Raw genomic sequence first — 57,671 nt, 5'->3', positions numbered from 1 at the left:
GCAAATTTGCCGCAGCTTGACGATGCTTTTGCCACGCGCGTTGCGAAAGCCCGTGATGAAGGTAAGGTATTGCGCTATGTTGGCAACATTGAAGAAGATGGCGTGTGCCGGGTGAAGATTGCCGAAGTGGATGGCAACGACCCGCTGTACAAAGTTAAAAACGGCGAAAACGCTCTCGCGTTTTACAGCCACTATTATCAGCCATTGCCGCTGGTGCTTCGCGGCTATGGCGCAGGGAACGATGTTACGGCGGCAGGTGTGTTTGCCGATCTGCTGCGTACCCTGTCATGGAAGTTAGGAGTTTAACATGGTCAAAGTTTATGCCCCGGCTTCCAGCGCGAATATGAGCGTCGGATTTGACGTGCTGGGCGCGGCGGTGACGCCGGTGGATGGTTCGCTGCTGGGCGATACTGTTACGGTGGAAGCGGCAGACAGCTTCAGCCTGAATAACGTGGGCCGCTTCGCCAGCAAACTGCCGTCCGACCCGCGCGAGAATATCGTCTATCAGTGCTGGGAACGCTTTTGTCAGGAGATCGGCAAAAACGTGCCGGTTGCCATGACGCTGGAAAAAAGTATGCCGATTGGCTCGGGTCTGGGTTCCAGCGCCTGTTCGGTGGTCGCCGCGCTGGTAGCAATGAACGAGCACTGCGGCAAGCCGCTGAACAACAACCGTCTGCTGGGCTTAATGGGCGAGCTGGAAGGGCGTATCTCCGGCAGCATTCACTATGACAACGTGGCGCCGTGCTTCCTCGGCGGCATGCAACTGATGATTGAAGAAAATGGCATCATCAGCCAGCAGGTGCCAGGGTTTGATGAGTGGCTGTGGGTGCTGGCCTATCCGGGCATTAAGGTCTCTACCGCGGAAGCGCGTGCGATCCTGCCCGCGCAGTATCGTCGCCAGGACTGCATCGCCCACGGGCGTCATCTTGCGGGCTTTATACACGCCTGCTACACCCGTCAGCCGCAGCTGGCGGCGAAGCTGATGAAGGACGTCATTGCCGAGCCTTACCGCACGAAGCTGCTGCCCGGCTTTAATGAGGCGCGACAGGCATCCATGGATATCGGCGCGCAGGCGTGCGGCATCTCCGGCTCCGGCCCGACGCTGTTCGCCCTGTGCGACAAGCCTGACACCGCGCAGCGCGTGGCGGACTGGCTCTCTAAACACTACCTGCAAAATCAGGAAGGCTTTGTTCATATTTGCCGTCTGGACACGGCTGGCGCACGAGTACTGGGATAATTAATGAAACTCTATAACCTTAAAGATCATAACGAGCAGGTCAACTTCGCGCAGGCGGTAACTCAGGGGCTGGGCAAAAACCAGGGGCTGTTTTTCCCGCATTACCTGCCGGAATTCCAGCTGACCGACATCGACGAGCTGCTGAAGCAGGACTTTGTCACCCGCAGCACCAAAATTCTCTCGGCGTTTATTGGCGACGAAATTCCGCAGGAGCTGCTGGAAGAGCGCGTGCGTGCGGCGTTCGCTTTCCCGGCGCCGGTGAAGCAGGTTGAGCCTGACGTTGGCTGCCTGGAGCTGTTCCACGGCCCGACCCTGGCGTTTAAAGACTTCGGTGGCCGCTTTATGGCGCAGATGCTGACCCACATCAGCGGCGACAAACCTGTGACCATCCTGACCGCGACCTCCGGCGATACCGGTGCGGCGGTAGCACATGCCTTCTACGGCCTGAAAAACGTCCGCGTGGTGATCCTCTACCCGAAAGGCAAAATCAGCCCGCTGCAGGAAAAACTGTTCTGTACGCTCGGCGGCAACATTGAAACCGTGGCGATCGACGGCGATTTCGATGCCTGCCAGGCGCTAGTCAAGCAGGCCTTCGACGACGAAGAGCTGAAGGTGGCTCTGGGTCTGAACTCTGCCAACTCAATCAACATCAGCCGTCTGCTGGCGCAGATCTGCTACTACTTCGAAGCGGTGGCGCAACTGCCGCAGGAAGCGCGCAACCAGCTAGTGATCTCCGTGCCAAGCGGTAACTTCGGTGACCTGACGGCGGGCCTGCTGGCGAAATCCCTGGGTCTGCCGGTGAAACGCTTTATCGCGGCGACCAACGCCAATGACACCGTGCCGCGCTTCCTGAAAGACGGAAAGTGGGCGCCGAACGCCACGCAAGCGACGCTCTCCAACGCGATGGATGTGTCACAGCCGAACAACTGGCCGCGCGTGGAAGAGCTGTTCCGCCGTAAGATCTGGCGTCTGGGTGACCTGGGCTACGCCGCGGTGACGGATGAAACCACCAAAGCGACCATGCGCGAGCTGAAGGCGGTTGGGTATACCTCTGAACCGCACGCGGCTATTGCCTACCGCGCGCTGCGCGACCAGCTTAACCCGGGTGAATATGGCCTGTTCCTGGGCACCGCGCATCCGGCGAAGTTCAAAGAGAGCGTGGAAGATATTCTGGGCGAAACGCTGCCGCTGCCAAAAGAGCTGGCCGAGCGTGCCGACCTGCCGCTGCTGTCACATGAGCTACCCGCAGATTTTGCCGCGCTGCGTAAGCTGATGATGACCCGCGCGTGATTGTATTGCCCGGTGGCTGCGACGCCGCCACCGGGCTTTTTTTATGGAGAAATTAAGGAGGAAAATAGCAGGGAAAAAGCAGAAATTCCCAATAAATGCGGTCACTTAGCGTTTAGGATTGCAGAGAATAACATCCCCCGTTCCCCTCGCGTACTCTCCTTACATCGGCCCACGTTGGGCAAAGATAATAAGGAGTCACCGATGTCTACACTGAAACCTGCACTCATCGCGCTTTCTCTGATGCTGGTCGCTCCCATGGCGGTTCAGGCATCTGAAATTACCCTCGTACCTGCGGTAAAACTGCAGATTGGCGACCGGGATAACAACGGGCACTACTGGGACGGCGGCCGCTGGCGCGACCACGACTGGTGGAAGGCGCATTATGACTGGCGTGATAACCACTGGCGTCCACATGACGAGCATCGTAAACACGACGATCGTCACGATGACCATCACCACGATGACCACCGCGACGATCGCGGCCCGGACTGGAAACATCACTAATGCAAAACCCCGCCATAAGGCGGGGTTTGTTTTTACTGCTCGTGGCGCTTAAACACCAGCTCACCTTTCCCCGACGATGCCTCGTCAAAGAAATAGCCTTCGCTGTTGAAGGCGGTTAGCTGCTCCGGCTTCGTCAGGCGGTTCTGGATGATGTAGCGGCTCATCAGGCCGCGCGCTTTCTTGGCGTAGAAGCTGATCACTTTAAACTTACCGTTCTTCTCGTCGAGGAATACCGGCTTGATGATTTCGGCATCCAGCTTTTTCGGCTTCACCGACTTGTAGTACTCATCGGATGCCAGGTTAATCACCACGTTATCGCCCTGAGCGTGCAGCGCCGCATTCAGCTTGTCGGTAATGATATCGCCCCAGAAATGGTACAGGTCTTTGCCTTTGGCATTTTCCAGGCGAATCCCCATCTCCAGACGATACGGCTGCATCAGATCCAGCGGGCGCAGTACGCCGTAAAGACCCGACAGCATGCGCAGATGCTGCTGGGCAAAATCGAAATCGGCTTCGCTAAAATCTTCCGCCTGCAGGCCGGTATAGACATCACCTTTAAACGCCAGAATCGCCTGGCGAGCGTTCGCCGGGGTGAAATCCGGGTGCCACTCGTGAAAGCGGGTCGCGTTAAGATCGGCCAGCTTGTCGCTGATGCTCATCAGCGAGGCGATTTGCGGCGCAGAGAGCTTACGCGCTTCGCGGATCAGCTGTTGCGAGTAGTCCAGCAGTTCAGGCTGGGTATAGCGCTCGGTGGCGAGCGGGCTCTGGTAGTCGAGCGTTTTTGCAGGTGAAATCAGAATCAGCATATCCAGTCCTTGCAGGAAATTTAGAGCGACTTTAGCAAAAAATCGCCCTGAATTGATCGATAGCTGTTATTGCCGCGGCAAATCATCCCACGTGCCGGGGGCAAGCTGCGCCTTAATATCGGGATAGCGGGCGGGATCAAATACCGGCGGAACGCCGAGTTTGCGCTGACGCAGATAGTCTCTGGCAATCAGCGTAACCACGGGCGAGAGCAGCAGGATCGCCGTGAGGTTCGTGATCGCCATCAGCGCCATAATGATATCGGCCAGCTGCCAGACCAGCGGCATACTGAGGAAGGAGCCAGCGACGATCATTAGTATGACCGCGAGCCGCAGGGCTCCGATTGCTCCGCGCGAGTCGAGCTTCAGGAAAATAAGGTTATTTTCGGCGTAGAGGTAATTCACCACAATCGAACTGAAGGCAAACAACACCAGGACGAGCGAGACAAATCCTGCTCCCCAACCGCCGGTCAGGCTCACCAGCGCCTGCTGGAGAAGCTGTATTCCGGCGTTACCAGAAGAATGCGGGACGGGGCCTGCCAGCAGTAAAATCATGGCGCTGGCGGAGCAGATGATAATGGTATCGGTAAAGACGCCAATCATCTGCACAATACCCTGTGCGGCCGGGTGTGGCGGCCAGGAAGAGGCGGCAGCGGCCGCGTTGGGGGTTGACCCCATTCCGGCTTCATTGGAGAACATGCCCCGCTGAAAACCCGCCATCAGCGCCTGGCTAAAGGTGTAGCCCAGCGCCCCGGAGGCCACCTCGCGCCAGCCAAAAGCGCTTTTGACGATGGTCGCAATCACGCCCGGCACCTGGTCGATATGCAGTGCGGCGACGAACAGGCTCGCGACAACCCAAAGCAGCGCCATAACGGGAACCAGCCACTGCATCAGGCGGGCAACGCCCCTGAGACCGGCTGAAATGGTGAGCAAAACGACGAGGGCTAACACGATACCGGCGATCCACTCCGGGCAGGAGAAGGCATAGCGCAGGGCATTGGCGACAGAATTTGCCTGGACGGTATTAAAAATAAGGCCGTACGCGAGCAGTAAAAAAAGCGAGAACAGAACGCCCATCCAGCGCATCCCTAAGCCACGCGCCATGTACCAGGCTGGACCGCCGCGAAACTGGCCGTTTTTATCTTTCTCTTTATACAGCTGGGCGAGCGAACTTTCGGCAAAGGAGGTGGCCATCCCGAGTAGCGCCGTTACCCACATCCAGAAGACCGCGCCTGGCCCACCGGCGCTGATGGCCAGCGCAACGCCCGCCAGATTTCCGCTGCCGAGGCGTGCCGCCAGGCTGGTACAGAGTGCCTGGAACGACGTTAATCCGCCCGGCTGGGGCGTAACGCTGTTTTTCAGACTTCTGCCAAACTTACGAATATAACGAAACTGGATAAACCCACTGCGTAGCGTAAACCAAATCCCTGCTCCCAGAAGCAGGTAAATCATTATCGAACCCCAGAGGACTTCGTTAATAAAGAAAAAGAAATCAGGCATTAACGTCCCTCTTGTTGATGCCAATGTGAATATGTAAGCGCTACCACTGATTGGGCATGCTGTTGCTTAGCAGCCTGTTAATCTTCCGAGTTTACCATACTCTACCTAAGCGCACTGTCTGCGGTTGCGCTACCCCTCCGTCGTGTTATCATCAGGGCAGACCGGTTACATCCCCCTAACAAGTAAACCTGTCATTTTTCCGCTGCAGGCATGCTGTCGGTAGCGTGAATTATCCAGGGCACGTTAAAAGAGAAACACTATCATGACGGATAAATTGACCTCCCTTCGTCAGTTCACCACTGTCGTAGCTGACACCGGAGATATCGCGGCAATGAAGCTGTACCAGCCGCAGGATGCCACAACTAACCCTTCTCTGATCCTTAACGCCGCACAGATCCCTGAGTATCGCAAACTGATTGACGACGCAGTGACCTGGGCGAAAGCACAGAGCAACGACCGCGCGCAGCAGGTTGTGGATGCCACCGACAAACTGGCAGTGAACATCGGTCTGGAAATCCTGAAGCTGGTTCCTGGTCGTATCTCTACCGAAGTGGACGCACGTCTCTCCTACGACACCGAAGCGTCTATCGCGAAAGCGAAACGTCTGATCAAAATGTACAACGACGCTGGCATCAGCAACGACCGTATCCTGATCAAACTGGCTTCTACCTGGCAGGGCATCCGCGCGGCAGAGCAGCTGGAAAAAGACGGTATCAACTGTAACCTGACCCTGCTGTTCTCCTTCGCGCAGGCGCGCGCATGTGCAGAAGCGGGCGTATACCTGATTTCTCCGTTCGTGGGCCGTATTCTGGACTGGTACAAAGCCAACACCGATAAGAAAGAGTACGCGCCGGCTGAAGATCCAGGCGTGGTTTCTGTTACTGAAATTTACGAATACTACAAACAGCACGGCTATGAGACCGTGGTTATGGGCGCAAGCTTCCGTAACGTCGGTGAAATCATCGAGCTGGCTGGCTGTGACCGCCTGACCATCGCCCCTGCACTGCTGAAAGAGCTGGCTGAAAGCGAAGGTACCATCGAGCGTAAGCTGTCTTACACCGGTGAAGTGAAAGCACGCCCAGAGCGCATCACTGAATCCGAGTTCCTGTGGCAGCACAACCAGGATCCAATGGCTGTAGACAAACTTGCGGACGGTATCCGTAAGTTTGCTGTTGACCAGGGCAAACTGGAAAAAATGATCGGCGACCTGCTGTAATCATTCTGCGTGACCGGGCACCCGGTCACGCGACTGCTTTCGTACCCTGTCTGAATCTCCTCTCTGCGTGTATCATTCCCTTTAATCAGTACTTTTTGAATGGAATGGATATGAATACCTTACGCATCGGCTTAGTGTCGATTTCTGACCGCGCCTCCAGCGGTGTTTACCAGGATAAAGGCATCCCCGCTCTGGAAGAGTGGCTTGGCAGCGCGCTGACCACCCCCTTTGACATTCAGACCCGCCTGATCCCTGACGAACAGCCGATCATCGAGCAGACGCTCTGCGAGCTGGTGGATGAGATGAGCTGCCACCTTGTTCTGACGACGGGCGGAACCGGCCCCGCGCGCCGCGACGTGACGCCGGACGCAACGCTGGCGATTGCCGATCGTGAAATGCCGGGCTTCGGTGAACAGATGCGCCAGATCAGCCTGCACTTTGTCCCGACCGCCATTTTGTCGCGGCAGGTTGGCGTGATCCGCAAACAGGCGTTAATACTTAATCTGCCGGGCCAGCCGAAATCAATTAAAGAGACGCTGGAAGGGCTGAAGGCGGAAGATGGCAGCGTCCTTGTTCACGGCATCTTTGCAAGTGTACCGTATTGTATACAGCTTCTTGACGGTCCGTATGTGGAAACCGATGAGAAAGTGGTAGCAGCTTTTCGTCCGAAAAATGCTCGTCGCGAAATAATCTCCTGAAATTAACCAATATGTGACATTAGCTGAAGCGGCGATAGCGTGGTAAAGCTTTTACGGTATAGTAATTTTTTCTTTACGATTGCTGTAAAAATAAATCCACAACACACGCATAATGGTTCGCTATGTCACATAACACCCGACCTCTGAATCGACAGGACTACAAAACTCTCACGCTCGCGGCCTTAGGCGGCGCGCTGGAGTTTTACGACTTTATCATCTTCGTCTTCTTCGCCGCCGTGGTGGGAGAGCTCTTCTTCCCGGCAGATATCCCGGAATGGCTGCGTCAGGTGCAAACCTTCGGCATTTTTGCCGCCGGGTATCTGGCGCGTCCGCTGGGCGGCATCATCATGGCCCACTTTGGCGATCTGGTCGGGCGCAAGAAGATGTTTACCCTTAGCATCCTGCTGATGGCTGTGCCGACGCTGGCTATTGGTCTGCTGCCCACCTATGCCTCGATGGGCATTCTTGCTCCGTTGCTGCTGTTGCTGATGCGCGTTCTTCAGGGCGCGGCGATTGGCGGTGAAGTGCCGGGCGCGTGGGTGTTTGTCGCGGAGCATGTTCCGGCGCGCCGCATTGGTATCGCCTGCGGAACCTTAACGGCGGGGTTAACGGTCGGGATTTTGCTCGGTTCCGTCGTCGCGACAATTGTAAACACCAGCATGACGCAGCAGGCCGTGCACGACTGGGGCTGGCGTATTCCGTTCCTGCTGGGCGGGGCGTTTGGTCTGGTGGCGATGTACCTGCGCCGCTGGCTGCAGGAGACGCCAATTTTCCTCGAGATGCAGCAGCGCAAAGCGCTGGCGCAGGAACTGCCGGTGAAGGCGGTCGTGGTACGCCATAAAAAAGCGGTAGTGGTGTCGATGCTGCTCACCTGGCTGCTCTCGGCGGGCATTGTGGTGGTGATATTGATGTCCCCGGTGTGGCTGCAAAAGCAGTACGGCTTCGCCCCTGCCGTGACGCTACAGGCGAACAGTATCGCGACAATCATGCTCTGCTTTGGCTGTCTCGCCGCCGGGCTGGCGGCTGATCGTTTCGGCGCCAGCGTTACCTTTATCGTCGGCAGCCTGCTACTGGCCGCATCAAGCTGGGCGTTTTATCATCTGGCAGGCAGCCATCCTGAACAGCTGTTCCTGCTGTATGGCACGGTAGGGCTGTGCGTGGGCGTTGTCGGGGCCGTACCGTACGTGATGGTCCGCGCGTTCCCACCGGAGGTACGCTTCACCGGGATCTCATTTTCCTACAACGTGTCGTATGCCATTTTCGGCGGGCTGACGCCGATTGCGGTGACGGTGCTGATGGGCGTGTCGCCGATGGCGCCAGCCTGGTATGTACTCGCGCTTTCGTTGATGGGGCTGGGATTAGGGATTTGGCTGGGGCAGATGAAGGGATGTCGTGCCCGCGATGCGGACACGACAGAGGGATCAGTGTTTTTCACCAATCGGTAGAATGGTGCGGTCAAACTGCTCGTTCAGCACTTCACCCATTGCGAGGTAGATAGCGCTTGCGCCGCAAACCAGACCAATCCAGCCTGCAACATGAACGATGCCTTCGTTATCCACCAGGTGACCGATCGCCAGCAGGGCGAACAGCACGGTCAGGCTCAGGAAAACGAACTGCAGCATGCGGTTACCTTTCAGGGTACCGAAGAACATGAACAGGGTGAAGACGCCCCACAGGCCCAGGTAAACGCCCAGGAAGTGGGCGTTTGCCGCGTCTGCCATGCCCATTTTAGGCAGCAGCAGAATGGCAACCAGGGTCAGCCAGAAAGAACCGTAAGAGGTGAAGGCGGTTAAGCCGAAGGTATTGCCTTTCTTATATTCCAGCAGGCCCGCGAAGATTTGCGCGATACCGCCGTAAAAAATGCCCATCGCCAGGATGATGCCATCCATCGGGAACATCCCGATATTGTGCAGGTTCAGCAGGATAGTGGTCATGCCAAAACCCATCAGGCCCAGCGGAGCCGGATTAGCCAACTTAGTGTTGCCCATAAGTCCTCAAAAAAATCATCATTAATATGGTGAAATGGTTAAACCCGCGTCAATACTCCCTGACGGGGCGCGGCATCATAATGGGCGCTATCGATGGCGTCTATGATCTCATCAGGGTGAAATTAAAATTTTTTTTATGCTTGCCCCTTGATGGATGCCGTCGCGACCCCATCTTGTAGTCAACCGCAGTGTGTGGACCTGAAAAAAATCAAATCTGGGCAGTTGAAAAAGCACGTTCTGCCCTTATTACAGGTACACAACCACATGTTGACTGAATTTTTAGTGGAGACGTTTAGATGGGTAAAATTATTGGTATCGACCTGGGTACTACCAACTCTTGTGTAGCGATTATGGATGGCACTACTGCACGCGTGCTGGAGAACGCCGAGGGCGATCGCACCACGCCTTCTATCATTGCTTATACCCAGGATGGTGAAACTCTGGTTGGTCAGCCGGCTAAACGTCAGGCAGTGACAAACCCGCAAAACACCCTGTTTGCGATTAAACGCCTGATCGGTCGCCGCTTCCAGGACGAAGAAGTTCAGCGTGACGTTTCCATCATGCCTTACAAAATCATCGCGGCAGATAACGGCGATGCATGGCTTGATGTGAAAGGCACCAAAACTGCACCACCGCAGATTTCTGCTGAAGTGCTGAAAAAAATGAAGAAAACCGCTGAAGATTACCTGGGTGAACCGGTAACTGAAGCTGTTATCACCGTTCCTGCATACTTCAACGATGCTCAGCGTCAGGCAACCAAAGATGCTGGCCGTATCGCAGGTCTGGAAGTAAAACGTATCATCAACGAACCAACCGCTGCTGCACTGGCTTACGGTCTGGATAAAGAAGTTGGCAACCGTACTATCGCGGTTTACGACCTGGGTGGTGGTACCTTCGATATCTCTATTATCGAAATCGACGAAGTTGACGGCGAAAAAACCTTTGAAGTTCTGGCAACCAACGGTGATACCCACCTGGGTGGTGAAGACTTCGATACCCGTCTGATCAACTACCTCGTTGACGAGTTCAAGAAAGATCAGGGCATTGACCTGCGTAACGACCCGCTGGCCATGCAGCGCCTGAAAGAAGCCGCTGAGAAAGCGAAGATCGAGCTGTCTTCCGCTCAGCAGACCGACGTGAACCTGCCGTACATCACTGCAGACGCGACCGGTCCAAAACACATGAACATCAAAGTGACCCGTGCGAAACTGGAAAGCCTGGTAGAAGACCTGGTGAACCGTTCAATCGAGCCGCTGAAAGTTGCCCTGCAGGACGCTGGCCTGTCCGTATCCGATATCCAGGACGTTATCCTGGTCGGTGGTCAGACCCGTATGCCAATGGTTCAGAAGAAAGTGGCTGAGTTCTTTGGTAAAGAGCCACGTAAAGACGTTAACCCGGACGAAGCGGTTGCAATCGGTGCTGCGGTTCAGGGTGGCGTACTGACCGGTGAAGTTAAAGACGTACTGCTGCTGGACGTTACCCCGCTGTCTCTGGGTATCGAAACCATGGGCGGTGTGATGACTGCGCTCATCAACAAAAACACCACCATCCCAACGAAACACAGCCAGGTGTTCTCTACCGCTGAAGACAACCAGTCTGCGGTAACCATCCATGTGATTCAGGGTGAGCGTAAGCGTGCGGCGGATAACAAATCTCTGGGTCAGTTCAACCTGGACGGTATTAACCCGGCACCGCGCGGCATGCCGCAGATCGAAGTGACCTTCGACATCGATGCTGACGGTATCCTGCACGTGTCTGCGAAAGACAAAAACAGCGGTAAAGAGCAGAAGATCACCATCAAGGCATCTTCTGGCCTGAACGAAGCGGAAATCGAAAAAATGGTTCGCGATGCCGAAGCTAACGCGGAATCCGACCGTAAGTTCGAAGAGCTGGTTCAGACCCGTAACCAGGGTGACCATCTGCTGCACAGCACCCGTAAGCAGGTTGAAGAAGCAGGCGATAAACTGCCAGCGGAAGACAAGACTGCTATCGAAGCTGCACTGAGCGCGCTGGAATCCTCACTGAAAGGTGAAGACAAAGCGGACATCGAAGCGAAGATGCAGGAACTGGCGCAGGCTTCTCAGAAGCTGATGGAAATCGCTCAGCAGCAGCACGCTCAACAGCAGGCGGGCGCTGACGCTTCGGCGAACAACGCGAAAGACGACGACGTTGTCGACGCTGAGTTCGAAGAAGTTAAAGATAAAAAATAATCGCCCTGATGCAGGGTAATTAATCGGCACGGGCGTAGGAGAACTCTCCACGCCCGTGCTCGCATGTTAAGGGGCTTAAAAAAACCAATGGCAAAGCAAGACTATTACGAGATTTTAGGCGTTCCGAAAACTGCGGAAGAGCGTGAAATCAAAAAGGCGTACAAGCGCCTGGCCATGAAATTCCACCCGGACCGTAACCAGGGTGACAAAGAGGCTGAAGCCAAATTTAAAGAGATCAAAGAAGCCTACGAAGTCCTGACCGATGCACAAAAACGTGCGGCCTATGACCAGTACGGTCACGCAGCCTTTGAACAGGGCGGCATGGGCGGCGGTGGATTCGGCGGCGGCGGCTTTGGCGGCGGCGCTGACTTCAGCGATATCTTTGGCGATGTATTTGGCGACATCTTCGGCGGCGGCCGTGGTCGTCAGCGCGCGGCGCGCGGCGCGGACCTGCGCTACAACATGGAGCTGACGCTGGAAGAGGCCGTTCGCGGTGTCACCAAAGAGATCCGTATTCCGACGCTAGAAGAGTGTGACGTCTGCCACGGCAGCGGCGCGAAAGCGGGTACGCAGCCTCAGACCTGTCCAACCTGTCACGGCTCTGGCCAGGTACAGATGCGTCAGGGCTTCTTCGCGGTACAGCAGGCCTGTCCTCACTGTCACGGTCGCGGCACGCTGATTAAAGATCCGTGCACCAAATGCCACGGGCACGGTCGCGTTGAGAAAACCAAAACTCTGTCCGTTAAGATCCCGGCTGGCGTCGATACGGGCGACCGCATCCGTCTGGCAGGTGAGGGCGAAGCAGGCGAGCACGGCGCACCGGCGGGCGATCTGTACGTTCAGGTTCAGGTCAAGCAGCACGCCATCTTCGAGCGTGAAGGTAATAACCTGTACTGCGAAGTGCCGATCAACTTCGCGATGGCGGCACTCGGTGGTGAAATCGAAGTGCCTACGCTGGACGGTCGCGTGAACCTGAAGGTACCGGGCGAAACCCAGACCGGCAAGCTGTTCCGCATGCGTGGAAAAGGCGTCAAATCCGTTCGCGGTGGCGCCCAGGGCGACCTGCTGTGCCGCGTCGTCGTGGAAACGCCGGTTGGCCTGAACGACAAGCAGAAACAGCTGCTGAAAGAGCTGCAGGAGAGCTTTGGCGGCCCAACGGGTGAGAAAAACAGCCCGCGTTCCAAAAGCTTCTTCGATGGCGTCAAAAAATTCTTCGATGATTTGACCCGCTAATTCGTTAGCTGGTTTTCATCTTCTCAAAGCCCGGAAGCGATTCCGGGCTTTTTTATTTGCGCGTATAGCTCGGTTAAACTGAATCTATACTCAATATTAATCTGTTTTTGCCGAGCTATTTGGCTTGGTATTATGGTTTTATCGAGGTATTGTTGTAAAAGAGAGAACTTAAATGAAATTACTACACCGTTTCTTTAGCAGTGAGGCGTCCGGTGGCGTGATCCTGATTATTGCCGCAGCGGCCGCGATGGTGCTGGCTAACCTTGGCATCACGCAGGATCTCTACCATGCATTTCTGGAAACGCCCGTTGAGCTGAAGGTCGGGGCGCTGGAAATTAACAAGAACATGCTGCTGTGGATCAACGATGCGCTAATGGCGGTGTTCTTCCTGCTGGTGGGGCTTGAGGTTAAGCGCGAGCTGGTTCTGGGCTCGCTTGCCAGCCGCCAGCGCGCGGCGTTTCCTGTGATCGCAGCCATCGGCGGAATGGTCGTTCCGGCGTTGCTCTTCCTTGCGTTCACCTGGCAGGATCCTGTTGCGCGCGACGGCTGGGCGATCCCGGCCGCGACGGATATCGCCTTTGCACTCGGTGTCTTAGCATTGCTGGGTAGCCGCGTGCCAATGGCCCTGAAAATCTTCCTGATGGCGCTGGCGATCATCGATGACCTGGGCGCCATTGTGATTATCGCGCTGTTCTACACCAGCGATCTGTCGATCCTGTCCCTGAGCGTGGCCGCCGGGGCGATTGCGGTGCTGGCGCTGCTGAACATCTTTAATGTGCGCCGCATCGGTATCTATATCCTGGTGGGGATGGTGCTGTGGACGGCGGTGCTGAAATCCGGCGTCCACGCCACGCTGGCAGGCGTGATTGTGGGCTTCTTCGTGCCGCTTAAGCCGCAGGACGGCAAGTCACCTGCCAAACAGCTGGAGCATGTGCTACACCCGTGGGTTGCCTTTATGATCCTGCCGCTGTTTGCGTTTGCCAACGCGGGCGTTTCCCTTGGTGGGGTGACGCTGGACGGGCTGACGTCCGTGCTGCCGCTGGGCATTATTGCCGGGCTGTTTATCGGCAAGCCGCTGGGTATTAGCCTCTTCTGCTGGCTGGCGACGAAGCTGAAGCTGGCGTCATTGCCGCACGGCACAACCTTTGGTCAAATTATGGCCGTCGGCGTGCTGTGTGGAATCGGGTTTACGATGTCGATCTTTATCTCGACGCTGGCGTTTGGTGCGCATGCGCCTGAGCTTATCGTCTGGGCTAAACTCGGCATTCTCATCGGGTCATTACTGGCCGCGGTAATCGGTTATACCTTGTTGAAGGTGAAGCTGTCCGGACAGGCCGTCCGGGCATAACGGAACACCGGGAGGAGGCGTTCCTCCTCCCGATACACACTCAGGGAGAGAAGATGCGATGTCTCATTTAAATTACAACCATCTGTACTACTTCTGGCACGTCTACAAACAGGGCTCGGTAGTGGGGGCGGCAGAGGCGCTCTACCTGACGCCGCAAACCATCACCGGGCAAATCAAGGCCCTGGAAGAGCGTCTGCAGGGCAAGCTGTTCAAGCGTAAGGGACGTGGGATTGAACCCAGCGAACTGGGTGAGCTGGTTTTCCGCTATGCGGACAAAATGTTCACCCTGAGCCAGGAGATGCTGGATATCGTCAACTACCGCAAAGAGTCGAACCTGCTCTTTGACGTGGGCGTGGCGGATGCGCTGTCCAAGCGGCTGGTAAGCGGCGTGCTGGATGCGGCGGTAGTCGAAGACGAGCAAATCCACCTGCGCTGCTTTGAATCAACCCACGAGATGCTGCTGGAACAGCTGAGCCAGCACAAGCTGGACATGATTATCTCGGACTGCCCGATAGACTCCACCCAGCAGGAAGGGCTGTTCTCGGTGAAGATTGGCGAATGCGGCGTGAGCTTCTGGTGCATTAACCCGCCGCCGGAGAAACCGTTCCCCGCGTGCCTTGAAGAACGTCGCCTGCTGGTGCCGGGAAGGCGTTCCATGCTCGGACGCAAGCTGCTGAACTGGTTTAACTCGCAGGGGCTAAAGGTAGAAATCCTCGGTGAGTTCGACGATGCGGCGCTGATGAAAGCTTTTGGCGAAGCGCATAATGCGATCTTCGTTGCGCCGACGCTGTACGCGCACGATCTCTATTCGGACGACAAGATTACGGAGATAGGCAGAGTGGATAACGTGATGGAGGAGTACCACGCCATATTTGCCGAAAGAATGATTCAGCACCCGGCGGTGCAGCGAATCTGTAATCGTGACTACTCGGCGCTGTTTACGCCACCGGCAATCTGAAGGCATAAAAAAACCCGCGTTAAGCGGGTTCTTTAAACAAGCAACAACAAGTAGCGATTAAGCCAGTTTGTTGATCTGCGCGGTCAGGTTTGCTTTATGACGCGCTGCTTTGTTTTTGTGGATCAGACCTTTAGCAGCCTGACGATCCACGATTGGTTGCATTTCGTTAAATGCGTTCTGCGCTGCAGCTTTGTCGCCTGCTTCGATTGCTGCGTATACTTTCTTGATGAAAGTACGCATCATAGAGCGACGGCTTGCGTTGTGCTTACGAGCCTTTTCAGACTGAACGGCACGTTTCTTAGCTGATTTGATATTAGCCAAGTCCAACTCCCAAATATGTTCTATGTGGACAATTCAAAGGCCGAGGAATATGCCCTCTTTGCCTTCTTTTGTCAATGGATTTGTGCAAATAAGCGCCGTTAATTAGCGACGCTACGTTACGTAGTGATGGCGCAGGATTCTACCAGCTTGTCTTCCCTGAATACAGCCTTTCGGCATAAAAATCGCAGTTCAGGAGCAGATTTTTTCGCTGCGAAAGGTCAGCCTGATGAAATCATTACGGCTTTCTGTTTTGCGCGAACAATCGCCGGTTAACCTTAACCGCTGTACAAGGTATACTTTGGCGATTTTCACTGTTTTGAGCCAGACATGAAGCTGATACGCGGCATACATAATCTCAGCAGCGCGCCACACGGGTGCGTGCTGACTATTGGTAATTTCGACGGCGTGCATCGTGGTCATCAGGCGCTGTTGCAGGGATTGCGTAAAGAAGGGGAGGCCCGTGGCCTGCCCGTTGTAGTGATGATTTTCGAGCCGCAGCCGCTGGAGCTGTTCGCGGGCGATAAATCTCCCGCCCGACTCACTCGCCTGCGTGAGAAGTTGCGCTATCTGGCGGAGTCCGGCGTGGACTATGTATTGTGTTTACGTTTCGATCGTCGCTTTGCCGCGCTGACAGCACAAAACTTCGTCAGCGACCTGCTGGTTAAGCGTCTTGGCGTACAGTTTCTCGCCGTGGGTGATGATTTCCGCTTTGGCGCTGGTCGTCAGGGCGATTTCTTGCTATTACAGAAGGCTGGTCTGGAGTACGGATTTGACGTCACCAGCGCGATGACCTTCTGCGAAGGCGGCGTGCGCGTCAGCAGCACGGCGGTGCGTCAGGCGCTGGCTAATGATGACCTGGACACGGCTGAAACCCTGCTGGGGCATCCGTTCACTATCTCAGGCCGCGTGGTCCATGGCGATGCGCTGGGCCGCACGATAGGCTTCCCGACGGCGAATATACCGCTGCGTCGTCAGGTTTCCCCGGTTAAAGGGGTGTATGCGGTGGAAGTAGCAGGACTGGGCGATAAGCCGTTCTACGGCGTCGCCAACATTGGCACGCGTCCGACCGTCGCCGGTGTGCGACAACAGTTAGAAGTGCACCTGCTGGACGTTGTAATGGACCTCTATGGTCGCCATATAGATGTGATACTGCGTAAAAAAATACGCAACGAGCAGCGATTTGGTTCGCTGGATGAACTAAAAGCGCAAATTGCGCGAGATGAATTGACGGCCCGCGAGTTTTTTGGGCTTTGAACCCGGCTTAACTGCCTACGTGATAAATACGGAACCGAGAATCTGATGAGTGACTATAAATCAACCCTGAATTTGCCGGAAACAGGGTTCCCGATGCGCGGCGATCTCGCCAAGCGCGAACCGGGAATGCTGGCGCGTTGGACCGATGATGACCTGTACGGCATCATTCGTGCAGCCAAAAAAGGCAAAAAAACCTTCATTCTGCATGATGGCCCCCCATATGCGAATGGCAGCATTCATATTGGTCACTCGGTTAACAAGATTCTGAAAGACATTATCGTGAAGTCCAAAGGCCTCACGGGATATGACTCGCCTTACGTTCCGGGTTGGGACTGCCACGGTCTGCCAATCGAGCTGAAAGTGGAGCAAGAGTTTGGCAAACCGGGTGAGAAGTTCACCGCCGCCGAGTTCCGTGCAAAGTGCCGCGAATACGCAGCCACGCAGGTTGACGGTCAGCGCGCTGACTTCATCCGTCTGGGCGTGCTGGGCGACTGGTCGCACCCGTACCTGACCATGGACTTCAAAACCGAAGCCAACATCATCCGCGCGCTGGGTAAAATCATCGGTAACGGCCACCTGCACAAAGGCGCTAAGCCGGTGCACTGGTGCGTGGACTGCCGTTCTGCGCTGGCAGAAGCGGAAGTTGAGTATTACGACAAAAACTCTCCATCTATCGACGTGGCGTTCAACGCTGTCGATCAGGATGCGGTGAAGGCTAAATTTGGCGTCTCCTCGGTAAATGGCCCGATCTCTCTGGTGATCTGGACTACCACACCGTGGACCCTGCCAGCGAACCGTGCGATCTCCCTGTCCGGTGAGTTCGAATACGCGCTGGTGCAGATTGACGGTCAGGCGGTTATCCTGGCGAAAGATCTGGTTGAGAGCGTGCTGAAGCGCGCGCATATCAGCGACTACACCGTGCTGGGCACCGTGAAAGGTGATGCGCTGGAGCTGATGCGCTTCAAGCACCCGTTCCTGGACTTCTATGTTCCGGCGATCCTGGGCGACCACGTGACGCTGGAAGCGGGTACCGGTGCGGTGCATACCGCCGGCGGCCACGGTCCTGACGACTATAACATCAGCCTGAAGTACGGTCTGGAAATCGCTAACCCGGTTGGCCCGGACGGATCTTATCTGCCTGGCACCTATCCGGCGCTGGACGGTATCAACGTCTTCAAAGCGAACGACATCATCGTCGACATGCTGCGCACCAGCGGCGCGCTGCTGCACGTTGAAAAAATGCAGCACAGCTATCCGTGCTGCTGGCGTCATAAAACGCCGATCATCTTCCGTGCGACCCCGCAGTGGTTCGTCAGCATGGATCAGAAAGGCCTGCGCGAGCAGTCTCTGAAAGAGATCAAAGGCGTGCAGTGGATCCCTGACTGGGGCCAGGCGCGTATCGAATCCATGGTGGCTAACCGTCCTGACTGGTGTATCTCCCGTCAGCGTACCTGGGGCGTGCCGATGTCTCTGTTCGTACATAAAGAGACGCAGGAGCTGCACCCGAACACCCTGGAACTGATGGAAGAAGTGGCGAAGCGCGTCGAAGTTGACGGTATTCAGGCGTGGTGGGATCTCGACTCCCGCGACATCCTGGGCGCTGACGCAGATAACTACGAGAAAGTGCCGGATACCCTGGACGTGTGGTTCGACTCCGGGTCTACCCACTCCTCCGTGGTTGACGTGCGTCCGGAATTTGCCGGTCACGCTGCCGATATGTATCTGGAAGGGTCTGACCAACACCGCGGCTGGTTCATGTCATCTCTGATGATCTCCACCGCCATGAAGGGTAAAGCGCCTTACCGTCAGGTACTGACTCACGGCTTCACCGTGGATGGTCAGGGCCGTAAGATGTCCAAATCTATCGGTAACACCGTTTCTCCGCAGGATGTGATGAACAAGCTGGGCGCAGACATTCTGCGTCTGTGGGTGGCCTCTACCGATTACACCGGCGAAATGGCGGTGTCCGACGAGATCCTGAAGCGTGCTGCCGACAGCTATCGTCGTATCCGTAACACCGCGCGCTTCCTGCTGGCGAACCTGAACGGGTTCGATCCGGCAAAAGACATGGTGAAACCGGAAGAGATGGTGGTGCTGGATCGCTGGGCGGTAGGCTGCGCGAAAGCGGCGCAGGAAGATATCCTGAAAGCCTACGAGTCTTACGACTTCCACGAAGTGGTGCAGCGCCTGATGCGCTTCTGCTCCATCGAGATGGGCTCGTTCTACCTCGACATCATCAAAGACCGCCAGTACACCGCGAAGGCGGACAGCGTGGCGCGTCGTAGCTGCCAGACCGCGCTGTTCCACATCGCAGAAGCGCTGGTTCGCTGGATGGCGCCGATCATGTCCTTCACCGCGGACGAAATCTGGGGCTACCTGCCGGGCGATCGTGAGAAGTATGTGTTCACGGGCGAGTGGTACGAAGGTCTGTTCGATCTCTCCAGCACCGAAGCGATGAACGATGCCTTCTGGGACGAGCTGCTGAAAGTGCGTGGCGAAGTGAACAAGGTTATCGAGCAGGCGCGTGCAGACAAGAAAGTCGGCGGCTCTCTGGAAGCGGCAGTTACGCTGTATGCAGAACCGGAGCTGGCGGCGAAGCTGACGGCGCTGGGCGATGAATTACGATTTGTCCTGTTGACCTCCGGTGCGAAAGTTGCGGATTATGCCGAAGCTTCTGCTGATGCTCAGCAGAGCGAACTGCTCAAAGGACTGAAAGTCGCGCTGAGCAAAGCCGACGGTGAGAAATGCCCGCGTTGCTGGCATTACACCACCGATGTTGGCCTGGTGGCGGAACACGCAGACATCTGCGGACGCTGTGTAAGCAACGTCGCCGGTGACGGCGAAAAACGTAAGTTTGCCTGATGAGTAAAACTCTCTGTTCAACAGGACTGCGCTGGCTGTGGCTGGTTGTGGTGGTGCTGATTATCGATCTGGGCAGCAAGTTCCTGATCCTCCAGAACTTTGCTCTGGGGGAGACGGTTCCGCTGTTCCCGTCGCTTAACCTGCACTACGCGCGTAACTACGGCGCAGCGTTTAGTTTCCTTGCCGACAGCGGTGGCTGGCAGCGCTGGTTCTTTGCGGGTATCGCTCTCGGTATCTGCGTGATCCTCGCGGTGCTGATGTACCGCTCGAAGGCCACACAAAAGCTGAATAACATCGCCTACGCGCTGATCATTGGCGGCGCGCTGGGCAACCTGTTTGACCGCCTGTGGCACGGCTTTGTGGTCGATATGATCGACTTCTACGTCGGCGACTGGCACTTCGCGACCTTTAACCTCGCTGATAGCGCAATTTGCATCGGTGCGGCGTTAATCGTGCTGGAAGGCTTCTTGCCTAAACCGGCTGCGAAAGAGCAGGCGTAATACACTCGCCCGGTGGTGAAATGCTACCGGGCAAAACAAGCGAGCAATTTGCATGTCTAAATCCGTACAGAGCAACAGCGCGGTTCTCGTTCACTTCACGCTGAAGCTGGATGACGGCTCCACGGCCGAATCCACCCGCAATAACGGCAAACCAGCCCTGTTTCGCCTTGGCGATACCTCCCTGTCTGAAGGTCTTGAGCAGCAGCTTCTCGGTCTGAAAGAGGGTGAGAAAAAGGCTTTTTCGCTGGAGCCGGATGCCGCGTTTGGCGTGCCGAGCCCGGACCTGATCCAGTATTTCTCGCGCCGCGAGTTTATGGACGCGGGTGAACCGGAGATCGGCGCGATTATGCTCTTTACCGCTATGGACGGCAGCGAAATGCCTGGCGTGATCCGCGAAATCAACGGCGACTCTATTACCGTTGACTTCAACCATCCGCTTGCCGGGCGTACCGTTCATTTTGATGTTGAAGTGCTGGAAATCGATCCTGCACTGGAGGCCTGAAATGCAGATCCTGTTGGCTAACCCGCGCGGCTTCTGCGCCGGTGTAGACCGCGCTATCAGCATTGTTGAAAACGCGCTGGAGATTTACGGCGCGCCGATTTATGTGCGTCACGAAGTGGTGCATAACCGCTACGTGGTCGACAGCCTGCGCGAGCGCGGTGCCATCTTTATCGAGCAGATCAGCGAAGTGCCGGACGGCGCAATCCTGATCTTCTCCGCGCACGGGGTATCCCAGGCGGTTCGTAACGAAGCGAAAAGCCGCGATCTGACCGTATTCGATGCCACCTGTCCGCTGGTGACAAAAGTGCATATGGAAGTGGCGCGCGCCAGCCGCCGCGGTGAAGAGTCGATTCTGATTGGCCATGCCGGTCATCCGGAAGTCGAAGGCACCATGGGCCAGTACAGCAACCCGGAAGGGGGGATGTATCTGGTTGAGTCGCCTGAAGATGTCTTTACGCTGAACGTGAAAAATGAAGCCCGTCTGTCGTTTATGACCCAGACGACGCTCTCCGTCGACGATACCTCAGACGTGATTGACGCGCTGCGCCAGCGCTTCCCGAAAATCGTCGGTCCGCGTAAGGATGATATCTGCTACGCGACCACTAACCGTCAGGAAGCGGTGCGCGCACTGGCTGAACAGGCGGATGTGGTGCTGGTGGTCGGCTCCAAAAACTCCTCTAACTCCAACCGCCTGGCCGAACTGGCGCAGCGTATGGGGAAAGCGGCATTCCTGATTGATGATGCTACGGACATTCAGGAAGCGTGGGTGAAAGAGGCGAAATGTGTAGGCGTCACCGCAGGGGCTTCTGCGCCGGATATTCTGGTGCAAAACGTGATTGCGCGTTTACAGGAATTGGGCGGTGGCGAGGCTATTCCGCTGGAAGGGCGTGAAGAGAACATCGTTTTCGAAGTGCCAAAAGAGCTGCGTGTGGACATTCAGCAAATCGACTGAGAAAACGGGGAGCATGGCTCCCCGTTTTACTAATGGGATGCCCCAATTCAGCTTGCGCTCAGTTGCCATTGTCGAGGGTTCGCCTGTCTTCCTCCGTCTGTTTTGGCGTGAGTGGTGGGATAGACTTTTAGCTGCCTGGACGTATATACATGGATCTCAGTTTATTACACCAGACCTGAACGGAGCCGGCATCGAAATAGAACGCGTTCATCTTTCTATCCAGTACCAGTGAAATACAGGGATACAAATCTGGTTTACCTTCGCTTAACAACGTATCAATTTCTCCCTCCGCAAACAGGCTCAAATCAAAAAATCGCAGATACCATTTCTTAAAATTCTCAAATGAATTCAGCACGATTAGCGTCTGATGACGGGCTCCCAACACAATCAATCTCCACATAAACTATTCTATATATATTATTTATATATCCTGATGATTGTATTTTGGATATAAATCACACCTGCTTATTAAAAATAAATCAACACGGTTTTAAGTCCATTTTTGTATTGCTTTTGTTTGTACTGATCTCTCTTTATTTGATTGTTTTGATTGGGATTTTTGTGGAGTCCAGTTTGACACTTTTATTTGTTTGTCTTTTTGTGCGTTAAATTCATAATCCTCCGCGCATATAAAATTACTCTCTGGATTTTGCTTCATCTGTTTGATGTCGGACAGGGTTTCTCTGGCTGAAGCAAAGGCTATTGGTCTTTTTATGTTTTTACACTTTTAAAGGAAAAAAAGTTGTTAAATCGCCATCATCCACGGGGTCAAAATGAATCCTAAACTCAGTAAACTGTCTGCGACGGTTTGCCTGTTTTCGCAATTATTCAGCATCGCCTTACCGACCTTCGTGCCGGTTATTGCGCACGCGCAGAATAAGCCGCAAACGCTCGCAGAAATAACCACCACACCTTATATTCTGAAAAAAGGCGAAACGGTCTCTGTTGTTGCCGCGCGTTATTCTCTCAGCGTCGATGCGCTGAAAAAGCTTAACGTCTTCAGAACCTTTAGTAAGCCTTTCGAGAAACTCGGAGAAGGTGATGAAATCGATGTTCCGGTAAATAACACCACTAAAAAAGACACTGCCGGATATACCCCTGAGGGTGCTGACGCCTTCTGGGCAAACCGGGCCTCCTCGCTCGGCAACACACTCTCTTCAGACCATCCTGCCGATCAGGCAGCCTCGATGGTTAAAAGCATGACCACCGGTGCGGCCGTCTCCACCGTTGAGCAGTGGCTCGATCAGTTCGGCACCGCGAAAGCGAAGCTGAACCTGGACGATGATTTCACCCTCGACGGCTCATCGCTCGACGTCCTGCTGCCGCTCTATGATCAGCAGAATAACCTGCTGTTCACGCAGCTTGGTTACCGGAACAAGGATTCCCGTAACACACTCAATGCCGGCCTCGGTTTCCGTACCTTCCACGGCAACTGGATGTACGGTATCAACAGCTTCTATGATGACGACGTGACGGGTAATAACCGTCGCCTGGGCGTGGGTCTGGAAGCCTGGACCGACTACCTGAAACTCGGCGCCAACAGCTACACCGGCCTGACGGACTGGCACCAGTCCCGCGACTTCGCCGATTACGATGAACGCCCGGCTGACGGTTTCGACATCCGCGCCGAAGGCTGGCTGCCGGCTTATCCGCAGCTCGGCGGCAAACTGGTGTACGAGCAGTATCGCGGTGATGAAGTCGCCCTGTTCAGCAAGGACGACCGTTCCAGCGATCCGAAAGCGGTCACCCTGGGCATGAACTATACGCCGGTGCCGCTGGTGACGGTGGGTGTTGACCACCGCCAGGGGCAGAGCGGGCAAAATGACACCCGTCTGAATCTCGAATTTAACTACGAGCTCGGTCTGCCGTGGAACAAGCAGATCGACGATTCGCTGGTGGCCGCCCGCCGCACGCTGGCAGGCAGCCGTCTTGATCTGGTCGATCGTAACAACGATATCGTCCTTGAGTATAAAAAACAGGATCTGATCCACCTGACCCTGCCGGCGCTTCTCGAAGGCAAAGCCAGTGACAAAGGTAACATCAGCGCCACCGTCAAGGCCAAATACGGTGTAGATCATATCGAATGGGACTACAGCGAAATCCTTGCGGCGCAGGGCAGTGCCGTCGCCGTCAACAAGCAGACGCTGGAGATCACCTTCCCGCCGTATCAGACCACCGGCAGCAATGTGTACCACCTCAGCGCGGTGGCCTACGATCCGCATCACAACAAGTCAAACCGTGAAACCATGGAAATCCGCGTCAGCGAGCCGGATGCGACCATCAGTGACGGGGACCTGATTGTCACCGTGGACGGGGCGGCCGCCAACGGCGAGGCCACCGACACGGTGCAGGCGAAAGTCACCGACAGCGCGCACCACGCGGTCGCCGGGGTGAAAGTTGAGTTTACCGCAGACAACGAGACGCGGGTGATGACGGCCTCGGCGGTCACAGACGTAAACGGTCTGGCGACAACCAACCTGACTAACATCCACGCGGGCAAATCAAACGTGACCGCCACGGTGAACGGTTCGGCCCGCAGCGTCCCCGTCAGCTTTGTCGCCGACAGCGGCAGCGCGGTGATTGCCGACGGTAACCTCACCGTTACCCGCGACAACGGTAAAGCGAACAACAGCGACACCAACCACGTTCAGGCGAAAGTCACGGACAAAAACGGCAACACCGTTTCGGGCACCACGGTGAGCTTCTCCAGCACCGTCAGCGGGGCCACCATGGTGACGGCGTCTGCGGTCACGGATGAAAACGGTATCGCAGGCACCGACCTGACCAGCACCATGTCGGGCGTTGTTCCGGTGAAAGCCGCGGTGAACGGTACCGACAAATCGGTCGACACCCACTTCGCCCAGGATGACAGCACCGCCACCATTGGCACCGGTGATTTTGTCCTCACCACGGATAACGCGAAAGCCAACGGCAGCGCCACCAACGCGGTGAAGGCGACCGTGAAAGACGCGAACGGCCTGCCGCTTGCCGGCGTGGTGGTCAGCTTCAGCGCCACTAACGGGGCGAACGTTGCCAGCGCGAAGGCCACTACCGACCAGAGCGGGGTCGCCACCACGACGCTGACCAGCACGAAAGCCGGAATCTCTGCGGTAACCGTCAGCGTCAGCAATGCCACGGGCGGCAGCAGCCAGTCGCTGGACGCGCATTTTGTCGCGGACGACAGCACGGCGACGATTTCTGCCGGTAACCTGACGGTAACCACCGACAACGCGAAAGCGGACGGCAGCGCCACCAACGCGGTGAAAGCGATTGTCACCGATGCGAACGGCAACGTCCTCGCCGGACAAAGCGTGAGCTTCTCTGCCTCCAACAGTGCAACGGTCATCACTGCCTCCGCCACCACGGACGCGGACGGTGTGGCCACCACCACGCTGAACAACAGCAAATCCGGGATCACCAGCGTGACCGCCACGGTCAACGGCAACAGCCAGACGGTCGACACCACCTTCCTGGCCGACAGCAGCACGGCGGGTATCAGTTCCGGTAACCTGACGGTAACCACCGATAACGCGAAAGCGGACGGCGCGGCCACCAACGCGGTGAAAGCGATTGTCACCGACGCGAAAGGCAACCTGGTGAAAGACGCCACGGTAACCTTTACCGCCACTAACGGGGCCTCCATCACCACGGCCTCCGCCACCACGGACGTTAACGGTATCGCCACCACCACGCTGAGCAACACAAAAGCCGGTGTGGCGAAAGTGACGGCCAGCGTCAACGGCAGCAGCCAGACGGTCGACACCACCTTCGTGGCGGACAGCGGCACGGCAACCATCAGCGACGGCAACCTGACGGTGACCACAGATAACGCGAAAGCCAACGGCACGGCCACCAACGCGGTGAAAGCGATTGTCACCGATGTTAACGGCAACCTGGTTTCCGGTGTGGCAGTAACCTTTACCGCCACCAACGGCGCGACGGTGACCACCGCCTCTGCAACCACGGATGCGGACGGTATCGCCACCACTACCCTGACGAACACCAAATCCGGTGTGGCGAAAGTAACCGCCAGCATCAACGGCAACAGCCAGTCCGTGGATACCTCCTTTGTAGCCGACAGCAGCACGGCGACCATCAGCGACGGTAACCTGACGGTGACCACCGACAACGCGAAAGCGGACGGCTCGGACACCAACGCGGTGAAAGCGATTGTGACAGACGCCAACGGTAACCTGGTTTCCGGTGTGGCAGTGACCTTTACCGCCACCAACGGGGCGACGGTGACCACCGCTTCCGCGACCACGGATACGGACGGTATCGCCACCACCACGCTGACCAACAGCAAATCCGGTATTGCCAAAGTGACGGCTACCGTCAACGGCAACAGCCAGACGGTGGACACCACCTTTGTGGCCGACAGCAGCACGGCGACCATCAGTTCCGGTAACCTGACGGTGACCACCGACGGCGCGAAAGCGGACGGGGCGGACACCAACGCGGTGAAAGCGATTGTCACTGACGCGAAAGGTAACCTGGTGAAAGACGTGACGGTGACCTTCACGGCCACCAACGGCGCCACGGTGATTACCGCCTCCGCCACCACGGACGTTGACGGTATCGCCACCACCACGCTGAGCAACACCACGGCCGGCACGGCGAAAGTGACCGCTACGGTGAACGGCAACAGCCAGACGGTCGACACCACCTTTGTGGCCGACGGCGGCACGGCAACCATCAACTCCGGTAACCTGACGGTGACCACCGATAACGCGAAAGCCAACGGCAGCGCCACCAATGCGGTGAAAGCGATTGTCACCGACGCGAAAGGCAACAACGTCAAAGACGCGGTAGTGACCTTCACTGCCACCAACGGCGCCACCATCACCACGGAGTCTGCCACCACCGACGCCGACGGTATCGCTACCACCACGCTGAAGAACACCAAAGCCGGTGTCTCTGCGGTAACCGCGAAAGTAAACGGCAACAGCCAGTCTGTGGACACCACCTTTGTGGCGGACAGCAGCACGGCGACCATCAGTTCCGGTAACCTGACGGTCACCACCGATAACGCGAAAGCGGACGGCACGGCCACCGACGCGGTGAAAGCTATCGTGACGGATGCCAACGGCAACCTGGTTTCCGGTGTAGCAGTGACCTTCACCGCCACCAACGGGGCCACCATTACCACCGCCTCTGCCACCACCGATACGGACGGTATTGCCACCACCACGCTGACCAACACCAAATCCGGTGTGGCGAAAGTGACGGCCACCGTCAACGGCAACAGCCAGACGGTGGACACCACCTTTGTGGCCGACAGCAGTACGGCGACGATTTCGTCCGGTAACCTGACGGTGACCACCGACAACGCGAAAGCCAACGGCAGCGCCACCGACGCGGTGAAAGCGATTGTCACCGATGCCAACGGCAACCCGGTGAAAGACATGACGGTGGCCTTTACCGCCACCAACGGGGCGACCATCGTGACGGAATCGGTCACCACGGACGCTGACGGTATCGCCACCACCACGCTGACCAACACCAAATCCGGTGTGAGCAAAGTGACGGCCACCGTCAACGGCAACAGCCAGACGGTCGACACCACCTTTGTGGCGGACAGCAGTACGGCGACCATCAGCGACGGTAACCTGACGGTGACAACCGATAACGCGAAAGCGAACGGTACAGCCACCGACGCGGTGAAAGCAATTGTGACGGACGCCAACGGTAACCTGGTGAAAGACGCGACGGTGACCTTTACCGCCACCAACGGCGCGACCATCACCACCGCCTCCGCCACCACGGATGCGAACGGTGTGGCAACGACGACGCTGACCAACACCAAAGCCGGTATTGCCAAAGTGACGGCGACGGTGAATGGTAACAGCCTAGTTGTGGACACCACTTTTGTGGCGGACAGCAGTACGGCGACCATTAGCGACGGCAACCTGACGGTGACCACCGACAACGCGGTGGCCAACGACAGCGATACCAACGCGGTGAAAGCGGTTGTCACCGACGCCAACGGTAACAAGCTGAAAGACGCGACGGTGACGTTTACCGCCACCAATAGCGCGAAAATCACCACCGCCTCTGCCACCACGGACGTCGATGGTGTGGTCACTACCACGCTGAAAAATACCAAATCCGGTATTGCCGCCGTGACGGCCACCGTTAACAGCAACAGCAAGTCTGTCGACACCACCTTTGTGGCCGACAGCAGTACGGCGACCATTGCGACGGGTAACCTGACGGTCACCACCGACAACGCGGCTGCGAACGGCACGGCGACGGATGCGGTACAGGCGAAAGTCACCGATGCCAACGGTAACCTTGCGCCGGGTGTGGCGGTTGCGTTCAGCGTCACCACCGGGGCAACGGTCGTGACTGCCTCCGCCATCACCGACGCTTACGGACTGGCGAAAACCAACCTGACCAGCGAGAAGTCCGGTGCCTATACGGTAACGGCCACGCTTGGCGAGGCCAGCCAGACCGCCACGGTCAACTTCAAAGCGGACGCAACGACGGCGGTCACCACGCTGGTAGCCGATGTGACGACGCAGCTCGCTGACGGAGAATCCGTTATCGCGCTGACCGCCACCGTGAAGGACGCGAAGGGTAACCTGGTGCCGAATGAGAACGTGGTGTTTACCACCACCGGTGCGGCGACGTTAGGGGATGCCACCGTAACCAAGACCGTTGCCACCGACGCGAATGGCCAGGTGAAGCTGAACGTGACAAACACAACGGCGGAAATCGTCACCGTTGCGGCGAAATCGTCATCCAACGCCAGTGATATCGGCGGCAGCGTGGAGCTGACCTTTACCGCACCACCGCCAGCACCGATGCCGTCTACCACGAAAATCACGGTTAACGGCGCTGACTTTGCGGTCGACGCCGGCTTCCCGAAATCGGGCTATGACGGCGCTAAGTTCCAGATTGCCCTTAAAGGCGATGCGGCGAGCAACGCCAATTATACCTGGTCGGATAACAGTGACTGGGTCACGGTGGACAGTACCGGTACGGTGACCTTGAGTAGTGAGGGTACTTCGGATGAAGTGACCATTACCGCCACGCCAAAAAGTGGTGGAGTCCCGTTTGACTATAAGTTCCAGTTGATCACCTGGTTTAAAAACCCAAATGTTAGGGTTAGAGGAGTTGATGCACCGGGTGTATGTACTGCTTTAGATGGGGGATATTCTATTGCTGCACCTGAAAAAATAGGCGACAAGGGTCAAAACATAGCTTCCACACGCGTTGCCGGAAGCGATCGCTTGTGGTCTGAGTGGGGTATTAGCAATAGTAATAATTGGGAGGGGTTTGTAGTGCTGTGGACTTCTCAAGTTGGAAGCGACGGTAAGCGCAGTGATTTTAATTTTGAAAATCATACGCGGTATGCGGATTATAATGACGGCTCTTCGACTTATAACGTCGCCTGTGCAAAAGCGTTATAACCCATCATCACTGCATGCAGTCATGATTAATCGTCAAGAGTATTAAAATGTTATCAAATGGGAGCCACCGGCTCCCATTTTTTTATGCCCCTGTCATCCCAGGCAAAATTTTTTCCTTGCCTGTACGGCGTAGATACCCCGTTCAGAATCTCGAGGAACGCGACGATATCATCAATGTCTTTCTGCCGCCGACGCGGGTGCTCAGAGAATGTTGCGGTTTTTGCCGATCGTCATGTCTTTTACTGATATTTAAGTCGGTTTCACGTTAAATTCTAATTATCGGTGTTTTCAGTTGGCAGTGCTTCTCAAGGCTGGTTAATCTGAAAACGGTTTACATCATTTTAACGTAAGAGAATAACTATGCATGATGCACAGATCCGTGTCGCTATTGCGGGCGCGGGTGGACGTATGGGCCGTCAGCTGATTCAGGCGGCACTTCAGATGGATGGCGTCGCGCTTGGCGCGGCACTGGAGCGAGAAGGTTCGTCGCTTCTGGGGACCGATGCCGGTGAGCTGGCTGGCGCTGGCCACACGGGCGTTACCGTGCAAAGCAGCCTGGAGGCGGTAAAAGAGGACTTCGATGTCTTCATCGATTTTACCCGCCCGGAAGGAACGCTCGCGCATCTGGCGTATTGTCGTCAGCACGGCAAGGGGATGGTGATTGGCACCACCGGTTTTGACGATGCGGGCAAGCAGGCTATCCAGGATGCATCAAAAGAGATTGCGATTGTCTTCGCGGCGAACTTCAGCGTGGGCGTTAACGTCATGCTGAAGCTGCTGGAGAAGGCCGCGAAGGTGATGGGCAACTATACCGATATCGAGATCGTAGAAGCTCACCACCGTTACAAAGTGGATGCGCCATCGGGTACGGCGCTGGCGATGGGCGAAGCGATTGCTCATGCACTCGATAAAGATTTAAAAGAATGCGCGGTCTATGCCCGCGAAGGTTACACCGGCGAACGCGTGCCGGGCACCATTGGCTTTGCAACCGTGCGCGCGGGTGACATCGTCGGCGAACACACAGCGATGTTCGCCGATATTGGCGAACGTGTCGAAATTACGCATAAAGCCTCCAGCCGAATGACGTTCGCCAACGGCGCCGTACGTTCCGCTTTGTGGCTTAAAAACAAGAAAGACGGCCTTTTTGATATGCGAGATGTGCTTGATCTCAACAATTTGTAAGCATTATTACCCATCGTGATGTGGTTATTGCAGTCGTAATTGTTTGATTGCATAGGGCAATATTTTATTGCCCTTTTATTTTATGTGTTTCATGGTGAATTTTACCTTAAAGCCATAAATGTCTATCTATTGTTGCATTTTAACGTTACTGGAATGTAAATTTTGACCATTTGGTCCACTTTATTCTGCTCCAATGCGTTATTTTTTATTAAACCAGGCGCGCAAGCGTTTTCCACGGTGATTTACCTGATCTTTTTGTCGCTTAAGCCGCATTCCACTCGTCAGGCTTGCAAAAGAATAAGCAAAATATCCGTTTTAAGTTGACTTTTACCCATCAAATCTCCAGAATGCCGCCGTTTGCCAAAAATCCGCTGGCAACACATTTGCATTGATCCATGACATGCTATGAATTAATATGCAAATAAAGTGAGTGAATATTCTCTGGAGGGTGTTTTGATTAAGTCAGCGCTATTGGTTCTGGAAGACGGAACCCAGTTTATCGGTCGGGCCATAGGGGCAACGGGTTCGGCGGTTGGGGAAGTCGTTTTCAATACTTCAATGACCGGTTATCAAGAAATCCTCACTGATCCTTCCTATTCTCGCCAAATCGTTACTCTTACTTATCCTCATATCGGCAATGTCGGCACCAATGCGGCTGACGAAGAATCCTCTCAGGTACATGCGCAAGGCCTGGTCATCCGCGACCTGCCGCTGATTGCCAGCAATTTCCGCAATACCGAAGATCTCTCTTCTTACCTGAAGCGCCATAACATTGTGGCGATTGCCGATATCGATACCCGTAAGTTAACGCGTCTGCTGCGCGAGAAGGGTGCACAGAACGGCTGCATCATCGCGGGGGATAACCTCGATGCGACGCTGGCGCTGGAAAAAGCGAAAGCCTTCCCGGGCCTGAACGGCATGGACCTGGCGAAAGAAGTGACTACCGCTGAAGCCTACAGCTGGACTCAGGGTAGCTGGACGCTGGAAGGCGACCTGCCGGAAGCGAAAAAAGAGAGCGAGCTGCCGTTCCACGTGGTGGCCTACGATTTCGGTGCCAAGCGCAACATCCTGCGCATGCTGGTTGACCGCGGCTGCCGCCTGACGGTGGTTCCGGCGCAAACGTCTGCCGAAGACGTGCTGAAGATGAATCCGGACGGTATTTTCCTGTCCAACGGCCCTGGCGACCCGGCGCCGTGCGATTACGCCATCGCCGCCATCAAGTCCTTCCTGGAAACCGACATCCCGGTATTCGGCATCTGCCTCGGCCATCAGCTGCTGGCGCTGGCGAGCGGTGCAAACACCGTTAAGATGAAGTTCGGCCACCACGGTGGTAACCATCCGGTGAAAGACATCGATAACAACACGGTGATGATCACCGCGCAGAACCACGGCTTTGCCGTCGATGAAGCCTCGATGCCGGCTAACCTGCGCGTGACCCATAAGTCGCTGTTCGATGGCACCCTGCAGGGGATTCATCGTACCGATAAGCCAGCATTCAGCTTCCAGGGCCACCCGGAAGCGAGCCCGGGCCCGCACGACGCCGCGCCGCTGTTCGATCACTTCATCGAACTTATCGAGCAATACCGTAAGACCGCTAAATAATCAGGAGCCGAGAAGACAATGCCAAAACGTACAGACATAAAAAGCATCCTGATCCTTGGCGCTGGCCCGATCGTCATCGGCCAGGCCTGCGAATTCGACTACTCCGGCGCGCAGGCGTGTAAAGCCCTGCGCGAAGAGGGTTACCGCGTTATCCTGGTGAACTCCAACCCGGCGACCATCATGACCGACCCGGAAATGGCTGATGCGACCTACATCGAGCCTATTCACTGGGAAGTGGTGCGTAAAATCATCGAGAAAGAGCGTCCGGACGCGGTGCTGCCAACCATGGGCGGCCAGACGGCGCTGAACTGCGCGCTGGAGCTGGAGCGTCAGGGCGTGCTGGAAGAGTTCGGCGTGACCATGATCGGTGCGACCGCCGACGCGATTGATAAAGCAGAAGACCGTCGCCGCTTCGACGTGGCGATGAAGAAAATCGGCCTCGACACTGCGCGTTCCGGTATCGCACACAACATGGAAGAAGCGCTGGCCGTCGCGGCTGACGTGGGCTATCCGTGCATCATCCGTCCATCGTTCACCATGGGCGGCACCGGCGGCGGTATCGCCTATAACCGCGAAGAGTTCGAAGAAATTTGCGAACGCGGCCTGGATCTCTCTCCAACCAAAGAGCTGCTGATTGATGAATCGCTGATTGGCTGGAAAGAGTACGAGATGGAAGTGGTGCGTGATAAAAACGACAACTGCATCATCGTCTGCTCCATCGAAAACTTCGATGCGATGGGTATCCACACCGGTGACTCCATCACCGTTGCGCCAGCCCAGACCCTGACCGACAAAGAGTATCAAATCATGCGTAACGCCTCGATGGCGGTACTGCGTGAAATCGGCGTGGAAACAGGTGGTTCTAACGTGCAGTTCTCCGTTAACCCGAAAACAGGCCGTCTGATTGTTATCGAAATGAACCCGCGCGTATCCCGTTCCTCCGCGCTGGCTTCTAAGGCGACCGGCTTCCCGATTGCGAAAGTGGCGGCGAAGCTGGCGGTGGGTTACACCCTCGACGAGCTGATGAACGACATCACCGGTGGCCGCACCCCAGCGTCCTTCGAGCCGTCAATCGACTACGTTGTGACCAAAATTCCACGCTTCAACTTCGAGAAATTCGCGGGCGCGAACGACCGTCTGACCACCCAGATGAAATCTGTCGGTGAAGTGATGGCGATTGGCCGCACGCAGCAGGAATCCCTGCAGAAAGCGCTGCGCGGTCTGGAAGTGGGCGCGACCGGCTTTGACCCGAAAGTGAGCCTGGACGACCCGGAAGCGCTGACCAAAATCCGCCGCGAGCTGAAAGACGCGGGCGCAGAACGTATCTGGTATATCGCCGATGCCTTCCGTGCGGGCCTGTCCGTCGACGGCGTGTTCAACCTGACCAACATCGACCGCTGGTTCCTGGTGCAGATTGAAGAGCTGGTGCGTCTGGAAGAGCAGGTTGCTGAACTGGGCATCAATGGCCTGGACGCTGACTTCCTGCGCGTGCTGAAGCGTAAAGGCTTCGCCGATGCGCGTCTGGCTAAGCTGGCGGGCGTGCGCGAAGCGGAAATCCGCAAGCTGCGCGACCAGTATGACCTGCACCCGGTCTACAAGCGCGTGGACACCTGTGCGGCGGAATTCTCGACCGACACCGCCTACATGTACTCCACCTATGAAGACGAGTGCGAAGCGAACCCGTCCGTCGACCGCGACAAGATTATGGTGCTGGGCGGCGGTCCAAACCGTATCGGCCAGGGCATCGAGTTCGACTACTGCTGCGTACACGCCTCGCTGGCGCTGCGCGAGGACGGTTACGAGACCATCATGGTCAACTGTAACCCGGAAACGGTTTCTACCGACTACGACACCTCTGACCGCCTCTACTTCGAGCCTGTTACCCTGGAAGACGTGCTGGAAATCGTGCGCATCGAGAAGCCAAAAGGCGTTATCGTGCAGTACGGCGGCCAGACCCCGCTGAAGCTGGCCCGCGCGCTGGAAGCAGCAGGCGTGCCGGTTATCGGCACCAGCCCGGATGCGATTGACCGTGCGGAAGACCGCGAGCGTTTCCAGCAGGCGGTTGACCGTCTGAAGCTGAAACAGCCGGCGAACGCCACCGTCACCGCCATTGAAATGGCCGTTGAGAAGGCGAAAGAAATTGGCTACCCGCTGGTGGTGCGTCCTTCCTACGTGCTGGGCGGCCGCGCGATGGAAATCGTTTATGACGAAGCCGACCTGCGTCGCTACTTCCAGACCGCGGTGAGCGTCTCCAACGATGCGCCAGTGCTGCTCGACCGCTTCCTCGACGACGCGGTGGAAGTGGATGTGGACGCCATCTGCGACGGCGAAATGGTGCTGATTGGCGGCATCATGGAGCATATCGAGCAGGCGGGCGTGCACTCCGGCGACTCCGCCTGTTCTCTGCCAGCGTACACGCTGAGCCAGGAGATTCAGGACGTGATGCGCCAGCAGGTGCAGAAGCTGGCCTTCGAGCTGCAGGTTCGCGGTCTGATGAACGTCCAGTTCGCGGTTAAAGACAACGAAGTCTACCTGATTGAAGTCAACCCGCGCGCGGCACGTACCGTACCGTTCGTCTCCAAAGCCACCGGCGTACCGCTGGCGAAAGTAGCGGCGCGCGTGATGGCGGGCCAGACGCTGGCGCAGCAGGGCGTGACCAAAGAGATCATTCCACCGTACTACTCGGTGAAAGAAGTGGTGCTGCCGTTCAACAAATTCCCGGGCGTTGACCCGCTGTTAGGGCCAGAAATGCGCTCTACCGGGGAAGTGATGGGCGTGGGCCGCACCTTCGCAGAAGCGTTCGCGAAGGCGCAGCTGGGCAGTAGCTCCACCATGAGAAAATCAGGCCGTGCGCTGCTCTCCGTTCGCGAAGGCGACAAAGAGCGCGTGGTTGACCTGGCCGCCAAGCTGCTGAAACAGGGCTTCGAGCTGGACGCGACCCACGGTACCGCGATTGTGCTGGGCGAAGCCGGCATCAACCCGCGTCTGGTGAACAAGGTGCATGAAGGTCGTCCGCACATTCAGGACCGTATCAAGAATGGCGAATACACCTACATCATCAACACCACCGCAGGCCGCCAGGCGATTGAAGACTCCAAGCTGATTCGCCGCAGCGCGCTGCAGTACAAAGTGCACTACGACACCACCCTGAACGGCGGTTTCGCAACGGCCATGGCGCTGAATGCGGATGCCACCGAGAAGGTAATTTCGGTGCAGGAAATGCACGCGCAGATTAGCAAGTAAGTAAAAATGCCCGGTGCCGTTCGGTTGCCGGGTATTCTCCCATCTTCAGAACCTTCTGGTTTTTCATCCGCATTCAGTCAGTTAGCCTAAAATGGTTAGGTCGATAACGAAATTCAACTGAGAGCAGGGGAAAACACCATGCAAAATAAATTACTGATCGCTTCCGTTCTGGCTGCCACGACAATGTTTACCGTTGCGGGCTGTTCGTCTAATCAGGCCGTAAAAACCACCGATGGCAAAACCATTGTCACCGACGGCAAACCGCAGGTGGATGACGATACCGGGCTGGTGTCGTACAAAAACGCCGAAACCGGTCAAACCGAGCAGATTAACCGTGACCAGGTGAAATCTATGGGCGAGCTGGATAACTAATTCAGAATTCTGACGTAAGCCCGTCAATAATATTCACTATTAGCCTGTTGAATTACTGACTACACTCTTTTGTTAAAAGAAAGCAGTAACAACAGGCTAATCAATGATTCTGATAATTTATGCCCATCCTTATCCGCAGCACTCGCATGCGAATAAGCGGATGCTTGAGCAGGTAAGGACGCTTGATAACGTAGAGATACGTTCCCTCTATCAACTCTATCCCGATTTTAATATCGATATCGCCGCCGAACAGGAGGCGCTCTCCCGTGCCGATCTGATTATCTGGCAGCATCCGATGCAGTGGTACAGCACGCCCCCGCTACTGAAGCTGTGGATTGATAAAGTCTTCTCCCACGGCTGGGCGTATGGCCACAACGGCAATGCGCTAAAAGGAAAAAGCCTGATGTGGGCGGTCACCACCGGCGGTGGGGAAAGCCATTTTGATATCGGTTCCTTCCCGGGTTTTGACGTCCTGGCGCAGCCGCTGCAGGCGACTGCGCTCTATTGCGGTCTGAACTGGCTCCCGCCTTTTGCGATGCACTGCACGTTTGTTTGCGATGATGAAACGCTGCAGGCGCAGGCTCGCCATTATAAACAACGCTTACTTGAGTGGCAGGAGGCGCACCATGGATAGCCATACGCTGATACAGGCGCTGATTTACCTCGGCGCGGCGGCGCTGATTGTGCCCGTGGCGGTACGCCTGGGTCTGGGCTCGGTGCTCGGCTACCTGATTGCGGGCTGCGTCATTGGGCCGTGGGGCTTTCGACTGGTCACGGATGCAGAGGCGATCCTCCATTTCGCTGAAATCGGCGTGGTGCTGATGCTGTTTGTGATTGGCCTGGAGCTCGACCCGCAGCGGCTGTGGAAGCTTCGCGCCTCGGTATTTGGCGGCGGGGCGCTGCAGATGGTGGCCTGCGGCCTGCTGCTGGGTGGGTTCTGCATCCTGTTGGGCATGGACTGGAAAGTGGCAGAGCTCATCGGCATGACGCTGGCGCTCTCCTCGACGGCGATTGCCATGCAGGCGATGAACGAGCGAAATCTGACGGTTTCACAGATGGGACGCAGCGCGTTCTCGGTGCTGCTGTTCCAGGACATTGCCGCTATCCCGCTGGTGGCGATGATCCCGCTGCTGGCGGCCAGCGGTTCCTCTACCACGCTGGGCGCTTTTGCGCTGTCGGCGCTGAAGGTGGCGGGCGCGCTGGCGCTGGTGGTGCTGCTTGGCCGCTACGTGACCCGCCCGCTGCTGAGGTTTGTCGCCCGTTCTGGCCTGCGCGAAGTGTTCAGCGCCGTGGCGCTGTTCCTGGTGTTTGGCTTCGGTCTGCTGCTGGAGGAGGCCGGGCTGTCGATGGCGATGGGGGCGTTCCTCGCAGGCGTTCTGCTGGCGAGCTCTGAGTACCGTCACGCGCTGGAAAGCGATATCGAGCCGTTCAAAGGATTGCTGCTGGGACTGTTTTTCATCGGCGTCGGGATGTCCGTCGATTTCGGCACGCTGGTGACGCATCCGCTGCGGATCGTCATCCTGCTCGTCGGCTTCCTGGTCATTAAAATGGTGACGCTGTGGCTGATTGCTCGCCCGTTGAACGTGCCGGGCAGGCAGCGCCGCTGGTTCGCCGTGCTGCTGGGGCAGGGGAGTGAATTTGCGTTCGTGGTCTTTGGCGCCGCGCAGATGGCAAACGTGCTCGATCCCGAGTGGGCGAAGGCGCTGACGCTGGCGGTGGCACTGTCGATGGCGGCGACGCCCGTGCTGCTGGTGGTGCTGACGCGCCTGGAAAAAGCGGGCAGCGAGCAGGAGCGCGAGGCCGACGAGATCGACGAGGAGCAGCCGCGCGTCATCATCGCCGGATTTGGCCGCTACGGGCAGATCGTGGGGCGTTTACTGCTGTCGAGCGGGGTGAAAATGGTCATCCTCGATCACGACCCCGATCATGTCGATACCCTGCGTAAATTTGATATGAAGGTGTTCTACGGGGATGCGACCCGCGTCGATCTGCTGGAATCCGCCGGGGCGGCAAAAGCCGAGGTGTTGATTAACGCCATTGACGATCCGGAAACCAGCATGCAGATGGTGGAGCTGGTAAAAGAACATTTCCCGGCGCTGACCATTATCTCCCGCGCGCGCGATGTGGATCACTACATCCGGCTGCGGCAGGCGGGCGTAGAGGCGCCAGAGCGTGAAACCTTCGAAGGCGCGCTGAAGTCTGGCCGCGTGGCGCTGGAAAACCTGGGGCTCGGCGCGTATGAGGCACGCGAACGGGCAGACCTGTTCCGCCGCTTTAATACCGAGATGGTTGAAGAGATGGCGGCGATGGCCGGCAGTACGGCCACCGAGCGTGCGGCGGTGTTCAAACGCACCAGCGCGATGCTGACGGAAATCATTAACGAGGACCGTAACCACCTGTCGCTGATCCAGCGTCACGGCTGGCAGGGCACGGAAGAGGGCAAGCATACCGGCGATCCGGCTGACGAGCCCGAGAGTAAACCTTCCGCGTGAAGTGGAGTTGCCAGCAATATTAAAAAATTTCTTTATCTTTACCCTGCCGCCAGTCGACGAAAGATTAAGCTTTCCGTATAGTGGCGGCAATTTTTTGCATCCGGGAAATTTTCAATGATCAGTCTGATTGCAGCGCTGGCGGTGGACCGCGTTATCGGTATGGAAAATGCCATGCCGTGGAACCTGCCTGCCGATCTCGCATGGTTTAAACGTACTACGTTAAACAAGCCGGTAGTGATGGGCCGCCTGACCTGGGAGTCGATTGGTCGTCCATTGCCGGGTCGAAAGAATATCGTTATCAGCAGCCAGCCGGGCACTGACGATCGCGTCGAATGGGTAAATTCAGTAGACGAGGCGATTGCTGCATGCGGCAATGCCGAAGAGATCATGGTTATTGGCGGTGGGCGCGTGTACGAGCAGTTCCTGCCAAAAGCGCAGAAGCTGTATCTGACCCACATTGATGCAGAAGTGGAAGGGGATACCCATTTCCCGGACTACGATCCGGACGAGTGGGAATCGGTATTCAGCGAATTCCACGACGCGGATGCACAGAACTCCCACAGCTACTGCTTCGAGATTCTGGAACGTCGTTAAGTGATTTTCCCTCTCCCGGCCGGGAGAGGGAATAGCGTATCAGGAGGCAACGGCCTCACTTTCTCCTAAGTCCAGCTGTCGGTTGGACGGCTGCACAAAGTAAGCTTTATCTTCCCAGCGTAAGCAGGTTAACTCTCCGCCCCAGCAGCATCCGGTATCCAGACCGTAAATCCCTTCCGGTGTGCCTTTTCCTTCCAGCGCAGCCCAGTGACCAAATACCACGCTGTACTCGCTGGTCACCGGTCCCGGAATGGCAAACCATGGTTTCAGCGGAGCGGGCGCGCTTTCCGGCGTCTCTTTGGAATACATGTCCAGCTGTCCGTTCGGGAAGCAGAAGCGCATGCGGGTGAACGCGTTGGTGATAAAGCGCAGACGGGCCAGACCGCTGAGATCCTCGCTCCAGTGGTTCGGCATATCGCCGTACATGGCATCAAGGAAGAAAGGATACGAGTCGCTCGCCAGCACCGCCTCGACGTCACGCGCGCAGGTTTTCGCCGTCTCAAGATCCCACTGCGGGGTGATCCCGGCATGCGCCATGACCAGCTTTTTCTCTTCGTCGATCTGCAGCAGGGGCTGACGGCGCAGCCAGTTAATCAGCTCGTCCGCGTCCGGCGCATCCAGCAGTGGGGTGAGGCGATCTTTAGATTTGTTGCGGCTGATCCCGGCGAAAACTGCCAGCAGATGCAGATCGTGATTGCCCAGCACCATGCGCACGCTATCGCCGAGTGATTTAACGAAGCGCAGAACCTCAAGGGAGCCGGGGCCACGCGCGACTAAATCGCCCGTCAGCCAGAGCGTGTCCTGTCCTGGCGTAAAGTCGACCTGTTTTAATAATGCGATCAGTTCATCGTAGCAACCGTGAACGTCGCCAATCAGATATGTAGACATTAGATTAATGAATGAGTGTGGTTACGGCGAGACGGAACACAGGAATGGCAACGCGGAAATCATTGCCATCGACGTCGACCATTTCATAATGGCCTTGCATGGTACCCATCGGCGTTTCAATCACCGCGCCGCTGGTGTACTGGTACTCTTCGCCAGGGGCGATGTGGGGCTGTTCACCAACCACACCTTCGCCCTGAACTTCGATTTCGCGGCCATTGCCGTTAGTGATAAGCCAGTAGCGCCCGCGCAGCTGCACGGGCATCCGCCCCAGATTGCGAATGGTCACGGTGTAAGCGAAAACAAAACGTTCTTCGTCCGGTGAGGACTGTGATTCAACATAGACGCTTTGTACATGGACACATACGCGGGGCGAATCAATCATGGCTTAACTCTCCTTCGGCGGCGCATTATCGCTGATGTAATTAGCCAGCTTGCAGTACTGCTCTACGGAAATGTTCTCCGCACGCATTGCCGGGTCGATCCCCAGCTCGGCTAACACCTCAACGGTAAACGAATTGCTCAGGCTGTTACGGATCGTTTTACGGCGCTGGTTAAAGGCTTCCGTGGTAATGCGGCTCAGTACGCGCAAATCTTTAACCGGATACGGTTTCGTCTTGTGCGGCACGAGGCGCACAACCGCTGAATCCACTTTCGGTGGTGGTGTGAACGCTGACGGCGGTACTTCGAGTACCGGGATCACGTTGCAGTAATACTGTGCCATCACGCTTAAACGACCATACGCTTTACTGTTCGGGCCTGCAACCAGACGGTTAACAACCTCTTTTTGCAACATGAAGTGCATGTCGGCAATGGCATCAGTATAGCTAAAGAGGTGGAACATGAGCGGCGTGGAGATGTTGTACGGCAGGTTGCCGAAGACGCGCAGCGGCTGGCCCATTTTTTCCGACAGTTCGCCAAAGTTCATCGTCATGGCGTCCTGCTGATAGATGGTCAGCTTCGGCCCGAGGAACGGGTGCGTTTGCAGGCGTGCGGCCAGATCGCGGTCCAGTTCGATGACGGTCAGCTCGTCGAGGCGTTCGCCTACCGGCTCGGTCAGCGCGGCAAGGCCCGGGCCGATTTCGACCATCGCCTGACCTTTTTGCGGATTAATAGCCGAGACAATGCTTTCGATCACGAACTGATCGTTAAGGAAGTTTTGCCCGAAACGTTTACGGGCTAAGTGGCCCTGATGGACTCGATTAGTCATTGAGTATTAACAATCATTTTGATGGCGAGATTAAGCGCCGTAATAAAACTGCCGACATCCGCTTTCCCCTGGCCTGCCAGATCCAGCGCAGTACCGTGGTCAACGGACGTTCGAATAAAGGGTAAGCCGAGGGTGATATTCACCCCGCGGCCAAAGCCCTGGTATTTTAGCACGGGCAGGCCCTGATCGTGGTACATCGCGAGCACGGCGTCGGCATTATCCAGGTATTTCGGCTGGAAAAGGGTATCTGCAGGCAGCGGCCCGCTGAGGTTCATCCCCTTCGCCCGCATTTCGTTGAGTACCGGAATGATGGTGTCGATCTCTTCGGTGCCCATGTGCCCGCCTTCACCGGCGTGCGGATTGAGGCCGCAGACCAGCACGTGCGGCTGCGGGATCCCAAACTTTGTCTGCAGATCGTGATGCAAAATCCCGATGATCTCGCGCAGGAGTTCCGGGGTAATCGCATCAGGGATGGCTTTGATCGGCAGATGGGTAGTCACCAGTGCAACGCGCATTTCCTCCGTCGCCAGCATCATCACCACTTTCGGGCTGTGCGAGCGCTCTTCGAAGAACTCCGTATGCCCGGTAAAGGGTATACCCGCTTCGTTGATGACGCCTTTGTGGACGGGGCCGGTGATAAGGGCGGCAAATTCGCCCTTCAGGCAACCGTCGCAGGCGCGCGCCAGGGTTTCAACGACATAGTGGCCGTTTTCCGTGCTGAGCTGGCCCGGAATAACCGGCGTACGAAGGGGAACAGAAAGAAGGGTGAGCGTACCGGCTTGCTGCGGTGCAGGCTGTTGGCCTTCAACGTAAGGGATGAGCGTTAAAGGCAGACCGAGCAGCGTTGCCCGGTCTTGTAACAGTGTTGCATCGGCGCAGACAACCAGTTCTACCGGCCAGCTGCGCTGGGCGAGCTGGACAACGAGGTCAGGCCCAATCCCGGCGGGTTCGCCGGGCGTGATAACAACACGATGCTGTTTCATTAGTTGCTCAGAACTTTCACGTAAGCGCTGGCGCGTTGTTCCTGCATCCAGGTTGCTGCTTCTTCAGAGAACTTACGGTTAAACAGCATACGGTAGGCTCTGTCTTTCTGTGCCGCATCCGTTTTATCAACGTTACGGGTGTCCATCAGCTCGATCAGATGCCAGCCAAACGAAGAGTGGACCGGCGCGCTGATCTGGCCTTTGTTCAGCTTCATCAACGCGTCACGGAAGGCAGGATCGTAGATATCCGCAGCCGCCCAGCCCAGATCGCCGCCCTGGTTAGCAGAGCCTGGATCCTGAGAGAACTCTTTTGCTGCCTTCGCAAATGTGGTTTTGCCGCTCTTAATGTCTGCTGCGATCTGTTCCAGCTTCGCCCGCGCCTGATCGTCAGTCATGATCGGTGACGGTTTCAGAAGAATGTGGCGAGCGTGAACTTCGGTGACGGAGATATTTTGGCTCTGGCCGCGCAGATCGTTCACCTTCAGAATGTGGAAGCCCACGCCTGAACGGATAGGACCGACGATATCCCCTTTCTTCGCCGTGCTTAGCGCCTGGGCAAAGATAGATGGCAGCTCCTGAATGCGTCCCCAGCCCATCTGGCCGCCTTTCAGCGCCTGTTGGTCAGCGGAGTAGGTGATTGCCAGCTTGCCAAAGTCGCCGCCGTTACGCGCCTGTTCAACAATCGAACGCGCCTGGCTTTCGGCTTCCGCAGCCTGATCGGACGTTGGGTTCTCTGGCAGTGGGATCAGAATGTGGCTCAGGTTCAGCTCTGTGCTCGCATCGTTCTGGTTGCCCACCTGTTTTGCCAGCGCGTCCACTTCCTGAGGCAGGATCGTGACGCGGCGACGCACTTCGTTGTTACGCACTTCCGAAATCAGCATCTCTTTACGGATCTGGTTACGGTAGGTGGCGTAGCTGATGCCGTCATAGGCCAGGCGGCTGCGCATCTGGTCTAAAGACATATTGTTCTGCTTCGCAATGTTAGCGATCGCCTGATCGAGCTGCTCGTCAGTGATCTTCACACCCATTTTCTGCCCCATCTGCAGAACGATCTGATCCATGATCAGACGCTCCAGGATCTGGTGGCGCAGCGTGGCGTCATCCGGAAGCTGTTGACCGGCTTCACCCGAATTGAGCTTCACCGATTTCATCAGACCGTCAACGTCACTTTCAAGCACGACGCCGTTGTTAACCACAGCAGCGACTTTATCAACAACCTGGGGGGCGGCGAAGCTGGTATTCGCAACCATAGCGACACCGAGCAGCAGCGTTTTCCAGTTCTTCATACTTTTTCCATTTCAATTAACCGCAAAGCGGATTACGTTGCAAATCAAGCACATTACAAGGCGCTACTGTACGGCAGAATATTCGAGCGCAGCATTTTCTGCGTACCCAGACCGTAGTTGGAACTCAGGCCGCGTAACTCGAAGTTAAAGCCAATCACGTTATCGTATTTGCTCTGATTGTTTTCACTGTTCCAGCCGTTAAGCTTGCGTTCGTAGCCGACACGCAGCGCGTAACAGCAGGAGTTATATTGCAGACCCACCATCTGGTCAGCAGCTTTATTGGCGTTGGTGTCAAAGTAGTACGCGCCTACGATTGACCAGCGGTCGGCGATTGGCCAGCTCGCTGCGCCACCCACCTGCGAAATACCATCTTTATACTGCTCGGCAGTACCATAGTTCGGTAGCGTCGCCTGAATATATTCCGGGCTGGCATAACGATAGGTCAACTGCAGCATACGATCTTCATCCCGGCGATACTCAATCGCCGCCGTACTGTTGGCGATATTGTCGAGACGGGTGTCATATTGCACGCCACCGCGAAGACCCCAACGATCGGTCATACGCCAGTAGGTATCACCAGCCCAAATCAGCGAACCTGTCTTGTTATCTTTCTCCCACTTAATATTGTCATCGCCCGTGCGAGACTCGGTGAAATAGTAGATTTGACCAACAGAAACGTTAAAACGTTCAATGGCAGCGTCATCATAAACGCGCGATGTGACCCCGGTCGTTAACTGGTTCGCTGACGCGATGCGGTCAAGACCACCGTAGGTACGGTCGCGGAACAGGCCGCTATAGTCAGACTGCAGTAAAGAGGAGTCATAGTTATTGATGTTGCTCTGATCGCGATAAGGCACGTACAGGTACTGCATACGTGGCTCCAGCGTCTGGGTATAGCCATCCGCCAGAAGTGCCATATTGCGTTCGAAGATCAGCTTACCGTCCATCTTGAACTGCGGAAGCGTACGGTTTACGGATTCCTCAAGATGGGCGTTGTTGCTGGTATTGTAATCATCAATATTTTTTTGCTGATAGTGTGTCGCCATCAGCTTGGCTTCCGTGTTCAGGCTTGCCCAGTCATTCGACCATGGCAAGTTGATGACGGGCTCCAGATGAACTCGGGTGGCTTCCGGCATATTGGAATTGGTGTTTACAAAATGCACCGCCTGACCATAAATACGGGTGTCGAACGGACCCACGTCATTCTGGTACCAGTTAACGTCCAGCTGAGGCTCGGCGCCATAGGTACTTGCCGTTTGGTTGGAGAATACCTGGAACTGTTTGTTGGTTACCGTCGCATCGAAGTTCTGAACCGCGTAACCCACGCTGAAGATCTGCGTGGCATAACCGTCGGTACTCGAACCGTATTTGGATGAGAAATCATTGAAGTAGTTCGGGTCACTGACTTTGGTGTAGTTGACGTTGAAACGCCAGACCTTGTCCATCACCCCGGAATGCTGCCAGAAATACATCCAGCGATGCTTATCGCCTTCGGTTGGATGCTCGTCCTGGAAGACTTTATCCGACGGCAGATAATCCAGCTCCATCAGACCCGCACCGGCGTGGGTCAGATAGCGGAACTCGTTCTCCCACATGATGTTGCCGCGCTTGTGGATATAGTGCGGCGTGATCGTCGCATCCATGTTTGGCGCGATGTTCCAGTAATACGGCAGTTCGAACTCAAAGTAGTTCGACGTGCTGTATTTGGCATTCGGGATCAGGAAACCGGAGCGACGTTTGTCACCGACGGGAAGCTGCAGATAAGGGCTGTAGAATATGGGAACAGGGCCCAGCTTGAAGCGGGCGTTCCAGATCTCTGCGACCTGTTCTTCGCGGTCATGGATAACTTCGCTCCCGACCACGCTCCAGGTATTGGAACCCGGCAGACATGACGTGAACGTGCCGTTTTCCAGGATCGTATAGCGGTTTTCACCGCGCTGTTTCATCAGGTCTGCGTCACCGCGCCCCTGGCGACCCACCATCTGGTAATCACCTTTCCAGACGTTAGTATCTTTCGTATTCAGGTTTGACCAGGCTTTCGGACCTTTCAGGATGACCTGATTGTCGTCATAGTGCACATTACCTAGCGCATCCACCGTTCGTACCGGCTCGGCCGCACCTTCCGGCTGCTTCTGGTGCAACTGCACTTCGTCTGCCTGCAGGCGGCTATTGCCCTGGTTAATATCGACATTGCCCGTAAACGTGGCATTGTCAGGGTAAGTCCCTTTCGAACTGTCGGCAGTAATGGTTACCGGCAAGCTATTTGTATCGCCACTCACCAGTGGGCGATTATAACTTGGAACGCCAAGCATACACTGCGAGGCGAGATCGGCTGCCAGCCCCTGTTGACTGTACAGGGCGGAGCCAATCATTGTGGCCAGGAGGGTGGGGATACGTTTTTTCATACGTTGTATTTTATTGTTCCGTCATCAGTGGCTACGGCTTACAAACGCTCAGAGACTATCTTACTCATCTGCGCAGTACCAGCGTTAATCCTGCCCGTTTGCGTGCCAGAGTGTTAGGCTCGCTATCGAATGACGAGTATGATAAAGCAAATTATAGGCGATGTCCTTCAATTGACCGTGACTTGAACACAGTGATGATGACGTTGCGTCGGCCAGGAATATGACTATCCGGGGAGTATATGCAGTATTGGGGTAAAATAATCGGCGTTGCGTTCGCCATCATCATGGGTGCCGGGTTCTGGGGGATTGTGCTTGGGCTTATTATCGGCCATATGTTTGATAAGGCGCGCAGCCGCAAAATGGCCTGGTTTGCCAACCAGCGCGAGCGTCAGTCACTCTTTTTCTCCACCACCTTTGAGGTCATGGGGCACTTAACCAAATCCAAAGGGCGTGTCACAGAAGCCGATATTCAGATTGCCAGTGTTTTTATGGATCGCATGAACCTGCACGGCGACTCCCGTCTGGCAGCGCAAAATGCGTTTCGCATCGGCAAGTCGGATAATTATCCGCTTCGCGAAAAAATGCGTCAGTTCCGCAGCATCTGCTTTGGACGTTTTGATTTAATTCGGATGTTTCTGGAAATTCAAATCCAGGCGGCCTTCGCCGACGGCTCGCTTCACCCTAATGAACGTGACGTGCTGTACGTCATTGCGGAAGAACTGGGCATCTCCCGTATGCAATTCGACCAGTTCCTGCGCATGATGCAGGGCGGGGCGCAGTTTGGCGGCGGCTATCACCAGCAGTCGTCTGGCGGTGCCTGGCAGCAGGCGCAGCGTGGTCCGACGCTGGAAGATGCCTGTAACGTGCTTGGCGTTAAGCCCTCTGACGATCAGACCACGATTAAACGTGCCTATCGTAAGCTCATGAGCGAACACCATCCGGACAAACTGGTTGCGAAAGGCTTACCGCCAGAAATGATGGAGATGGCGAAGCAAAAAGCGCAGGAAATCCAGAAGGCGTACGAGCTCATTAAAGAGAAGAAAGGTTTCAAATAAAAAAAAGCCCGACGATGTCGGGCTTTTTTTTAGAAGTCCACCGGGGCTTTAAACGTCATCGCGTTACCGAAGGCCGGATGGGTGATGGTGAGCGTCTGCGCGTGCAGCTGCAGACGTGGCGCCAGGGCCAGCGCTTCAGGCGGCGCATAGAAGCGGTCGCCCAGAATCGGATGACCCAGGGCAAGCATATGCACGCGCAACTGGTGCGAACGTCCGGTAATCGGCTTAAGCAGGACGCGTGCGGTATTATCCGGCGCGTACTCCAGCACTTCGTACTCGGTCTGCGCGGCCTTGCCGGTTTCGTAACACACCTTCTGCTTAGGCCGGTTCGGCCAGTCGCAGATCAGCGGTAAATCCACCAACCCTTCCGCCTGCGCGGGGTGACCCCAGACGCGGGCGACATACTGCTTTTTCGGCTCGCGCTCGCGGAACTGGCGCTTTAACTCGCGTTCCGCCGCTTTATTCAGCGCCACCACAATCACGCCGCTGGTGGCCATATCCAGGCGATGGACTGACTCCGCCTGCGGATAATCGCGCTGAATGCGCGTCATCACGCTGTCTTTGTGCTCGTCCAGACGCCCCGGCACGGACAACAGGCCGCTGGGCTTGTTGACTACCATAATGTGTTCATCCTGATACAGAATGACCAGCCAGGGATCCTGCGGCGGATTGTAAGGCTCCATCACCATCTTGCGCTCCGTTTACTGATGCGTCACAACGATAAGACGCAGGGCATCCAGTCGCCAGCCAGCCTGATTCAGGCTCTCCAGCACCTGCTGACGGTTGCTTTCAATCGCCGCCAGCTCGTCGTCACGGATGTTCGGGTTGATGGCTTTTAACGCTTCCAGACGGGATAGCTCCGCAGACAGTTTGTCGTCTGCTTCGCTGCGCGCGGCGTCAATCAGCGCTCTGGCCGCTTTTTCAATCTGGGTTTCGCCCAGCTGCAGAATAGCGTGCACATCCTGCTGTACCGCGTTCACCAGCTTGCTGCCCGTATGGCGGTTTACCGCGCTCAGCTGTCGGTTGAAACTCTCGAATTCAACCTGTCCCGCCAGGTTCGTGCCGTTTTTGTCCAGCAGCAGGCGGACGGGCGTTGGCGGCAGGAAGCGGGTGAGCTGCAGCTGTTTTGGCGCCTGCGCTTCCACAACGTAGATCAGCTCCACCAGCAGGGTGCCCACCGGCAGCGCCTTGTTTTTCAGCAGGGAAATGGTACTGCTGCCGGTATCGCCGGAGAGGATCAGGTCCAGGCCGTTACGGATCAGCGGGTGTTCCCAGGTGATGAACTGGGCGTCTTCGCGGGACAGCGCCACATCGCGCTCAAAGGTGATGGTGCAGCCATCTTCCGGCAGGCCGGGGAAATCTGGCACCAGCATGTGATCGGACGGGGTCAGGACAATCAGGTTCTCGCCGCGGTCGTCCTGGTTGATGCCGACGATATCGAACAGGTTCATGGAGAAGCTGATGAGACTGGTGTCATCATCCTGCTCTTCAATGCTCTCAGCCAGCGCCTGCGCTTTTTCACCGCCGTTGGAATGGATCTCCAGCAGGCGATCGCGACCCTGCTCCAGCTGCGCTTTCAGCGCGTCGTGCTTCTCACGGCAGGACTTGATCAGCTCATCAAACCCTTCCGTGTTTTCTGGAGCGGCCAGGTAGCCGATCAGATCGCCATGCACCTGGTCATAAATGGTGCGGCCCGTCGGGCAGGTGTGCTCAAACGCATCCAGACCTTCGTGGAACCAGCGTACCAGCACGGACTGCGCGGTTTTTTCCAGATACGGCACGTGGATCTGAATATCATGCGCCTGACCGATACGATCCAGACGGCCGATACGCTGCTCCAGCAGATCCGGGTTGAACGGCAGATCGAACATCACCAGGTTGCTGGCAAACTGGAAGTTACGGCCTTCGGAGCCGATTTCCGAGCAGAGCAGAACCTGTGCGCCGCTGTCCTCTTCCCCGAACCACGCCGCGGCACGGTCGCGTTCGACGATGGACATGCCTTCGTGGAACACGGCGGCGCGAATGCCTTCACGCTCCCGCAGAACCTGCTCCAGCTGCAGCGCGGTGGCCGCTTTAGCACAGATCACCAGCACTTTCCGGGAGCGGTGCGCGGTCAGGTAGCCCATCAGCCACTCCACGCGCGGATCGAAGTTCCACCAGGTGCCGGTATCGCCTTCAAATTCCTGGTAGATTTGTTCCGGATAAAGCATGTCGCGGGCGCGCTCTTCCTGGGTTTTGCGCGCACCCATAATGCCGGAGACTTTAATCGCCGTCTGATACTGCGTCGGCAGCGGCAGTTTAATCGTATGCAGCTCGCGTTTCGGGAAGCCTTTAACGCCGTTACGGGTGTTACGGAACAGCACGCGGCTGGTGCCGTGGCGGTCCATCAGCATGTCGATCAGCTCTTTACGCGCGGATTCCGCGTTGTCGCTGTCGCTGTTCGCTGCCTGCAAAAGCGGCTCGATATCCTGCTCGCCAATCAGATCGCTCAGGGTGTTAAGTTCGTCATCAGAAAGACGCTTGCCCGCCAGCAGCATGGCGACGGCATCGGCGACCGGGCGGTAGTTATTTTGCTCTTCCACGAACTGCGCAAAGTCGTGGAAACGGTTTGGATCGAGCAGGCGCAGACGGGCGAAGTGGCTTTCCAGACCCAGCTGCTCCGGCGTTGCGGTCAGCAGCAGGACGCCAGGCACGCGCTCGGCAAGCTGCTCGATAGCCATGTATTCGCGGCTCGGCGCGTCTTCGCTCCAGACCAGGTGGTGCGCTTCGTCAACAACCATAATGTCCCATTCGGCATCGCACAGGTGCTCAAGACGCTGCTTGCTGCGGCGCACGAAGTCCAGGGAGCAAATGACCAGCTGTTCGGTTTCAAACGGGTTGTCGGCATCGTGCTGCGCTTCGGCATAGCGTTCATCGTCGAACAGAGAGAAGCGCAGGTTGAAGCGGCGCAGCATTTCAACCAGCCACTGGTGTTGCAGGGTTTCTGGCACCACAATCAGCACGCGTTCGGCAGCGCCGGAAAGCAGCTGTTGATGCAGGATCATGCCCGCTTCGATGGTTTTACCCAGGCCCACTTCATCTGCCAGCAGCACGCGCGGCGCGTGACGACGGCCCACGTCGTGGGCGATGTTCAGCTGGTGGGGGATCAGGCTGGTGCGCTGGCCGCGCAGGCCGCTCCACGGCATGCGGTACTGTTCACTCTGGAACTTACGCGCGCGATAGCGCAGGGAGAAGCGATCCATACGGTCGATTTGCCCGGCAAACAGGCGGTCCTGCGGCTTACTGAACACCAGCTTGCTGTCGAGCAGCACTTCACGCAGGACGACATTGGCTTCATCCGTATCAAGACGAGTACCAATGTAGGCGAGCAGTCCATTCTCTTCTTTTACGTCTTCAATCTTGAGCTGCCAGCCGTCATGGCTGGTCACGGTGTCACCCGGATTAAACATCACGCGGGTTACAGGGGAGTCATTGCGAGCGTACAGACGGTTTTCACCGGTGGCAGGGAAGAGGAGGGTAACCATACGCGTATCGATTGCTACGACGGTTCCTAATCCAAGTTCGCTTTCTGTATCGCTGATCCAGCGTTGACCAAGTGTAAAAGGCATAGTTGTTCGGCTCTAATCTTTAATTGCAGGCAATAGTTCGGCTACCGTCAAAAAAGACGGTCATCGAAAAATGGGTCCGGGAATGGAAAGGGCGCTATGGTACTGGATGGCAGCCATTTCGTCACGCGTCAAAATAGGCCAAGTTGCCCTGTCACTAGTGTAGCAAAATCATCGTCGATGAAGGGCAAAATTCCGTCGGCAACCGGCTGAAGCTGACGCGTCAGATAGTGTTCGTAATCCAGAGGAGAATGCTGATAATCCACGGGTTCCGGGCCGCTAGTGGTCCAGACGTATTTGATGGTTCCCCGGTTTTGATACTGCGGCGCGCGGCCACGGCGGACGTTTTCTTCATCCGCGAGACGTGCGGCGCGTACGTGCGGAGGAACGTTACGCTGGTACTCCGCCAGCGGGCGGCGCAGGCGCTTGCGGTATACCAGCTGCGCGTCAAGCTCGCCCGCCATCAGGCTGGCTATCGTCTCGCGCACGTAGTCCTGATACGGCTCATTGCGAAACACGCGCAGATAGAGCGTCTGCTGGAACTGCTGCGCCAGCGGCGTCCAGTCGGTACGCACCGTTTCCAGCCCTTTAAAAACCATCCGCTGCGCGTCGCCTTCCTGAATCAGCCCCGCGTAACGCTTCTTGCTGCCCTGATCGGTACCGCGAATGGTGGGCATTAAAAAACGGGCGAAATGGGTTTCAAATTCCAGCTCCAGCGCGCTGGTTAACCGCTCTTTCTGCAAATGTTCCTGCCACCAGTCGTTCACGAAGGCGACCAGCGATTTGCCGATTTGTGCGGCATCGTCTTCAGAGTGCGGGCCCTTAAGCCACACAAATGTGGAGTCGGTGTCGCCGTAGATGACGTCATAGCCCCGGGACTCAATCAGCGCTTTGGTCTGGCGCATAATCTCGTGCCCACGCATGGTGATCGAGGAGGCCAGACGCGGGTCAAAGAAGCGGCAGGCGCTGGTGCCCAGCACGCCGTAAAAGGCATTCATGATGATTTTCAGCGCCTGTGATAGCGGCTTGTTGCCGTGGCGCTTGGCCTCGTCGCGCCCGTGCCAGATGTTTCCCACGATTTCAGGCAGGCAGTGTTTTTCGCGCGAGAAGCGTGCGCCGAGGAAACCTTCCGTGCTGTGCTTATCATCCGGCTGGGCCATGCCCTCAACCAGCCCGACGGGATCGATGAGGAAGGTTCGGATAATCGACGGGTAGAGGCTTTTGTAGTCCAGCACCAGAACGGAGTCATACAATCCTGGCCGGGAGTCCATCACATACCCGCCGGGACTTGCCTGCGGCGGCACGTCCCCGAGGTTGGGGGCGACGTATCCTGCCCGGTGCATCCGCGGAAAATAGAGGTGGCTAAAGGCCGCTACGGAGCCGCCGTGTCTGTCGACGGCCAGGCCGTTTACCGTCGCGCGCTCCAGCAGGAACGGCATAATCTCGGTTTTGTGGAAGATCTGCGTGACCAGCTCGCAGTCTTTCAGGTTATAGGTGGCGAGCGCGGGTTTGTCTTCGTTAAAGCGCCGGTCAATTTCGTCCATTCTGTCCCAGGGGTTGTCGATAGATTTGCCTTCGCCAAGCAGTTCCTGTGCGACCGCTTCGAGGGAGAAAGAGGAGAAGTTCCAGAAGGCGGACTTAAGCGCCTCGATGCCGTCGATAATAAGGCGACCGTTGGCCTGCGCGAAGAAGACACCGTTCTTAAAACCGTGTTCGCGCCATTCCAGCTCGCTGTTTCCGCGGCCCAGCATCAGCGGGATGCGGTAGCGCTCTGCGTGTTTTTGCAGCACGCGCAGGTCAAACTGCACCACGTTCCAGCCGATCAGAACGTCGGGATCATAGTCTGCAAACCACTGGTTAAGCTTCTCCAGCAGCTGCGGGCGGCTGTTGACGTACTCAAGCCGGAAATCCAGCGTGGACGCATCGCCATTCGGCGGCCCGAGCATATAGACAACCCGATCGCCGCAGCCTTCCAGACCGATGCAGTACAGTTCGCCGTGGCGGGTGGTTTCGATATCCAGGGAGACCCACTTCAGCGGCGGGCGGTAGTGCGGATTCGGCTTCAGGCGCGCGTTAACGAGGCTGCCACTATGATCGGTGCCGTCGACCCAGACGGGGGCGGTAATAAACCGCTCCATCAGAAAGCGTTCCGGTGGGCGAATATCCGCCTCGTAGAGCGTAACGCCCGCCTCGCGGAGCAGCTTTTCATAGCGCATCAGCTGACGATGGGCGCGACAGTAGAGGCCGTAAACCGGCTGACGGTGGAAATCTTTCAGCTCAAGCGGAGTGATGCGCCAGCCGTTTTCGCCGCGCAGTAGCTGTTTCACTTTTTCGACGTGCGCTTCAGGAATAAAAGCCACGGATTCCTGCGGGGGAAGCGTAACGTGCAGCGGACCGTTGTCCGTCGCCAGCCAGAACGCGACCTCGGTGCCCTGAGGGGTATCCCGCCAGTGTCGGGTCAGTAAAAAGCCTTCTTGCGCCTGCGCCACACCGTTATCCCAGAAAACAAAACCAGGCCTGATTATAGCCTGGTTAAGAATTTAATGCTGGGTTTATATACAGTTTACTGCCCGTAATAGGCCTTCGCGCCGTGCTTGCGCAGGTAATGCTTATCCAGCAGGGTTTGCTGCATATCCGGCAGCTGCGGCGCCAGCTGGCGACAGAAGATCCCCATATAGGCGACCTCTTCAAGCACGATGGCGTTATGCACCGCGTCTTCCGCGTTTTTACCCCAGGCAAACGGGCCGTGGGAGTGCACCAGCACGCCGGGCATTTGCGCCGCGTCAATTCCCTGTTTTTCGAAGGTTTCGACAATCACGTTCCCCGTTTCCCACTCGTACTCCCCGTTAATCTCCGCGTCGGTCATCAGACGCGTGCAGGGAATGGTACCGTAGAAGTAGTCCGCGTGGGTGGTGCCGGTCGCCGGGATGGACTGGCCCGCCTGCGCCCAGATGGTGGCGTGGCGCGAATGGGTATGCACGATGCCGCCGATGGTCGGGAACGACCGATAAAGCAGGCGGTGAGTCGGCGTATCAGAGGACGGTTTTTTCTTACCTTCAACCACTTCGCCAGTCTCGAGGCTGACAACGACCATATCGTCTGCGGTCATCACCGTGTAATCCACGCCGGAAGGCTTAATCACGAACACGCCTTTTTCGCGGTCAACGGCGCTGACGTTGCCCCAGGTCAGGGTGACCAGATTATGTTTCGGCAGCGCCAGGTTGGCTTCGAGCACCTGACGTTTGAGATCGTCTAACATTGTTGTCTCCCTGCCCGGTGAGCGTAGCGTCACCGGGCATTCCGTACTTAGCGTTTTGAACCGTAATAGACTTCGTTCCAGCGCAGCGCGTCTTTGAAGGCGGGCAGGCGGGTATCGTTATCAATCACGGTCAGCTCGATGTCGTGCAGCTCGGCGAACTGACGCATGTCGTTCAGATCCAGCGCGTGGCTGAACACCGTGTGGTGCGCGCCGCCGGCCAGGATCCAGGCCTCAGAGGCGGTTGGCAGGTCAGGCTGTGCTTTCCACAGGGCGTTGGCGACCGGCAGTTTCGGCAGAGAGTGCGGCGTTTCAACTGCATCGACGCAGTTCACCAGCAGGCGGAAACGATCGCCGAGGTCGATCAGGCTGGCGTTGATGGCCGGGCCAGTACGAGTGTTGAAGATCAGACGCGCCGGATCGGCTTTACCGCCGATGCCGAGATACTGCACGTCGAGGATCGGTTTCTCTTCGACGGCGATTGTCGGACACACTTCCAGCATGTGGGAGCCGAGCACCAGGTCGTTGCCGTTTTCGAAGTGATAGGTGTAGTCCTCCATAAAGGAGGTGCCGCCCTGCAGACCGGTCGACATCACCTTCATGATGCGAAGCAGAGCGGCAGTTTTCCAGTCGCCTTCGCCCGCAAAGCCGTAGCCCTGCTGCATCAGACGTTGTACCGCCAGACCCGGCAGCTGTTTCAGACCGTGGAGGTCTTCAAAGGTGGTGGTAAAAGCGTGGAAGCCGCCCTGTTCCAGGAAGCGCTTCATGCCCAGCTCGATGCGCGCTGCGTCCAGTACGTTCTGACGCTTGTCGCCGTTGATTTGTGCCGCAGGCGTCAGGCGGTAGCTGCTTTCGTACTCGTCCACCAGCGCGCTTACGTCGCCGTCGCTGATTTCATTCACCACCTGCACCAGGTCGCCCACGGCCCAGGTATTCACGGAGAAGCCGAACTTGATCTGCGCGGCAACTTTATCGCCATCGGTGACCGCAACTTCACGCATGTTGTCGCCGAAACGCACCACTTTCAGATGGCGGGTATCCTGTTTGGATACCGCCTGACGCATCCAGGATCCGATACGCTGTTGCGCCTTACCATCCTGCCAGTGGCCGGTGACCACCGCGTGCTGCTGACGCATACGCGCGCCGATGAAGCCGAACTCGCGGCCGCCGTGCGCGGTCTGGTTCAGGTTCATAAAGTCCATGTCGATACTGTCCCACGGCAGGGAGGCGTTGAACTGGGTATGGAACTGCAGCAGCGGTTTGTTGAGGATAGACAGGCCGTTGATCCACATTTTGGCCGGAGAGAAGGTGTGCAGCCACACCACCAGACCGGCGCATTTATCGTCGTAGTTGGCGTCGCGGCAGATGTGAGTGATTTCGTCCGGCGTGGTGCCCAGCGGTTTCAGCACCAGTTTGCACGGCAGTTTAGCTTCCGCGTTCAGCGCGTTAACGACGTGCTCCGCGTGTTTCGTCACCTGCTGCAGCGCTTCCGGTCCGTACAGATGCTGGCTGCCAATCACAAACCACACTTCATAGTTATTAAAAATGGTCATCATCGTGTCCTTAATGGGTCAGGGTTGCCGTAGTGTCCGCGGTGCTTTTGGCCGGGGCGGCGACAGGGAGATAGTGAAGTTCGGCGCTTTTTGCCCATTGCTGGTAGCGCTGATAAAGCTGTTCAAAGCGTTGTGCCTGCTGGGCGCGCGGCTGAAGCGTGTTTTCGACGGCGCTCGCCATATGCTGCTGCGCAGTCGGAATGTCCGCATGAACGCCCGCGGCCACGGCGGCGAAAATCGCCGCGCCCAGCGCGCAGCACTGATCGGAGGCCACAATCTGCAGCGGACGGTTCAGCACGTCGCAGCAGGCCTGCATGATCACTGGGTTTTTACGGGCGATACCGCCCAGCGCCATCACGTTGTTGACGTCGATACCCTGCCCGGTGAAGCACTCCATAATGGCGCGGGCACCGAAGGCGGTGGCGGCAATCAGGCCGCCGAACAGCGCGGGGGCGTCGGTCGCCAGGTTGAGATCCGTGATCACCCCTTTCAGGCGCTGGTTGGCAAACGGCGTGCGGCGGCCGTTAAACCAGTCCAGCACCACCGGGAGGTGATCGAGAGACGGATTTTTTGCCCAGGCTTCGGTGAGCTGCGGCAGAAGCTGCTTTTTGCTGTCGGCTATCTGGGTTTTCAGTTCAGGATGTGCCGCCGCCAGCTGGTCCAGCGGCCAGCCGAGCACGCGACCAAACCAGGCGTAGATATCGCCAAACGCGGACTGACCGGCTTCGAGGCCGATAAAATCCGGCACCACGCTGCCGTCAACCTGGCCGCAGATGCCTTTCACCGCGCGGTCGCCGACGGTGGCTTTATCCGCCGTCAGGATGTCGCAGGTGGAAGTCCCGATGACTTTGACCAGCGTGTTTGGCTGTGCGCCCGCGCCCACGGCACCCATATGGCAGTCAAAGGCACCGCCCGAGATCGCCACGTTCTGCGGCAGGCCGAGGCGCGTCGCCCACTCTTCGCAGAGGGTGCCGACGGGAATATCGGCGGTGAAGGTGTCGGTAAACAGCGGGTATGTCAGGCTCTTGTTGATGATCGGATCGAGCTCGTCGAAGAAAGCGGCCGGAGGCAGACCGCCCCAGCTTTCATGCCACAGGGATTTATGCCCGGCGCTGCAGCGGCCGCGGCGGATATCCTGCGGGCGGGTGGTGCCGGAGAGCAGGGCAGGCACCCAGTCGCACAGCTCAACCCATGACGCCGCAGCCTGCGCAACGGCTGCGTCGGCACGGGTGACGTGAAGGATCTTGGCCCAGAACCATTCGCTGGAATAAATCCCGCCGATGTAGCGGGAGTAGTCTGTCTTGCCCGGCTGGTGGCACAGGCGCGTAATGGCTTCGGCCTCTTCCACGGCGGTGTGGTCTTTCCACAGCACGAACATGGCGTTCGGGTTGTCGGCAAACTCCGGGCGCAGCGCCAGCACGCGGCCTTCGGCATCCACAGGGGCAGGCGTGGAGCCGGTGCTGTCGACGCCAATCCCGACAATCTCAGCCCGCTGGGCGTCAGTCAGTTCAGCCAGGACGGTTTTGATCGCCGCTTCCATCGACTCGATATAGTCACGCGGGTGGTGGCGGAACTGGTTGTTCGGCGCATCACAGTAGCGCCCCTCTTGCCAGCGCGGGTACCACTCAACGCTGGTTGCTATCTCCTGGCCGGACGTACAGTCCACTGCCAGCGCGCGAACCGAATCGCTGCCAAAATCGAGGCCAATCGCAATTGCCATGGTGTTGCTCCATCGAAAAAACAGGTATGGAAGAACATTAGAGACTGGGGAAAAAAGTCGTCAGGCAGGATCCGCTAATCTTATGGACTAAATTGCTGTTACAACGGAAAGTGTGACGCCGTGCAAATATTCAATGTGGACATTTCTGCCGCACTTATAGACACTTTTGTTACTGGTTATCCGCCTGCTCTGGCGGACAAATCAGGGGGAAAGGCTGAAACATGGCGGACGTAAAAGCGGCGTGATGCTTTTTGGATCTTTTCGCGGGCCATTTTAAAGCTGCTTTTAGTGATATGGACAATTGGTTTCCTTCAGGACCCTTGGGAGAACTGAATCTATGGCCGAAACGCAAAACGATCCCCTGCTGCCGGGATACTCGTTTAACGCGCACCTTGTGGCGGGACTGACCCCTATCGAGGCTGAGGGATACCTCGACTTTTACGTCGACCGACCGCTCGGCATGAAAGGGTATATCCTCAATCTGACCGTGCGAGGGGAAGGGATCATCAAGAACGGTGACCAGCAGTTTGTCTGCCGCCCCGGCGATATCCTGCTGTTCCCGCCGGGGGAGATCCACCACTATGGCCGTCATCCGGATGCCAGAGAGTGGTATCACCAGTGGGTCTATTTCCGTCCGCGCGCCTACTGGCAGGAGTGGCTTTCCTGGCCAGCTATTTTTGCGCACACCGGTTTTTATCGCCCGGATGAGGTGCATCTGGCGCAGTTTCGCGAGCTTTTTGCACAGATTATCGAGGCGGGACAGGCCGGTGGTCGTTACGCCGAACTGCTGGCGATTAATCTGCTTGAACAGCTGCTGCTGCGACGGATGGAGGCGATTAACGAGTCGCTTAACCCGCCGCTGGACAACCGCGTGCGCGACGCCTGCCAGTACATCAGCGACCACCTGGCCGATAGCCAGTTTGATATCGCCAGCGTTGCTCAGCACGTCTGCCTGTCGCCGTCGCGTCTGTCGCATCTGTTCCGCCAGCAGCTTGGCGTCAGCGTATTGAGCTGGCGCGAGGATCAGCGCATCAGCCAGGCAAAGCTGCTGCTCAGCACCACCCGGATGCCGATTGCCACCGTCGGGCGCAACGTGGGCTTTGAGGATCAGCTCTATTTCTCCCGGGTATTTAAAAAATGTACCGGAGCCAGCCCGAGCGAATTCCGTGCGGGATGTGAATAAACGGTAAAAAAAGATAAACAAACAGGTGAATGCAGAAAGCAACCTGTAAACTATTCAGACAATTGTTGCCTTGACGCGGTGCGGGGCGCTAAGCAGAATCGCTGATTCGTTTTCTGACCGGAATAGTTATGCAGGCATTGCTGGAACACTTTATTACCCAGTCCGTTATGTACTCGCTCATCGCCGTGGCGCTGGTGGCGTTTCTGGAATCGCTGGCGCTGGTTGGGCTGATCCTACCCGGCACCGTCATGATG

Annotated in this window: 43 protein-coding genes and 1 pseudogene (2 of these 44 only partly in view); 28 read left to right on the top strand and 16 right to left on the bottom strand. The window is 56.7% G+C overall.

Annotated features, from left to right (window positions below; translation table 11 throughout):
- The 4 genes from thrA to NUX24_RS10880 all read left to right on the top strand — a co-directional run.
- Window positions 1–306 carry the 3' end of a bifunctional aspartate kinase/homoserine dehydrogenase I gene (gene thrA / locus NUX24_RS10895; RefSeq protein WP_257831486.1) on the top strand. The gene continues 2,157 nt to the left of window position 1, outside the view, so only the last 306 of its 2,463 coding nucleotides appear in the window; its start codon lies off the left edge, out of view; it ends in the stop codon at window positions 304–306.
- 1 nt (window position 307) lies between these two features.
- Window positions 308–1,237, top strand: coding sequence for a homoserine kinase (thrB, locus tag NUX24_RS10890; RefSeq protein WP_023310337.1), 930 nt, complete (start codon window positions 308–310; stop codon window positions 1,235–1,237).
- A 3-nt stretch (window positions 1,238–1,240) separates the two neighbouring features.
- Window positions 1,241–2,527, top strand: coding sequence for a threonine synthase (thrC, locus tag NUX24_RS10885; RefSeq protein ID WP_257831484.1), 1,287 nt, complete (start codon window positions 1,241–1,243; stop codon window positions 2,525–2,527).
- Window positions 2,528–2,728: 201 nt separating this feature from the next.
- The gene (locus NUX24_RS10880; RefSeq protein WP_047651581.1) at window positions 2,729–3,031 is read left to right on the top strand and encodes a DUF2502 domain-containing protein; all 303 of its coding nucleotides are present in this window, start codon (window positions 2,729–2,731) and stop codon (window positions 3,029–3,031) included.
- A 32-nt stretch (window positions 3,032–3,063) separates the two neighbouring features.
- On the opposite strand, the gene yaaA is transcribed toward NUX24_RS10880, so the two are convergent.
- A complete protein-coding gene (yaaA, locus tag NUX24_RS10875; protein ID WP_023310340.1) occupies window positions 3,064–3,837 on the bottom strand; it encodes a peroxide stress protein YaaA in 774 nt (257 codons plus the stop codon).
- A 66-nt stretch (window positions 3,838–3,903) separates the two neighbouring features.
- Window positions 3,904–5,334 (bottom strand): sodium:alanine symporter family protein, encoded by a 1,431-nt coding sequence (locus NUX24_RS10870; RefSeq protein WP_257831479.1) that lies wholly within the window; start codon window positions 5,332–5,334, stop codon window positions 3,904–3,906.
- A gap of 262 nt (window positions 5,335–5,596) precedes the next feature.
- On the opposite strand from NUX24_RS10870, the gene tal reads away from it, so the two are divergent.
- From tal to NUX24_RS10855, 3 genes are all read left to right on the top strand, one after another.
- Window positions 5,597–6,550 carry a transaldolase gene (tal, locus tag NUX24_RS10865; protein ID WP_023310342.1) on the top strand — a complete coding sequence of 318 codons (954 nt, stop codon included), beginning with the start codon at window positions 5,597–5,599 and terminating at the stop codon, window positions 6,548–6,550.
- Window positions 6,551–6,660: 110 nt separating this feature from the next.
- On the top strand, window positions 6,661–7,248 hold the full coding sequence (mog, locus tag NUX24_RS10860; RefSeq protein ID WP_029740861.1) for a molybdopterin adenylyltransferase: 588 nt from the start codon (window positions 6,661–6,663) through the stop codon (window positions 7,246–7,248).
- Window positions 7,249–7,370: 122 nt separating this feature from the next.
- Window positions 7,371–8,693, top strand: coding sequence for an MFS transporter (locus tag NUX24_RS10855; protein ID WP_047651579.1), 1,323 nt, complete (start codon window positions 7,371–7,373; stop codon window positions 8,691–8,693).
- On the opposite strand, the gene satP is transcribed toward NUX24_RS10855, so the two are convergent.
- Window positions 8,670–9,236 (bottom strand): acetate uptake transporter, encoded by a 567-nt coding sequence (gene satP / locus NUX24_RS10850; protein WP_023334461.1) that lies wholly within the window; start codon window positions 9,234–9,236, stop codon window positions 8,670–8,672. The genes NUX24_RS10855 and satP overlap by 24 nt on opposite strands.
- A gap of 296 nt (window positions 9,237–9,532) precedes the next feature.
- Here satP and dnaK point away from each other — a divergent pair, with 296 nt between their 5' ends.
- The 4 genes from dnaK to nhaR all read left to right on the top strand — a co-directional run bounded on the left by dnaK (window position 9,533) and on the right by nhaR (window position 14,985).
- Entirely contained in the window at window positions 9,533–11,446 is a 1,914-nt protein-coding gene (dnaK, locus tag NUX24_RS10845) for a molecular chaperone DnaK (RefSeq protein ID WP_023310346.1), read from the top strand.
- Between the two features lie 87 nt (window positions 11,447–11,533).
- Window positions 11,534–12,679 (top strand): molecular chaperone DnaJ, encoded by a 1,146-nt coding sequence (dnaJ, locus tag NUX24_RS10840; RefSeq protein WP_023310347.1) that lies wholly within the window; start codon window positions 11,534–11,536, stop codon window positions 12,677–12,679.
- Between the two features lie 172 nt (window positions 12,680–12,851).
- Complete coding sequence (gene nhaA / locus NUX24_RS10835) at window positions 12,852–14,027, top strand: Na+/H+ antiporter NhaA (protein ID WP_257831473.1); 1,176 nt, start codon at window positions 12,852–12,854, stop codon at window positions 14,025–14,027.
- Window positions 14,028–14,085: 58 nt separating this feature from the next.
- The gene (gene nhaR, locus NUX24_RS10830; RefSeq protein WP_032660752.1) at window positions 14,086–14,985 is read left to right on the top strand and encodes a transcriptional activator NhaR; all 900 of its coding nucleotides are present in this window, start codon (window positions 14,086–14,088) and stop codon (window positions 14,983–14,985) included.
- Between the two features lie 57 nt (window positions 14,986–15,042).
- On the opposite strand, the gene rpsT is transcribed toward nhaR, so the two are convergent.
- Window positions 15,043–15,306: a 30S ribosomal protein S20 gene (gene rpsT / locus NUX24_RS10825; RefSeq protein WP_003856458.1), complete on the bottom strand. Its 264-nt coding sequence runs from the start codon at window positions 15,304–15,306 to the stop codon at window positions 15,043–15,045.
- A 101-nt stretch (window positions 15,307–15,407) separates the two neighbouring features.
- Between rpsT and NUX24_RS10820 the strand changes: the two are divergent.
- From NUX24_RS10820 to folA, 14 genes and pseudogenes are all read left to right on the top strand, one after another.
- Window positions 15,408–15,626 (top strand): annotated as a pseudogene (locus NUX24_RS10820) (DUF2575 domain-containing protein).
- 7 nt (window positions 15,627–15,633) lie between these two features.
- On the top strand, window positions 15,634–16,560 hold the full coding sequence (ribF, locus tag NUX24_RS10815) for a bifunctional riboflavin kinase/FAD synthetase (protein ID WP_023310350.1): 927 nt from the start codon (window positions 15,634–15,636) through the stop codon (window positions 16,558–16,560).
- A gap of 45 nt (window positions 16,561–16,605) precedes the next feature.
- Window positions 16,606–19,422, top strand: coding sequence for an isoleucine--tRNA ligase (gene ileS, locus NUX24_RS10810; RefSeq protein WP_257831469.1), 2,817 nt, complete (start codon window positions 16,606–16,608; stop codon window positions 19,420–19,422).
- Window positions 19,422–19,922 (top strand): signal peptidase II, encoded by a 501-nt coding sequence (gene lspA, locus NUX24_RS10805; protein ID WP_008502034.1) that lies wholly within the window; start codon window positions 19,422–19,424, stop codon window positions 19,920–19,922. The genes ileS and lspA overlap by 1 nt, the downstream gene beginning before the upstream one ends.
- A 52-nt stretch (window positions 19,923–19,974) precedes the next feature.
- Window positions 19,975–20,424 carry an FKBP-type peptidyl-prolyl cis-trans isomerase gene (fkpB, locus tag NUX24_RS10800; protein WP_003856450.1) on the top strand — a complete coding sequence of 150 codons (450 nt, stop codon included), beginning with the start codon at window positions 19,975–19,977 and terminating at the stop codon, window positions 20,422–20,424.
- 1 nt (window position 20,425) lies between these two features.
- A complete protein-coding gene (gene ispH, locus NUX24_RS10795; RefSeq protein WP_047651573.1) occupies window positions 20,426–21,376 on the top strand; it encodes a 4-hydroxy-3-methylbut-2-enyl diphosphate reductase in 951 nt (316 codons plus the stop codon).
- A 773-nt stretch (window positions 21,377–22,149) separates the two neighbouring features.
- Window positions 22,150–28,791, top strand: a complete 6,642-nt coding sequence (locus NUX24_RS10790) for an Ig-like domain-containing protein (RefSeq protein ID WP_257831465.1) — start codon at window positions 22,150–22,152, stop codon at window positions 28,789–28,791.
- 360 nt (window positions 28,792–29,151) lie between these two features.
- On the top strand, window positions 29,152–29,973 hold the full coding sequence (dapB, locus tag NUX24_RS10785; protein ID WP_257831463.1) for a 4-hydroxy-tetrahydrodipicolinate reductase: 822 nt from the start codon (window positions 29,152–29,154) through the stop codon (window positions 29,971–29,973).
- Window positions 29,974–30,426: 453 nt separating this feature from the next.
- Window positions 30,427–31,575: a glutamine-hydrolyzing carbamoyl-phosphate synthase small subunit gene (gene carA, locus NUX24_RS10780; protein WP_010427050.1), complete on the top strand. Its 1,149-nt coding sequence runs from the start codon at window positions 30,427–30,429 to the stop codon at window positions 31,573–31,575.
- Between the two features lie 18 nt (window positions 31,576–31,593).
- Window positions 31,594–34,818 carry a carbamoyl-phosphate synthase large subunit gene (gene carB, locus NUX24_RS10775; RefSeq protein ID WP_039260850.1) on the top strand — a complete coding sequence of 1,075 codons (3,225 nt, stop codon included), beginning with the start codon at window positions 31,594–31,596 and terminating at the stop codon, window positions 34,816–34,818.
- 138 nt (window positions 34,819–34,956) lie between these two features.
- Window positions 34,957–35,190: a YgdI/YgdR family lipoprotein gene (locus NUX24_RS10770; RefSeq protein ID WP_023310357.1), complete on the top strand. Its 234-nt coding sequence runs from the start codon at window positions 34,957–34,959 to the stop codon at window positions 35,188–35,190.
- 103 nt (window positions 35,191–35,293) lie between these two features.
- Window positions 35,294–35,824: a glutathione-regulated potassium-efflux system oxidoreductase KefF gene (gene kefF / locus NUX24_RS10765; protein ID WP_024907429.1), complete on the top strand. Its 531-nt coding sequence runs from the start codon at window positions 35,294–35,296 to the stop codon at window positions 35,822–35,824.
- Window positions 35,817–37,682 (top strand): glutathione-regulated potassium-efflux system protein KefC, encoded by a 1,866-nt coding sequence (gene kefC, locus NUX24_RS10760; RefSeq protein WP_047651567.1) that lies wholly within the window; start codon window positions 35,817–35,819, stop codon window positions 37,680–37,682. The genes kefF and kefC overlap by 8 nt, the downstream gene beginning before the upstream one ends.
- A 114-nt stretch (window positions 37,683–37,796) precedes the next feature.
- Window positions 37,797–38,276 carry a type 3 dihydrofolate reductase gene (folA, locus tag NUX24_RS10755; RefSeq protein WP_047651566.1) on the top strand — a complete coding sequence of 160 codons (480 nt, stop codon included), beginning with the start codon at window positions 37,797–37,799 and terminating at the stop codon, window positions 38,274–38,276.
- A 39-nt stretch (window positions 38,277–38,315) separates the two neighbouring features.
- On the opposite strand, the gene apaH is transcribed toward folA, so the two are convergent.
- The 6 genes from apaH to lptD are packed head-to-tail and all read right to left on the bottom strand — an operon-like array spanning window position 38,316 to window position 45,045.
- Complete coding sequence (gene apaH / locus NUX24_RS10750; RefSeq protein WP_257831456.1) at window positions 38,316–39,164, bottom strand: bis(5'-nucleosyl)-tetraphosphatase (symmetrical) ApaH; 849 nt, start codon at window positions 39,162–39,164, stop codon at window positions 38,316–38,318.
- 4 nt (window positions 39,165–39,168) lie between these two features.
- Window positions 39,169–39,546, bottom strand: a complete 378-nt coding sequence (apaG, locus tag NUX24_RS10745) for a Co2+/Mg2+ efflux protein ApaG (protein ID WP_023310361.1) — start codon at window positions 39,544–39,546, stop codon at window positions 39,169–39,171.
- 3 nt (window positions 39,547–39,549) lie between these two features.
- Complete coding sequence (gene rsmA / locus NUX24_RS10740; RefSeq protein WP_023310362.1) at window positions 39,550–40,371, bottom strand: 16S rRNA (adenine(1518)-N(6)/adenine(1519)-N(6))-dimethyltransferase RsmA; 822 nt, start codon at window positions 40,369–40,371, stop codon at window positions 39,550–39,552.
- Window positions 40,368–41,354 (bottom strand): 4-hydroxythreonine-4-phosphate dehydrogenase PdxA, encoded by a 987-nt coding sequence (pdxA, locus tag NUX24_RS10735; protein WP_029740873.1) that lies wholly within the window; start codon window positions 41,352–41,354, stop codon window positions 40,368–40,370. The genes rsmA and pdxA overlap by 4 nt, the downstream gene beginning before the upstream one ends.
- On the bottom strand, window positions 41,354–42,640 hold the full coding sequence (surA, locus tag NUX24_RS10730) for a peptidylprolyl isomerase SurA (RefSeq protein WP_126328865.1): 1,287 nt from the start codon (window positions 42,638–42,640) through the stop codon (window positions 41,354–41,356). The genes pdxA and surA overlap by 1 nt, the downstream gene beginning before the upstream one ends.
- Window positions 42,641–42,693: 53 nt before the next feature.
- Window positions 42,694–45,045 (bottom strand): LPS assembly protein LptD, encoded by a 2,352-nt coding sequence (lptD, locus tag NUX24_RS10725; protein ID WP_257831451.1) that lies wholly within the window; start codon window positions 45,043–45,045, stop codon window positions 42,694–42,696.
- A gap of 239 nt (window positions 45,046–45,284) precedes the next feature.
- Between lptD and djlA the strand changes: the two genes are divergently transcribed.
- Entirely contained in the window at window positions 45,285–46,100 is an 816-nt protein-coding gene (gene djlA, locus NUX24_RS10720) for a co-chaperone DjlA (RefSeq protein WP_023310366.1), read from the top strand.
- Between the two features lie 29 nt (window positions 46,101–46,129).
- Here djlA and rluA read toward each other — a convergent pair whose 3' ends face one another.
- The 6 genes from rluA to araB all read right to left on the bottom strand — a co-directional run bounded on the left by rluA (window position 46,130) and on the right by araB (window position 56,234).
- A complete protein-coding gene (rluA, locus tag NUX24_RS10715) occupies window positions 46,130–46,789 on the bottom strand; it encodes a bifunctional tRNA pseudouridine(32) synthase/23S rRNA pseudouridine(746) synthase RluA (protein ID WP_008502014.1) in 660 nt (219 codons plus the stop codon).
- Between the two features lie 12 nt (window positions 46,790–46,801).
- On the bottom strand, window positions 46,802–49,708 hold the full coding sequence (gene rapA, locus NUX24_RS10710) for an RNA polymerase-associated protein RapA (protein WP_257831447.1): 2,907 nt from the start codon (window positions 49,706–49,708) through the stop codon (window positions 46,802–46,804).
- A gap of 128 nt (window positions 49,709–49,836) precedes the next feature.
- Window positions 49,837–52,194: a DNA polymerase II gene (gene polB / locus NUX24_RS10705; RefSeq protein ID WP_257831445.1), complete on the bottom strand. Its 2,358-nt coding sequence runs from the start codon at window positions 52,192–52,194 to the stop codon at window positions 49,837–49,839.
- A 74-nt stretch (window positions 52,195–52,268) separates the two neighbouring features.
- Entirely contained in the window at window positions 52,269–52,964 is a 696-nt protein-coding gene (gene araD, locus NUX24_RS10700; RefSeq protein ID WP_039260840.1) for an L-ribulose-5-phosphate 4-epimerase, read from the bottom strand.
- A gap of 47 nt (window positions 52,965–53,011) precedes the next feature.
- Window positions 53,012–54,514: an L-arabinose isomerase gene (araA, locus tag NUX24_RS10695; protein ID WP_023310371.1), complete on the bottom strand. Its 1,503-nt coding sequence runs from the start codon at window positions 54,512–54,514 to the stop codon at window positions 53,012–53,014.
- Window positions 54,515–54,524: 10 nt separating this feature from the next.
- Window positions 54,525–56,234: a ribulokinase gene (gene araB / locus NUX24_RS10690; RefSeq protein WP_257831442.1), complete on the bottom strand. Its 1,710-nt coding sequence runs from the start codon at window positions 56,232–56,234 to the stop codon at window positions 54,525–54,527.
- Between the two features lie 337 nt (window positions 56,235–56,571).
- Here araB and araC point away from each other — a divergent pair, with 337 nt between their 5' ends.
- Window positions 56,572–57,417: an arabinose operon transcriptional regulator AraC gene (araC, locus tag NUX24_RS10685; RefSeq protein ID WP_193805055.1), complete on the top strand. Its 846-nt coding sequence runs from the start codon at window positions 56,572–56,574 to the stop codon at window positions 57,415–57,417.
- Between the two features lie 128 nt (window positions 57,418–57,545).
- Window positions 57,546–57,671, top strand: partial view of a DedA family protein gene (locus NUX24_RS10680; protein ID WP_023310374.1) — the start only. It continues 642 nt past the right edge of the window; the window shows 126 of its 768 coding nt (coding positions 1–126); its start codon is at window positions 57,546–57,548; its stop codon lies off the right edge, out of view.

This window comes from Enterobacter sp. HG048 (genome assembly GCF_024702055.1).
GTDB lineage: Bacteria > Pseudomonadota > Gammaproteobacteria > Enterobacterales > Enterobacteriaceae > Enterobacter > Enterobacter dykesii.
Note: the sequence above shows the minus strand (reverse complement) of the source record. Positions and strands in the feature narration are given on the sequence as shown.

Coding starts and splice junctions, on each gene's coding strand:
- araA (WP_023310371.1), bottom strand. CDS start 54,514: ATGACCATTTTTAATAACTATGAAGTGTGGTTTGTGATTGGCAGCCAG.
- ribF (WP_023310350.1), top strand. CDS start 15,634: ATGAAGCTGATACGCGGCATACATAATCTCAGCAGCGCGCCACACGGG.
- carB (WP_039260850.1), top strand. CDS start 31,594: ATGCCAAAACGTACAGACATAAAAAGCATCCTGATCCTTGGCGCTGGC.
- araB (WP_257831442.1), bottom strand. CDS start 56,234: ATGGCAATTGCGATTGGCCTCGATTTTGGCAGCGATTCGGTTCGCGCG.
- yaaA (WP_023310340.1), bottom strand. CDS start 3,837: ATGCTGATTCTGATTTCACCTGCAAAAACGCTCGACTACCAGAGCCCG.
- lspA (WP_008502034.1), top strand. CDS start 19,422: ATGAGTAAAACTCTCTGTTCAACAGGACTGCGCTGGCTGTGGCTGGTT.
- ispH (WP_047651573.1), top strand. CDS start 20,426: ATGCAGATCCTGTTGGCTAACCCGCGCGGCTTCTGCGCCGGTGTAGAC.
- tal (WP_023310342.1), top strand. CDS start 5,597: ATGACGGATAAATTGACCTCCCTTCGTCAGTTCACCACTGTCGTAGCT.
- fkpB (WP_003856450.1), top strand. CDS start 19,975: ATGTCTAAATCCGTACAGAGCAACAGCGCGGTTCTCGTTCACTTCACG.
- apaH (WP_257831456.1), bottom strand. CDS start 39,164: ATGTCTACATATCTGATTGGCGACGTTCACGGTTGCTACGATGAACTG.
- thrB (WP_023310337.1), top strand. CDS start 308: ATGGTCAAAGTTTATGCCCCGGCTTCCAGCGCGAATATGAGCGTCGGA.
- NUX24_RS10855 (WP_047651579.1), top strand. CDS start 7,371: ATGTCACATAACACCCGACCTCTGAATCGACAGGACTACAAAACTCTC.
- apaG (WP_023310361.1), bottom strand. CDS start 39,546: ATGATTGATTCGCCCCGCGTATGTGTCCATGTACAAAGCGTCTATGTT.
- surA (WP_126328865.1), bottom strand. CDS start 42,640: ATGAAGAACTGGAAAACGCTGCTGCTCGGTGTCGCTATGGTTGCGAAT.
- rluA (WP_008502014.1), bottom strand. CDS start 46,789: ATGGTGATGGAGCCTTACAATCCGCCGCAGGATCCCTGGCTGGTCATT.
- lptD (WP_257831451.1), bottom strand. CDS start 45,045: ATGAAAAAACGTATCCCCACCCTCCTGGCCACAATGATTGGCTCCGCC.
- folA (WP_047651566.1), top strand. CDS start 37,797: ATGATCAGTCTGATTGCAGCGCTGGCGGTGGACCGCGTTATCGGTATG.
- dapB (WP_257831463.1), top strand. CDS start 29,152: ATGCATGATGCACAGATCCGTGTCGCTATTGCGGGCGCGGGTGGACGT.
- araC (WP_193805055.1), top strand. CDS start 56,572: ATGGCCGAAACGCAAAACGATCCCCTGCTGCCGGGATACTCGTTTAAC.
- satP (WP_023334461.1), bottom strand. CDS start 9,236: ATGGGCAACACTAAGTTGGCTAATCCGGCTCCGCTGGGCCTGATGGGT.
- ileS (WP_257831469.1), top strand. CDS start 16,606: ATGAGTGACTATAAATCAACCCTGAATTTGCCGGAAACAGGGTTCCCG.
- NUX24_RS10880 (WP_047651581.1), top strand. CDS start 2,729: ATGTCTACACTGAAACCTGCACTCATCGCGCTTTCTCTGATGCTGGTC.
- NUX24_RS10770 (WP_023310357.1), top strand. CDS start 34,957: ATGCAAAATAAATTACTGATCGCTTCCGTTCTGGCTGCCACGACAATG.
- kefF (WP_024907429.1), top strand. CDS start 35,294: ATGATTCTGATAATTTATGCCCATCCTTATCCGCAGCACTCGCATGCG.
- djlA (WP_023310366.1), top strand. CDS start 45,285: ATGCAGTATTGGGGTAAAATAATCGGCGTTGCGTTCGCCATCATCATG.
- nhaR (WP_032660752.1), top strand. CDS start 14,086: ATGTCTCATTTAAATTACAACCATCTGTACTACTTCTGGCACGTCTAC.
- NUX24_RS10790 (WP_257831465.1), top strand. CDS start 22,150: ATGAATCCTAAACTCAGTAAACTGTCTGCGACGGTTTGCCTGTTTTCG.
- dnaJ (WP_023310347.1), top strand. CDS start 11,534: ATGGCAAAGCAAGACTATTACGAGATTTTAGGCGTTCCGAAAACTGCG.
- pdxA (WP_029740873.1), bottom strand. CDS start 41,354: ATGAAACAGCATCGTGTTGTTATCACGCCCGGCGAACCCGCCGGGATT.
- NUX24_RS10870 (WP_257831479.1), bottom strand. CDS start 5,334: ATGCCTGATTTCTTTTTCTTTATTAACGAAGTCCTCTGGGGTTCGATA.
- mog (WP_029740861.1), top strand. CDS start 6,661: ATGAATACCTTACGCATCGGCTTAGTGTCGATTTCTGACCGCGCCTCC.
- rsmA (WP_023310362.1), bottom strand. CDS start 40,371: ATGACTAATCGAGTCCATCAGGGCCACTTAGCCCGTAAACGTTTCGGG.
- nhaA (WP_257831473.1), top strand. CDS start 12,852: ATGAAATTACTACACCGTTTCTTTAGCAGTGAGGCGTCCGGTGGCGTG.
- dnaK (WP_023310346.1), top strand. CDS start 9,533: ATGGGTAAAATTATTGGTATCGACCTGGGTACTACCAACTCTTGTGTA.
- thrC (WP_257831484.1), top strand. CDS start 1,241: ATGAAACTCTATAACCTTAAAGATCATAACGAGCAGGTCAACTTCGCG.
- rapA (WP_257831447.1), bottom strand. CDS start 49,708: ATGCCTTTTACACTTGGTCAACGCTGGATCAGCGATACAGAAAGCGAA.
- araD (WP_039260840.1), bottom strand. CDS start 52,964: ATGTTAGACGATCTCAAACGTCAGGTGCTCGAAGCCAACCTGGCGCTG.
- kefC (WP_047651567.1), top strand. CDS start 35,817: ATGGATAGCCATACGCTGATACAGGCGCTGATTTACCTCGGCGCGGCG.